Origin of the sequence: Arthrobacter sp. 2MCAF15 (assembly GCF_052115605.1) — a bacterium.
In the GTDB taxonomy this organism is placed as follows: Bacteria; Actinomycetota; Actinomycetes; order Actinomycetales; family Micrococcaceae; genus Arthrobacter.
On sequence record NZ_JBFRGZ010000026.1, the window covers coordinates 1 to 50892 of the forward strand.

The window sequence follows — 50892 nt, forward strand, 5'->3', positions numbered from 1 at the left end:
GGACCCCGCTGCCGCCGCCAGAACCCGGCACCAGCGCCCCGGCACCCCCCGGCACCCTACCGCCGCCGGAAGCCGACACCAGGGCCCCGGCACCCCGCCAACCGGCCCCACGCCGCACCGGACAGGGACCCCGGCACCTCCCGGACACCCGCCCCGGACACCGGGACGGACACCCCGACAACCGGCCCCCACACACCACCGGCACGCCTTCCGGCACCTCCATTGGTCGCGGAAAGTTCGCCAGTGGGGATCCGGGCGGAGGCGTCGGCGGACCTCGCCGAAATGGAGCAGGCAGCGAGGCGTCCGCTCTCGGCGCAATTTCACCTGCGATCGGCGCCGATTCCAGTGATTTTCCCCAAAAAACGCCGAAAACACGCGGAATTTGCCACCTCGAAGGCGCCAAGCTGGTAAGTTTTCGAACAGTGGTTTGTACGCATGCCGTGTGCAGGCTCCAGAAATCATGACCGTCCAGGAGGACATAAATGGCTAAGAACCGTAGTGAACTTGTTGCAGAGGTAGCAGGCAAGGCCGGCACCAGCCAGGCAGCAGTCAACTCCGTGCTCGACGCACTGTTCGAGGTCTTCGAGACCTCTGTCGCCGCGGGCGAAAAGATCACCATCCCGGGTTGGCTCGCCGTCGAGCGCACCGACCGTGCAGCTCGCACCGGCCGCAACCCGCAGACCGGCGAGACCATCCAGATTGCCGCTGGCCACAGCGTCAAGCTGACCGCCGGCTCCAAGCTGAAGGCTGCAGTCGCCAAGAAGAAGTAGTCTTCTTCCCAGGCTTCAAAGGAGCGGCAACCCTCGGGTTGCCGCTCCTTTTGCGTCCCCCGGCCGTTTTGCGGGCCCGCTCCGCTCGGACCGGACCTCCGGCGCCGATTCGCTGCGCAGGGCGGCGTAGCGGACAATGGAGGTGTGCCTTCCGCAGCAAATCCCACGCCCACAACCTCAGCGCCCGTCCCCCCGGGGGACGCACGCGGCCCTGGTCCCGGTCCAGGCGGGGTTGGCCGGCCGTGGCTGATCGCAGGCCTTGGCGCGTTGTTCGTGGGACTGGCCGCGGCTCTCATCTTTTCCGGCGCTGCAGCCGCCCGCGAAGTCTCGGACCCGGGTGCGCTGGTGCGCTGGGGGCTGCCGGTGAGCAAGGCTGTCCACAACGTCGCCGTGGCCACCGTGATCGGCGGACTCATCTTCGCCGTCGGGATCCTGCCGATGAACAGGAACGGCACCCGGTCCAAGGACCGGGACGCCCCGGAGCACCCGGCCTTCAGCCGGGCGCTGGCCGTTGCCGCGGCGGCGGGCGCCGTCTGGACCCTCTCCGCTATAGCCGTGCTGGTGCTCGGCTATTCGGACATTGCAGGGCAGGGCCTATCCGGGGATCCGGAATTCACCCGCTCGCTCGTGTACTTCATGACGGATATCGAAACGGGACGCGCCTGGCTGGCTGTCGTGATCATCGCGGCCGTTGTCACCACCGCCCTTTTCGGCGTACGGTCCCGCGGAGGCCTGGCATTGACGCTGGTCCTTTCGCTGATCGGGCTGGTCCCCGCTGCGCTGATCGGACACTCCTCAAGCTCCAGTGACCACGAGGGCGCCATCAACTCGCTCGGCCTGCACCTGGTGGGCGTCTCGGCGTGGGTGGGCGGCATCATCATGCTGGCAGTGCTCTCGGGCGTGCTGGGCGGCGCAGGTGCCGGCAGCCGCAACTCAGGGGCCCCTTCCGGAACTGCGGACATCACCGAGCCAACCCTGCGCCGGTTCTCCTCCCTGGCGGGCTTCGCTTTCATCCTGGTCTTCGCCTCCGGCGTGATCAACACCAGCATCCGCCTCACCTCCTGGGCCGACCTCTTTGGATCGGCCTACGGGCAACTGATCCTCGCCAAGACGGCGGCGGTCCTGGTGCTCGGCGGCATCGGGTTCATGCACCGCCGCTGGGTCATCCCGCAGCTGGGCAACCGCGCCATGGGAAGCTCCGCCCGCCGTGTGCTGTGGCAGCTGGTGATCGTGGAGCTGCTCGTCATGGGAGTGACGTCCGGGATCGCCGTGGCGCTGGGCCGCTCTGCCCCGCCGCAGCCCACCACTTTCGCCCCCGACGCGTCGCCGGCCTTCATCCTCTCCGGCTACGAGCTGCCCCCGGAACTGACGCCGGAACGCTGGCTCACGGAGTGGCGGCTCGACTGGCTCTGGATCGCCGTCGCCATCTTTGGCCTCGCGGCCTATGCCCTCGGTGTCCGGAAGGTGCTGAAACGGGGAGACTCCTGGTCCTGGTTCCGGACCATCAACTGGGTGATCGGCCTCATGGTCCTCACCTACGTGACCTCGGGCCCGCCGTCGGTCTATGGCAGGGTCCTGTTCTCGGCGCACATGGTGGACCACATGGCCCTGACCATGGTGGCCCCCATCTTCCTGGTCCTCGGCGCCCCCGTGACGCTGGCGCTCCGGGCACTCACGCCGCGGCGCGACAGCTCCCGCGGACCACGCGAGTGGCTACTGATCTTCATCCACTCGAAGTTCTCGCAACTGGTGACCCACCCGCTGTTCGCCGCCGCCAACTTCGCCGGCTCGATCGTGCTCTTCTACTACTCGGACGCGTTCGGCTACGCGATGCGGGACCACGTGGGCCACGAACTGATGAACCTGCACTTCGCCCTCACCGGCTACATCTTCGTGCTCACCATGATCGGCACGGACCCGTTGCCGCGCCGCGCACCGTATCCCATGCGGCTGCTGATCCTGCTGGCCACCATGGGCTTCCACGCGTTCTTCGGCGTCGCCATCATGGGCGGCACCGGGCTGCTGGCCGCAGACTACTTCGGCAACCTGGGCCGGACGTGGGGAGTCAGTGCCCTGCTGGACCAGCAGATGGGCGGTGCCGTGGCTTGGGGCATCGGTGAAGTGCCAACCCTGCTGGTGGCGATCGGCGTCGCCGTCATGTGGTCCCGCTCCGACGCGCGGGAGTCCAAGCGCACCGACCGGGCGGCGGACAGGAATAACGACGCCGATCTCACTGCTTACAACGATATGTTTGCCAAGCTGGCCGAGCGCGACGCCAGGCTTGCCGAACGCAATTCAAAGCTGGAAGGACGCTCATGACCGAAACCGTACGCACCCACCTCCGGGTCCGGGCCTCCGAGCTTGTGGGCCGCAACTGGCTGAACACCGGCGGCAAATCCCTGGACCTCGAATCCCTGCGCGGCAAGATCGTCCTGCTGGATTTCTGGACGTTCTGCTGCATCAACTGCCTGCACGTCCTGGACGAACTCCGCCCGCTCGAGCAGGAGTACTCCGATGTCCTTGTGACCGTTGGCGTGCATTCGCCCAAATTCGAGCACGAAGCCGATCCCGTGGCGCTGGCCGCCGCCGTCGAACGCTACGAGATCCGCCACCCGGTCCTGGACGACCCGGAACTGGACACCTGGAAGGCCTACACGGCCCGGGCGTGGCCGACCCTGGTGGTCATCGATCCCGAGGGCTACATCGTGGCTCACCTCTCCGGCGAGGGCCACGCCGACGGCCTCGCGGTGCTCATCCCCGAACTCATCGCCGAGCATGAGGCCAAGGGCACCCTGCACCGCGGCGACGGCCCCTACGTGGCGCCGGAGCCGACGTCGGGCACGCTACGCTTCCCGGGCAAGGCTCTGTACCTTCCTGCCGGCCGTGGCGTCGGAAGCGCTGGGGACGGGTCGTGGCTGGTGACCGATACAGGCCACCACCGGCTCGTGGAGCTCTCCACCGACTTTGAGACGGTTCTGGCCACGTACGGCTCCGGCGACAAGGGCCACGCCGACGGCAACGCAGCCACCGCCAGGTTCAACGAACCGCAGGGCCTGGTGCTGCTGCCCGAGCACGTCGCAGCGGACACCGGCTACGACGTCGTGATTGCCGACTCCGTGAACCACCGGCTCCGCGGGCTGTCCCTCGCGGACGGAACCGTCCGGACACTTGCCGGCAACGGCGTGCAGCGGCTGCTGGAAACGGGCCCGGCCCGGGTGGACGAGGAAGGCGCAGCCTACGGTTCCCGGCTCGAGGCGGACCCGCTTGCGGTATCGCTGAGTTCCCCGTGGGATGTCGTCTGGTCCACCAAACTGAACGCCGTGGTGGTGGCGATGGCTGGCGTGCACCAGATCTTCAGTTTCGAACCCACCTCCGGCGCCGTGAAGATCATCGCTGGCAACGGCCTCGAAGGGCTCCTGGACGGCCCGGCCGCCGAAGCCTGGTTTGCCCAGTCCTCCGGCCTGGCCGAAGACGCCGACGGCAACATCTGGGTGGCTGACTCCGAGACCTCCGCCCTGCGCAAACTCGTCATTGAYGACGCCGGCACCATCACCGTCGAGTCGGCGGTAGGCAAGGGCCTGTTCGACTTCGGTTTCCGCGACGGCGCCGCCGCCGAAGCGCGGCTGCAGCACCCGCTCGGCGTGACGGTGCTTCCCGACGGCTCCGTGGCCATTGCCGACACCTACAACGGCGCAGTCCGCCGCTACGACCCCGCAACTGGCACGGTCTCCACACTGGCACGCGGGCTGTCCGAGCCCTCGGACGTGATTGTGGATCACACCCACGTTGCCGGGGCCGAACCGCTGCTGGTGGTGGTCGAGGCCAACAAGCACCAGCTCGTCTACGTGCCCATCCCGAAGGAAGCCCAGCAGGTGGACGAGGGCGCCGCCCAGACCCACCGGCCCAAGAGCCCTGTGGCGCCCGGGCTGCTCGAACTGGCCGTGCGCTTCACGGCGCCCACCGGACAGAAACTGGACGACCGCTGGGGCGATCCCACTCAGCTGAAGATCTCCTCCACCCCGCCCGAACTGCTGGTCTCCGGCGGCGGGACGTCCGTGGGTCTCCTGCGCACCCTGGAACTTTCCTCCGACGTTCCCGAGGGCGTCCTGCACATCACCGCCCGCGCGGCGGCGTGCGACGGCCCCGAAGACGCCGACGGCGAGATCCCGGACCACGCTGCCTGCCACCTGTACCAGCAGGACTGGGGAATCCCCGTCCTCCTGCAGGCCGACGGCGACACCGAGCTGGTCCTGGACCTGCGCGGAATGGACTGAGCCGCAACACCTGGCCGCTGCGCCAAGGCTGATCAAAAGGCTGCTGTCTGTGACCTCGCGTCACGGACAGCAGCCTTTTGGCTTTCTTCGGGCTGTGACGACGCGGAATCCCGCGGCCCGGCGCCGGCGGGGGCTTCAAAAAGACTGCCCGGCGTGACACGGGATTATCCACATACGGCCGCCGGACGGGGGCGCGCCTGCTTCGACGGGCGAATCATGGGTCAATGGATGTCCCTACGGCCTTGACCATCTGCGGGGGAGCGGCCCGGCGGCCCGCCCTGGCCCGGTTGGGCGTCGACGACGCCGCGCTGCGGCGGGCGGTGAGGGCCGGCGTCGTGCAACCATCGCGCGGACTGTATGCGCTTCCGACGGCGGACCCCGACTATGTTGCGCTGCTCCAGCGCAGGCAGCTGCTCACGTGTGTGAGCGCCGCGCCGTTCTACGGGCTGTGGGCGTTGGAGCGGCCCGGGCCCGGGCATGTGTACCACCGGCGCGGGGGTGCGGCAGGCGGGGAGCCGGGGCACGGCAGACTGCTGTTCGCCCCGGATCCGCACCGGCCGGTTGCGGCCCTGGGTGATGTCCTCATCCATGCGCTGAGGTGCCTGCCGTTCCGCGAGTCCCCGGTGATGGTGGAGTGCGCGGTCGGCAGGGGGGATATGACGCTGGACTTCCTGGGACGGCGACTGCCCGGGACGCGCAATGGCCGGGCCCGGGAGGTCCTGAATTGGGTGGACCGCGGCGCGGAATCGCTGCTCGAAACCCTGGCGCGAACCTATTTCCGGCAAGCCGGTATCCGCGTGGAAGCGCAGGTGCACATCGGCGGCGTCGGCTCCCTTGATTTGCTGCTTGAGGGCAGGCTGATAGTGGAGCTCGACGGACGCCATCACGGCGAATGGGCTCAGGTGAAGAAAGACCAGCGCCGCAACAACCGCTCCGTGGTCTGAGGATTTGTGGTGCTCCGCTACTACTATGCGGACGTGGTGCACAACCCGGCGGACATGGTGGCGGAGGTCCTCGCTGTCCTTGCCGGCGTCACGGCGCCCGGGTAGGCGTCACGGCCGGCAGGTTTTCTGGCACCGAGCGAGAAGGAATCCGCGGATTTGCCGGGGAGCCGGGCCAGCGAGGGGTTCAAAGTCTGCCCTGCGTGACAGGAAGGGGCCCGGCGCCGGGAATCAGCCAGGGTTCCGGGAGTTAGCCGGGGGCCTAGTAGTTCAGCTGCGGGGTGAGCTTGACGGTGTCGCCGTCGATGTCCAGGCGGGTGGTGAAGCTGAAATCGTGGACACTGTCGATGTCGGATACGGCGCCCGAGAACAGGTCCACCTGGCGGCCCTGGATCCGGGCCTTGCCGTCCAAGGGGGACACGACCCAGCGGCCGCCGAACGGCTCGATGCTGACGGTGGGGTAGTCCGTGATGCTCCAGTGGATGGTCCCGTCGATCACCCGGTTGTTCGTGGCGTGATAGAACGGGCAGTCGGGCTGCAGCTTCTGCTGCTTGTCGGCCTCCTGGGCGCAGGAGTCCAGGAAGTCCTTGACCTTGCCGCTCACGGCGTCCTTGAGGGCGCCGGTGGCCTCAGTCAGCAGGTTCAGCGAGGCCGGGTGCGCTTCCTCTCCGGCGACGGTGGCCCGGGTGGGCGGGGCTGAGAAGTACTGGCCGTTCAGAGAGGCCTCGTACTCGCCGGGGTAAAAGACCGCGAAGGAGTTGCGGCCGTTGGGCATGTTCACCGGAACGCCGTTGACGGTTGCCTCGCTGGAGTTGACCACCGTGACGTCCAGGACGGGCAGCGCAGCGGGGACGAAAGACCATTTGTGGAAGAACAGCCACTCGGTGCCGGAACGCTCCAGCAGGAACTCGGTCCGCAGCCGGCTGCCATCGATGGTGTAGTCCATGGGCACCATCACCCGGTTGGCGCCGCGCTCTTCGGCGTCGCCGAGCTTGACGTCGGAGATGCGGGAGGCCGCGGTTTGCAGGGCGGTTCCGTCGAGCATCGCCGGGTTGCTGTCCGGCACGGAGGCGCGCAGCAGGCCCAGGGCTTTTTCGCCCTCGCCTTTTTGCAGGGCGCTGAGATATTCGCGGACGGGCTGCTGCGGCCCGGCAATGGAGTCGTTCACCAGGTTGATCGACACAATGGCTCCGGCCACGGCAAGCATCAGTCCCAGCAGCCACGCTGCTGCGATTTTGACCAAGGCCTGACTCATCTGCACGATTCTTACGTTACCTGCACCCCACAGGAATCTCCGTGTCAAGGACCGCCTCTGTGACGCGGACCATGCCGGCCGCCGGCCGATTAGAAGGCCCCGGACCTCCGGCGGGCCGCAACAGCAGTCATCCGCTAGCGGCGGCGGCGCTTCGAGGAAGTGCCAAAGACGCCGCGCAGCAGTTCCCGGCCGAGTTGGGTCCCCAGCGAGCGGGCCATGCTCTGGAGGCCGCCGCCCAGGGCCCCCGCGAGGTCGCCGCCGAAGCCGCCGCCTGTGGGCTGTGCCGGCCGGGGGGCACGCCGCTCGGGCGCCTCCCCGTATTCGGGCGGCATCCCTGGTGCCGGCGCAGGACTGCTGCTGGTTCGGCTGCTGGGACGGCCGAGGACTTCTTCCTCGATCCGTCGGGCTTCGGCGTCGATGGCGTTCGGGTCCAGTCCGCCGGCGGTGGCCCCTCCCTGGGTCCCGGCACCCGCACCGGCGCCCTGCTGAGCGGTCCCGGCGGCCGGCCCGGTGGGGGCGGCGCCCTTCCCGGTGATCTTCTCGTACGCCGAGATGTTGTCGACGGCGGTGCCGTACTTGGGCAGGAGGGCGGAGGCAGCGACCGTGCTGGAAATCAGGGCATCGGTGCTGGGACCCATGACGGACTCCGGGGCGCGGAGCCGGGTCAGGGCCACGGGCGTCGGCGCGCCCTTTTCGTTCAAGACTGTGATGACGGCCTCGCCGATGCCGGCGGTGGTGAGGGTCTCCTCGAGGTCGTAGTCGCTGGTGGGAAAGGTGGAGACGGTGGCCTTGAGTGCCTTGGCGTCCTCCGGGGTGTAGGCGCGGAGTGCGTGCTGCACCCGGTTTGCCAGCTGGCCCAGGACGTCCGCGGGGACATCCTTGGGGGTCTGTGTCACGAAAAAGATCCCGACGCCCTTGGACCGGATGAGCCGGACGGTAGTGGTGATGGCGTCGAGAAAGGCCTTCGAAGCGCCGTTGAACAGCAGGTGCGCCTCATCCAGGAAGAACACGAGCTTGGGCTTGTCGAGGTCTCCGGCCTCAGGCAGGTCCTCGAAGAGATCTGCGAGCAGCCACATGAGGAATGTCGAGAACAGCATCGGCTTGGTCTGCAGGGTGGGCAATTCCAGGCAGCTCACCACGCCGCGGCCGTCAGGTGCGGTCCGCAGCAGTTCGGCGGTGTTGAACTCGGGTTCGCCGAAGAACTTCTCCATGCCCTGCGCCTCGAGGTTGATCAGTTCGCGCAGGATCACGCCGGCGGTGGCCTTCGAGAGGCCGCCGAGTTCCTCGAGCGCGTCCTTGCCCTCGGCCGAGGTCAGGAACTGGATCACCGCACGCAGGTCCTTGAGGTCGATCAGCTCCAGGTTGTTCTTGTCCGCGAAATGGAAGACCAGCTGCAGGCTGGATTCCTGGGTCTCGTTCAGGTCCATGACCCGGGAGAGCAGGATGGGGCCGAAGGAAGTGATGCTGGCGCGGACGGGTATGCCCTGTCCGTCGCCGCCGAGGGCCAGGAACTCCACCGGGAAGGTCTTCCCCGACCATGCCTGGCCGATGCTCTCAGTGCGTGCCAGGAGCTTCTCGCTGCCTGTGGCGGCGGTGGCCAGCCCGGAGAGGTCGCCCTTTATGTCGGCCAGGAACACGGGCACGCCCGCCGTGGAAAGCTGTTCGGCCATCATGTGGAGCGTGACTGTCTTGCCGGTGCCCGTTGCCCCGGCCACAAGGCCGTGCCGGTTCATCATCGCGAGCGGCAGCCGGACGGGCGCGTCCTTGTGGAGTTCGCCGTCTACGATTGCCGCCCCGAGCTCGATCGTCGGGCCGTCCAGGGTGTAGCCCTTCTGGATCGTGGCGACTTTATCTGCAGTGGATTTGATGGCCATGCGGTTAGCTTAGCCGGGTCCGGGGTTCCCAGACCCGGCTCAGGCCGGCCTATTCGGCGGTGGCGAGTTGTGTGACCGTGTCGGCGGCGCACCGGCGCCGTGACAGAATTACGCCACCGATTTGCTTTTCTTGCTTTAGACTGTGGCATGCCCAACTCGCTCCCTCGCATCGTACTGGCCTTTGTCGTAACCCTCTGCCTTGTCTTCCTGGGTGGAGGCGCTGCCTCGGCCGCCACGGCCACCTCCCCGGGACCGGGCATCGACGTGTCCTGGCCGCAGTGCGGCAAGACGCTGCCTAAGCAGCCCGCTTTCGCGGTCGTCGGCGTCAACTACGGCCTGGCCAACAACACGAACCCGTGCCTGGCAAGCCAGCTGGCCTGGGCGAACACAGCGAAGTCTCCAGCAGCGACGTCGCAGCCGCGGGTGGCCCTGTACGTCAATACGGCCAACCCCGGCCTGAAGGGGTCCTGGTGGCCCAAATCGAACACCTACAACGGGGTGAAGGTGACCAACCCCTACGGCAACTGCGCCTTGGGGTCGTTCAAAGCTTGCTCCTACATGTACGGGTGGGCCAAGGCGTCCGACGACGCCAGGCGCCGCGGCGTCAGCAACCCTCAGACCTACCTCTGGTGGCTGGATGTGGAAACGGAAAACACCTGGCAGGCAGACAAGGCAGCCAACGTCGCCGTCCTCGAAGGCATGACCGCCTATTTCAAGCGGATCGGAGCCCGCGTGGGTCTCTACTCGACTGCCTACCAGTGGGGGAGGATCGCCGGAGCCGTGAAGTTCACCAGCCCGCTGGCAGGACTGCCGAGCTGGCTTGCGGGAGCGGGATCGGCGGCCGGCGCCAAGAAGAACTGCGCCCTTCCCGGACTGACCCCGGGCAGCCGTGTGTCGATGACGCAGTACATTTCCGGCGGCCTCGATTACAACTACTCATGCAGCTGACCCGCTGATTCACTGATCTGCGAAGTACGTAGCAGGCAGGCAGGTAGCAGGAGGCGTGCGGCCGGCCGCAGGCTGGCCGTACCGGGCAAGAAACATGCGCAGAAACATGTGCAGAAATATCCCGGGGGCCGCCGTCGTTGATGCCAGTGTGCCCGCTCCGGAAGCCCGGTGCCGCCAGGACCGCAGTTCCCAACTCCGGCCCGCACACTGCTCCGCTACGAAAGGCCGGCTTTTCCGTGACTGTTCCGCTTTCCATCCTTGACCTCGCAACCATCGGCCCGGGCCAGACAGCGGCGGAGAGCTTCGCTGGCAGCGTGGCCATGGCGCAGCTCGCCGAGGATCGGGGCTACCGGCGGATCTGGTACGCCGAGCACCACAACATGTCCGCGATCGCCTCCTCCGCCACGAGTGTGCTGATCGCCCACGTCGCGGCCCACACCTCCAGCATTCGACTCGGCGCCGGCGGCGTGATGCTGCCCAACCACTCGCCGCTGACCATCGCGGAACAGTTCGGTACCCTCGAAACCCTGCACCCGGGCAGGATCGACCTCGGGCTGGGCCGGGCCCCGGGCAGCGACCAGAACACCATGCGGGCCCTGCGCCGCGATCCGATGTCGGCTGAGAGCTTCCCGCAGGACGTGCTGGAGCTCCAGGGCTACCTGACCGGACCCACCCGCATCCAGGGCGTCGAGGCGACCCCGGGCAAGGGCACGAACGTCCCGCTGTACATCCTGGGTTCGTCCCTGTTCGGCGCCAGGCTGGCAGCCCAGCTGGGCCTGCCCTACGCTTTCGCCTCCCATTTCGCGCCCAATGCGCTGCAGGACGCGGTTGCCACGTACCGCCGCGAATTCCGGCCCTCCGCGCAGCTCGACGTCCCGCACGTGATCGCCGGCGTCAACGTCATCGCCGCGGACTCCGCCGCTGAAGCCCAGGCCATGTTCCAGGCCACCAAACGGGCCAGGGTCTCACTGTTCTTCGGCAATGGACGCGTGTTCAGCGACGACGAGGCGGACATGATCCTGGACTCGCCCCAGGGCCAGCACATGGCGCAGATGATGAAGTACTCCGCGGTGGGCACTCCCGATGCCGTGCTGGCGTACCTCGAGGAGTTCACGGAGCACGCCGACGCCGACGAGCTGATCGTGGCCCATCAGAGCACCGGCACCGGGACCCGTCTCCGTTCCGTGGAGCTTCTGGCCGACGCCGCCCGGCTCGTCCGGGCGTAACGGCCCAACAGCCGAACGCCTGACGGCGCCGTCCCTGGCTACAGTTCCCGGCGGGCGCCCTCCGACGCGGTGACGGGGAAGATGTGCGGGGCCGTGTACCCCGCCTGGGCGAAGTCGCGGGCAATGCCCTCGGCCACCGTCCCGGCGTCGCCGTTCCGGACCAGTGCCAGGGCCGCGCCGCCGAAACCGCCGCCGGTCATGCGCGCGCCGATCGCACCCAGCTCCTGGGCGCTCGACACTGCGAGGTCGAGTTCGGCGGTGGAAATCTCGAAGTCCTCGCGCATGGACACGTGCGATTCGTTGAGGAACGGGCCGATCGCGGCGGCGCCGGAAGTCCGCAGCGCCGCGACGGTGTCCAGTACCCGCTGGTTTTCCGTGATGACGTGGCGGACCCGGCGGTACGTCTGACCGTCGAGCTGTGCCGCTGCCCGCGGGAGGTCGTCCGGGCCCAGAGCCCGGAGGCTCCCGACGCCCAGGCGGCGGGCGCCGTCCTCGCAGGAACGACGGCGGCTGGCGTAGCCGCCGTCGGCATGGGAGTGGCTGGTCCTGGTGTCGATCACGAGGAGTCCCACCCCGGCGCCGGCGAACCCGAGGGCTACGCTCTCGGTCTTCAGGCTCTGGCAGTCGAGCAGGATGCCGTGATCCGGCTCGCCCAGGAGCGAGGCTGACTGGTCCATGATCCCGGTGGGCGCGCCGACCACCCTGTTCTCGGCCAGCTGGCCGATCCGGGCCAGATCCGGCCGGTCCAGCCCCAGCCCCCAGAGATCGCTCAAGGCCAGGGCCGCCGCGCATTCGACGGCGGCAGAGGAGGACAGCCCGGCGCCGGCCGGGACATCCGAGGTCAGCGCCAGGTCCATGCCGGAGAGCCCGGAGGCGCCGCCCGCCGCCGCCAGGGACATCGCCCAGGCCACGCCCAGCGGGTAGGCCGCCCAGCCGGTGAGGGCATCCGGGTCCACGTCATCGAGGTTCACCTCCACCATGCCGGGGAAGGAGCTGCTCGTGACCCGCAGCAGGCGGTCTTCCCGGGCGCGGGCCGCCACCGTGGTGCGCTTGTCGATGGCGATCGGAAACGCGAAGCCGTCGTTGTAATCCGTGTGCTCGCCGATCAGGTTGACCCGCCCGGGCGCCGACCACAACCCGTCCGGCGCGCCGCCGAACTGGCTGGCAAAGTACTCGCTTCCCAGCTGAAGGACCTTGTTCATGGCTGGGCGGCTTCCTGTTCTGTTGTTGGGGGTTCTGTGTCCCGGGGTCCGGGTGCTGGGAGTTCTGTTGCTGGGAGTTCGGGTTCGGGGAGGTCCGGGCTGAACGGCTCGAGACCTGCCGTTTCCATCGCCTCGCGCAGCCGGGCGGCGGCGGTTTCCGGCGGGATGTCCGCGATGAACGCACCCATTGCCGCCTCGGAACCGGCCAGATACTTGAGTTTGTCCTCCTCCCGGCGGGGCGAGGTCAGCTGCAGCATGAGCCGGATGTCTTCCCGGTGGGCATGGACGGGGGCCTGGTGCCATGCCGAAATATACGGGGTGGGAGTGTCGTAGAGGGCATCGACGCCGCGTAGGAGCCGGCTGTACAGCAAGGAGAACTCGTCGCGTTCCTGCTCCGTCGTGGCGGCAAGGTCCGGAACGTGCCGGTGCGGGAGGATGTGCACTTCCAGCGGCCAGCGGGCGGCAAACGGGACAAACGCCGTCCAGTGCTCGCCCTGAAGCAGCACCCGCTCGGATTTCTGTTCGAAGCTGAGGATATCCTCGAACAGCGGGCCGCCGTAGCTTTCGATCGTGCGGACCAGCTGGGCCGTGCGGGGTGTGATGTAGGGATAGGCGTAGATCTGACCGTGCGGGTGGTGCAGAGTCACGCCGATCGCTTCCCCGCGGTTCTCAAACGGAAAAACCTGTTCGACGCCGGGCAGCGCGGACAGCGCGGCGGTCCGGTCCGCCCACGCCTCCACCACTGTGCGCATCCGGGACAGCGGCAGCGCCGCCAGGGATCCGGTGTGTTCCGGCGAGAAGCACACCACCTCGCACCGGCCTACAGACTGCCGACTGCGCCCCAGCCCCACCAGGGCGAGGTCGTCCAGGCCGGCCGGCGCGTCGGCGGCGCCCGCCAGATCCGGTCCGAAGGACGGGGACTTGTTTTCGAAGACGGCGACGTCATAGGGGCTCGGAATTTCCGAGGGATTCTCCGGCGAGGCCGGGGCCAGCGGGTCCAGATGCGAGGGGGGAAGGACCACCCTATTCTGCCGGGCGGCCGCGATCGAAATCCACTCCCCGGTCAGGACGTCCTGGCGCATGGTCGCCGTGGGCGGACGGACCGCCGGCTCGCGGAGATCGTCCCCGCGTTCCGGGGTCAGGACGGTATCGGCATCATCGAAGTAGATGATGTCCCGGCCGTCGGAGAGCTTGTAGGAGCGTTTCGTAATCTGGCCCATTGTCAGGAGCTCCTCACGGGGTGGCCGACGGATGCGGCTGGATCGGCGGCATTGGCACGGCGGACGGACAGGAGCTGCCCGTGTTCCGGGTTCAGGATAGGCATGGGGAGACCGGACTCCGCCAGGAAACGTCCGGTCGCCTCGATGCCGCCGGAAAGCCATGCCGGGGGCACCGCCTGCAGGAACGCCCGCTTGTCCCCGGCCGCGGGGTACACCGCGTCCACCCGGTACGTGGCTTCCGGCAGCAGTCCAGGCAGGCAGATCCGTCCCGGAACCTCGGCGAACGACGTCGCCACGGACACCAGCGCGTAGAGGGCCTCGCCGCCGTCGTGGGACACAACGCCGTGAAGCCGGAGCGCCGGGTCGGGCTCGTCGGCGCGGACCATCCGCCCGCTGTGCAGCAGGGGACGGTACTGCTTGAACAGTGCGATCGCCCCGGCAAGTTCGGTGCGCTCGGAGTCCGTGAGGTGCCGGACATCCCATTCCAGCCCGAAGTGGCCGAACATCGCTGTAATTGCCCGGAAGGAGAGATCGTGCGTTCGCGCGGTCGTGTGGCTCGTGGTGGGGCCGATGTGCGATCCGACGAGCTCCGGCGGCACCACCACGCCGGTCCAGCGCTGGATGGTCTGCCGTTCCAGGGCGTCGTTGCAGTCCGAGCCCCAGACCCGGTCGGTGCGTTCGAGGATACCGAGATCCACCCGGGCGCCCCCGGAGGAGCAGCTTTCAATCTCGACATCCGGGTGGGCCAGGCGGAGCTCGTCGAGGAGCCGGTAGACGGCCTGCGTCTGGGCATGCACGGAAGAGCGTCCGTCGTGCCCCATCTCGGTCAGGTCCCGGTTCTGGTCCCATTTGAGGTAGCTGATCCGGTTTTCGCTCAACAGGGCATCCAGCCTGTCGAAGATGTACTGCCAGGCCTCCGGGTTGACTAGGTCAAGGACCTGCTGGTGCCGCCACTGCATGGGCAGCCTGCCCCCGCCGGTCGCGGGCGCCGGTCCGGCGATCCAGTCCGGGTGGGCGCGGGCCAGGTCCGAGTCTTCGTTGACCATTTCGGGTTCGACCCAGAGCCCGAATTCCATGCCGTGGCCGGTGACCGCATCGATCAGCGGGCTCAGGCCCCCGGGCCACAGTTCCTCGTCGACGTACCAGTCGCCGAGGCCCGCCCGGTCGTTGCGCCGGCCGCGGAACCAGCCGTCGTCCAGGACATAGCGTTCCACGCCGAGCCGGGCTGCCGATGCTGCGAGTTCGAGCAGCACCGGCATCCGGTGGTCGAAATACACCGCCTCCCAGACGTTGAGCACCACCGGACGTGCCTTGCCGGTCCGCATACCGGGGTGGTGCGGGCGCCCGCGGAACCAGGAGTAGAACGCGTCGCTGATGCCGTCCAGCCCCGCGGCGGAGTACGCCGCGAACAACCACGGCGTCTCGTAGCTGGCGTTCGGGGCCAGGCTGATCTCGCCGGAACCGAGCAGTTCCGAGGCGCCCATCACGGTCCGGCCGTCCGCAGTGGCGTCAACGAAGCTCTCGTGGTTGCCACTCCAGCCCAGGTGCACGGCCCAGACCTGCCCGTGGCGGTTGCCGAATCCGGGGGTGCCGGCCGCCAGCAGGAGCGAGGCGTCATGGCCAGTGCGGCCGTGCCGGCCCGAACGGACCCACGTGCCTTGGCGCAGCGGCAGGCGCTGCGGGTGGGACTCCCGGCACCAGCGGCCGGTCAGGTCCAGGATTTCCGTGGCGGCGCGGCCCAGCGGCAGCACAGCCGCGAGTTCGTCCAGGCTGTACCGTTCAGCGCCGTCGTTCTCGAGCCGGTGCCTGAGCTGGAGCAGGCCGCCGTGGTTGATCCTGATCTCCGTGCGGACGGTGACACCGGCGTCGGGGTCGGCCTGGGTGATGACGGCAGAGCACTGTTCCCCTTCGGTGCGTTCCACAGCAACAACGCGCAGGCGGGCCGAGAATGCCTGGCCGTTCCGGTGCCCGCGGAGGCCGGGCCGCCCGCGCCAGCCGGAGGATGCCTGCGGGATCAGTCCCAGCGTGACAGGGACGTCGTGGGCGGAGCGCGGCACGGCGTCGCCCAGCAGTGAAAGGTCCGGCAGGGCCGGGCCGAGGTCGGCGCCGAAGTGCAGCATGGCGGCCTCGCCGGTGCTGAAGTCAATGAGCAGGGATGTTCCGGAGCGGCGCAGGTGCAACGGCTCCAGATCCGACGACGTCAGGGCCGGGGAACCGAGGGCGCGGGTCTCGGCGGCAAGAGTGAGGTCCGGGTTGTTCACGGCAGCTCCAGGCGTAGTAGTTGAGGGCGGGCGGGGGCCGTGCGGGGTCAGCCTGCGGCTGCTGCGGGGGTGGCTGCGGCTCGATCAAGAGCGCCGTGCGGGTCGTCGCTGGTGCGGGCCAGACGGAGCCTTCCGACGCGCTCGCCGAGGATGCGCCGGGCCTCGCTGCCGAGGAGGTCATCGCTGATGAGTTCGTCAGCGTCCTCCAGGCTGGCGATGGTGCTGATGCCCAGGGTCCCCCACTTCGTGTGGTCGGCCAGCACCACAACGCGGCGGGCCGCGGTGACGAAAGCCCGGTCCGTTTCGGCTTCGAGCACGTTTGGAGTGGTGAACCCGGCGTCGGCGTCAACACCGTGGACGCCGAGGAACAGCACGTCCAGGTGCAGCTGCTTGAGCGAGGACGTGGCCAGCGGCCCCACGAGGGCATCGGAGGGGGTACGCTCGCCGCCAGTGAGGATCACCGTGGACGCGGACGAGCTCTGATGGAAGACATCCGCGATCCGGACCGAGTTGGTGACCACCGTGATCCGCGGCCCGGCGGACAGCAGCTGCGCCAGCGCCCACGTGGTGGTGCCGGCGCTGAGTCCCACCGCCATGCCCTCGCGCACCTGGGCGGCCGCCTCCTGCGCAATCGCCATTTTCTCGTCCTTGAGCTGGGTCACCTTCAGCTCGAAGCCTGGCTCGTGGGTTCCGGCCCCGCCAGGCAGCTTTGCCCCACCATGGATCTTCTCCACGGAGCCCGCCGCGTCGAGGGACTCGATGTCCCGCCGCACGGTCATCAGCGAGACACCGAGCATCTTGGCGAGGTCCGCGACGCGGACGATCCGCTCACGCTGGACCTCTGCGAGGATGGCTGAATGACGGGCTGCGGCTAGCATGTGGAGTCCTTACTGGCTTGAGTGGTTTGGAAGGCTTGACTGGTTTGATCTGCCGGCGGACGTGGTGACCAGTTGGGCGGCCCGTGAACGGACGACGGCGACACCTCCGGCCGGGAGGCCGAGCCCGCCGTCGAGCTCGGCGCCTGTGAGCAGGTCGACGCCGTCCAGCGGCAGCCGGACCTCGTGCGCCCCGTGGTTGATGCAGAACGTCCAGTCGGTCCCGTCCTTGCTGCGCCGGGCGACTTCGACATTGTCCGGCATTTCCGGCACGAGCGGCTGCACCGCGGCGTCGGCGCAAATAAGGGTCAGCAGTTCGCCCATGCCCTCCGGCGCGAGCGTCGTGGCGACGTAGTAGGCGCGGCCGGTGCCGGCGCGGTTGCGGGTCACGGCGGGAGAACCGGCGGCCGGCCCCTCGTCCACGGCCGCAAGGACCTCGGCGGTGGTAGCCCGTCCCAGCTCGTTCCAGCACGTGCCCGCCCCGAAGCCGCTGAGCCGGACGCTTTCGCCGCCGCGCAACGGAAAGAACTCTTCCATCCGGACGCCGAGCAGTCCGCTGAACGCGCCGGGGTAGCTGCCAAGCCTGATGTGGTCATTTTCGTCCACGATACCGGAGAAGTAGGTCACCACGAGGTGGCCGCCGGAGCGCACATACGCGTCCAGATTCGCGGCACCGGCATCGCTGATGAGGTACTGCATCGGGGCGACGACGAGCCGGTAGCCGGAGAGGTCCTCGGTGCTCTGGCGGAAGTCGGTGGGGATCCCGGCGCGGTAGAAGGCATCATGCCAGCGCCGGGTTTCGGCGATGTTGGAGGCGTCCACGCTCGGGTGCGAGTCCAGCTCCGAGGCCCAGCGGGCATCGGTGTCGTGGAGGATGGCGACGTCCACCCGGCCGGACGCGCCCGTGACCACCGAGCCGCTGACTTCCGCCAGGCTGCGCAGCGCTTGCCCCAGCTGGACCACTTCGCGCCACACCTTGGTGTCCGTGCCGGCATGCGGGAGCAGCCCGGAGTGGAATTTCTCGGCGCCCGCGCGGGAGGCCCTCCACTGGAAGAAGAGCGCGCCGTCGGCACCGCGGGCAACATGCTGCAGGGAATTGCGCAGCATCTCGCCGGGCGCTTTGGCGACGTTGCGGGGCTGCCAGTTCACGGCGGAGGTGGAATGCTCCATGAGCAGCCACGGCTTGCCCTTGGCCCAGCCGCGGGTGAGGTCCGCGGTCGCCGCCAGTTCCTGGAAGTTCCGGGAGTCCTCGGCGATGAGGTAGTGGTCGTTGGAGACCACGTCCATCTCCTCGGACCAGCGCCAGTAGTCCACGGGCTGGTGCAGGCCCATGTTGAACCCCATGAAGTTGGTGGTCACGGGGTGACTCGAGTGCGAGCGGATGATCGCGGCCTCGGCCTTGTAGCATTCGAGCAGCTCGTCGGAGGAGTAGCGGGCAAAGTCCAGCTGCTGGGTCGGGTTGACCCAGGTCCCGGAGGTGCGCGGCGGCAGGATCTGCTCCCAGGCCGAGTAGCGCTGGGACCAGAAGGCCGTGCCCCAGGCGGCGTTGAGCGCCTCGAGGCTGCCGTACCGGCGTTCGAGCCAGCGCCGGAAGCCGGCGGCGGCGCCGTCGGAGAAGTCCGGCTGGTTGTGGCAGCCGTACTCGTTGTGGACGTGCCACATCACGACGGCGGGATGGTCTTTGTACCGGACCGCGATCTGCTCGGTCAGCGCCGCGGCGGCCCGGCGGTATTCTGCGCTCGAGGCCGCGAAGGCCTGCCGCGAACCGTAGCTGTGCCGCACGCCGTCGGCCGTCACCGGCAGGGACTCGGGGTACTTGTGGCTGAACCAGGGCGGCGGCGATGCCGTGGCGTTCGCCAGGTCCACCCGTATGCCGTTCGCGTGCAGCAGGTCCAGGACCCGGTCCAGCCAGCCGAACTCGTACACGCCCTCGGACGGCTCCAGCAGCGACCAGCTGAAGATGCCCACGCTGACCAGGTTGACGCCGGCCTCGCGCATCAGCGCGACGTCCTCCTCCCAGGTCTCCTCGGGCCATTGTTCCGGGTTGTAGTCTCCGCCGAAGGCCAGCATCGGGGCGCCGTCGGCACCGAGGCGGGCGGTGATGTAGTCCATGGCGTTGTTGGGGTTGGAGCTGTTGTCCACGTTTATCCTTTGCTGGAGCCGAGGGTCAGGCCCGCCACGAAATGGCGCTGCAGGAGCAGGTAGATGATCAGGGCCGGAACAGCCGTGATCATGGCGCCGGCGGCGATCAGGTTGTAGTTGGAGAGGAACTGGCCCTGGAGGTTGTTGATGGCGGTGGTCACCGGAAGACGGTCACCGCTCTGGATGAACAGCAGGGGCCAGAAGAAGTCGTTGTAAATGAAGATCACCTCGAGCGTGCCCATGGCGGCCAGCGCCGGGCGGCACAGCGGCAGGATGATGTCCCAGTACTGGCGCCAGACTCCGGCACCGTCCACCAGGGCCGCCTCCGTCAGTTCGGGGGACAGGGCCTTCATGTAGTTCGAGAGCACGAAGGTCACGAAGCCGATCTGGAAGGCCGTGTCCACGGCGATGACGCTGATATAGGTGTTGAGCAGGTTCCCGGAGTCGCTGAAGGCGTACGGCAGCTCGAAGTGCTTGAACATTTCAAACAGCGGCGCCGCGAGCACCTGAGGGGGCAGCAGGTTTCCGGCCGTGAACATGATCAGCAGGGTGATGTTGAACTTCCAGCTCACCCTACTCACGGCGAACGCCATCATGGAGGCGAAGAACAGGATCAGGAACACGGACGGGACGGTGATCAGCACGGAGTTCCAGAACAGCTTGGCAAACCCGCCCTGCGTCCAGGCCTGGGTGAAGTTGTCGAAGTTGAAGGCCCCGCCGGTGCTGAAGTAGCCGTACTTGTCCGTGTCCGCCTTGGGCCGCAGGGCGGTGAAAATGGCCCAGCCCAGGGGGACCAGCCAGATCGCCGCCATGACGGTGAGGAAGATGTGGGTGCCGTAGTGCCGCTTGCCCTGCTTGTTCTTGGCCGGACGGCCGGGGCCGGTCCTGCCCGCGCCCGAGCTGCGCTGCCGGGCGTCCGGCGGGGTGCCTGCGGCGGCGTCGGTGGGATGGGCGATGCTCATGCCTCTTTGTCCTTTCCGAACGCGCGGGAGAGGTAGAACGTGATGGGGATCAGCGAGATGACCAGCAGGATGACGGCCAGCGCGGAGCCGATGCCGATCACCTGGCCCTCGCCCACCAGGTTCTGGATGACCAGGGCGCTGATGAGTTCCAGGCCGTTGGTGCCGCGGTTGATCACGTAGACGATGTCGAAGGCCCGGAGGGATTCGATGACGGTGATGACGATGATGATGACGTTGACCGGGCGCATGGCCGGGAAGATCACCCGGAAGAAGGTCTGCACCGCGTTGGCACCGTCAATCTGGGCCGCCTCGCGCAGGGTCGGGTCCACTCCCTTGAGCCCGGCCAAGTACAGGATCATGACGTAGCCGGCGTGCCGCCAGGTGGCGGCGAAGAGGGCAGCCCAGATATTGACGCTGGAGTCCCCGAACCAGTCGACGGCCTGCGGTGTCCCGGCCGTGCCGAGGACGAAGTTCAACAGGCCGCTGTCACGGTTGTAGAACAGCTGCCAGATGATCCCGATCAGGGCCAGGGACAGCATCACCGGGGCGAAGAAGATGCTCTGGTAGATCCTGGTGCCGCGGATGTTCTGGTCCAGGAGCACGGCCAGCAGCAGCCCCAGCGGGGTGGCCACAAGTGCCAGGAATGCCAGCCACAGCACGTTGTGCTGCACGGCCGGCCAAAACGGCGGGTAGTCCTGGGCGACGAACTGGTAGTTCTCGACGCCGGCGGGTTTGATGTCGGTCAGCTCCAGCCCGTTCCAGCGGGTGAAGGACAGCCCGACCGACATGAGCGTGGGGATCCAGACCAACACGAGCTGGATCAGCGTGGGGACGCCCACCATCAAGCCGAGCACCACTTTGTCGCGGCGGGACAGCCGCCGAACCCGCCGCGCGGGGGCGGCGACTGCTTTGCGCCCCCGCGCGGACGGACTGGTAGAGACACTCATGGAGATTCCTTGCCTTGGGACATGCAGGGTGAAATACGGTTGAAATGCGGGCGGATACGGCGCTACTGCGCGGCGTACAGGGACTTGGCCTGGGCTTCCAGGTTCTTCACATCCACGTTGCCGTCCTTGATGAAGGACTGCAGGGCCGGGATCATCACGTTGTTGGCCATGGCTGGCAGGGCATCGCGGTCGAAGAACTGGCTGATGTTCTTGGCGCCGCTGATGGCCTCGGCCAGTTTCTTGTTCAGGGGAGTGAACTTGGAGGTATCCGCGCCCTTGGCGGTGGCGATGTTGGACGAGTCAACGGAGGCGTACACGTCCTGCCCCTCGGGAGTGCCGACGTAGGCCAGGAAGTCCCGGGCGGCCTGGTTCTGGCCGCCCTTCTTGGAGAGCAGGAGGCCGTCGATCGGTGCCTCGATGGCGTCCTGGCCTTCCACCGCGACCTCGGGGAACGGGAAGAAATCGATGTCGTCGGCGATTGCCTTGTCCGTGTACTGCTGGGTGAGGAAGGATCCGAGCAGGTACATGCCGGACTTCTTGTCCGCGAGGGACTTCGCCGAGTCCTGCCACGTCATGCCGAGGGCGTTCGGGTTCTGGTAGGGAAGCAGGGCTTTCCAGGTGTCAAAGACATCGCTGACCTTCTTCTGGTCCCAGCTTTCCCGGTGGGCGGTCAGGTCCATGTGGAACTGGTAGCCGTTCAGGCGCATGTTCAGGTAGTCGAAGGTGCCCATGGCGGGCCAGCCGTCCTTGTCCGCGAACTCAATCGGGATCAGGCCGTCGGCCTTCATCTTGGTGGCGAGGGCCTTCAGCTCATCGAACGTCGTCGGGACGGTGTAGCCCTTTTCCGCCCAGAGGCTCTTCCGGTAGAAGAAGCCCCAGGGGTAGTTGTAGTTCGGGATCAGGTACATCTTGCCGTCGGCGCCCGTGGACGCCTTCTTCAGGGCGTCCGAGTAATTTCCGCCGACCTTTTCCCAGACATCGTCGATCGGGGCCAGCAGCCCCTTGCCGGCGTAGTACTGCATGCGGTAGCCGGCGAACCACGTGAACGAATCGTCCGGGCTGCCCTGGAGGTAGGTGTTGATCTTGTTCTGGAAGTCGTTGTGCGCCACCACGTTGGTGGTGACGGCGACGCCGGACTTCTTCTGGAAAGCATCGGTCACCGCCTTGTAGGCGGCCTTGGGGACCTCGTCCGAGGATCCTGAGCCGAAGGTGGCCGTGTTGGATCCGCTGCTGGCAGGGGCGCTGCCGCCCGTGCAGGCTGTGAGCAGCGGAATGCCGGCCATCGCGACTGCTCCGGCGCCGAATGTCTTCAGCAGCGTCCTCCGGTCCCACCCGCCTTGGCTGGAGGCCCGAAGCAGTGCGTCTTCATGCATGGTCATAATTTCTCCTTTGAAATAACGCGGATGGCGTGAAGCAGCTCACATAATTAGCAATCATAATCGCACAATAAAGAACGTCAAGTAGCAAAAAAGAACATTGCCGCTTGTCCGTTGACTTAGTGCTGACCCGCTCTTAGCGTTAAGCCCCTCAGGGTGCCGACGTGGTCCGCCGGCCGGCGGTGGTGCCCGGATCCGCGGATACATGGCGAAAACCCAGGTGCACCCATGAAGATCAAGGCCACAGCCGCCGCCACGCTGCTCATCCTGCTGTTCCTGGGGGGACTGCTCGGCGGCGCCTCCGCGCCGGCGTCGGCCGAGGGGGCCACCTATTACGTGAGCGCGGACGGCAGCGACGCCAACGACGGGACATCGCCCCAGACCGCCTGGGAAACCATCGACAAGGTCAACGCGACCATACTGCGGCCCGGGGACTCGGTCAGCTTCCGCCGCGGCGACGTCTTCTCCGGGGGCCTGGTGGTCGGCAACAGCGGCGCGGGCCGGCTCAGGATCACCCTGAATGCCTACGGAAGCGGCGATCCGCCCGCCGTCACCGGAGGGCTGGCGGGCACCTGCGTCAGGCTCGACGGCGACTACATCACCGTGGATGGCCTGCGGGCCGATTCGTGCGGCTATGCGGGGTTCAGTATCTACGGCGACCACGGATCCGTGCGGAACTCCGCAGCGAAGAACAATGCCGCGGGGATCAAGGTGAGCGAGGGTTCCGACTTCGGCACCTATGCCAACAACACCCTGGCGGATAACAACATTATGAACGTCAACACCCCGGGGGCGGGGTGCGGCACCGCGACCGCCGTGCAGTGCAACGATGATTCGGGCGCCTTCGGCTTCCTGATCAACGGCAGTGACAACGAGTTCTCCGGCAACACCATCACCGGCTCCACCGCCTTGTCCTACGACTTCGGCCACGACGGCAGCGCGTTCGAGATCTTCAACGGCAACCGGAACAGGATCCACCACAACGTGGCGGTGGACAACAACGTCTTCTCCGAGCTGGGGCGCGGACCCGGCGGAACCGCGGACGGCAACACCTACAGCTACAACCTGGTCCGGTCCACCTGCGGCCCCAACTGTTCCCAGGCCATGGGCCTGATCGCGCGCGGCAGGACGTCGTCTTTCGGCCCGACCAACGGCACCACCTTTGAATACAACACCGTCTGGCTGGACGGACCGGACACCCAGGCCGTCGTCTGCCACGCCTCATGCCCGTCCTCGACCGTCATTCGGGGGAACATCCTCGTCGCGGTCCGCAATGCCCTGTGGATGGACGGCACCGGCTGGACCGAGGGGCAGAATGTCCTCAACGGCCCCACTAACATCGTGCCCAGCGCCACCTCCACCACTGATCCGGCCGAGTTTGTGAATGCCCCCGCCGATCTCCACCTTTCCAGCACGAGTCCGGCCATCGACCGTGCCGGGAACAGCCCCTTCCCCGCGGATCTGGACGGCCGGCCGGCCAACCAGAAGGGCGACTGCCAGGGCGGCGGCGCGGCCGATGCGGGCACCTACGAGTACAGGCCGCCCGGCTGCTGAATCGCCTGCGCCGGGGGGGCTCCGGTGGCGTGAGGCGGGTGCGGCCGCGGGCCCATCCTTGACAAACAACAACTGAACCGGTTTAGTAGTAGAAATCACTTAACCGGTTCAGTGCAGGAAGCTGCCTCAGGACCACATCCGAAAGGAACGGCCAATGGCAGTCACCATCAGCGACGTCGCCCAGGCGGCCGGCGTCAGCAAGGGTGCCGTGTCCTATGCCCTCAACGGTCAGCCCGGGGTCAGCCCGGACACCCGGGAGCGCATCCTCAAGGTCGCCAAGGACCTCGGCTGGAAACCGAACCTCCGGGCGAAGGGGCTGTCCTCGGCCAAGGCTTACGCACTGGGCCTCGTGGTGGCCCGGGACCCTTCCCTGCTGGGTACGGACCCGTTCTTCCCGGCCGTCATCGCCGGGATCGAGACCGCGCTCGCCGAGCACGACTACACCCTGGTGCTGAGCGTCGCCACGGCGCCCGGCGCCGAGGAACGCTGCTACCGCAAGCTGGTGGACAACGGCAGGGTCGACGGCGTAATTCTCACCGATGTCCGCCGCAACGACTCCCGCATCCCGCTGCTGCTCGAGCTGAAGTTGCCCGCAGTCACGCTGAACCGGCCCGACGCCGACTCCCCGTTCCCGGCCGTGTCCGTGGACGAATCGGCCGGCATCGTCGCGGCCGTGAAGCACCTCGTGGCCCTCGGGCACCGCCGGATCGCCCACGTGGGCGGAGGGCAGGAGTACATCCACGGACGGAGCCGCCGCGAAGCCTGGGAAGGGGCGCTGGCCGCCGCCGGTCTTCCCTCCGACCTCTTCGCCGCAGCCGACTTCACCGCCGCGGGGGGAGCGGCCGCCACGGCCGAACTGCTCCGCCGGGCGGACCGGCCCACCGCCATCGTCTACGCCAACGATCTCATGGCCACTGCCGGGCAGTCGTACGCGCAGTCCCTGGGGCTCAGCATCCCCGGCGACCTATCCGTCACCGGCTATGACAACGCGGAATTCACCCAGTACCTGAACCCGCCGCTCACCACCCTGGCCACCGACCCCATGCTGTGGGGGCGGGTTGCGGCCCAGGTCCTCCTCAGCCAGCTGGCAGGGGCCCACCCGGGCGAGGACACCGTCCTCCCGGCGCCCCGTCTGCTGGTCAGGGCTTCGACGGGACCGGCCCCGGCCTGACCTGGTCCGTCGACCGAACCGAAAGCCCACCCCAGACCGTCATTTCTCTTCCCGCACGACCACCCAACCTTGCACGTATCCGTCAGCAAACCCCTCCCAAGGAGACGCAATGAAGCGCTTTTCAATTGCCACGCGAGTTTTGTCCGTGGCCGCACTGACCATCATGGGAGCGGGCCTGGCCGGCTGCGGCGGCGGCGCCAGCGGCGGCACCGCCGACTCGGCCACCACGGCCAAGGGCCCCATCAAGATCTGGTACTCGAACAACGAATTCGAGGTCAAGTGGGGCAAGGCCATGGTGGAGTCGTGGAACTCCGCCCACCCGGACCAGAAGATCGATGCCCAGCAGATCCCGGCCGGCAAGAGCTCCGAGGAAGTCATCGGCGCCGCCATCACCGCCGGCAACGCCCCCTGCCTGGTCTTCAACACCGCTCCCGTCGCCGTTCCCCAATTCCAGAAGCAGGGCGGACTCGTCGCGCTGGATTCCTTCCCGGACGGCGACCAGTACATCAAGGACCGCACCGGCGACCTCGCGGACCAGTACAAGTCCGGCGACGGCAAAATGTACCAGTTGCCCTGGAAGTCCAACCCCGTGGTCCTGTTCTACAACAAGGACCTCTTCACCAAGGCGGGCCTGGACGCCGAGCACCCCAAGCTCGGCACGCAGGCCGAATTCCTGGACACCGCCCGCACCCTGGTGAAGTCCGGCGCCGCGGCCAACGCAATCTGGCCGTCCCCGGCCAGTGACTTCTTCCAGTCCTGGTTCGACTTCTACCCGTTCTACGCCGCCAACTCCGGGGGAGCGCCGCTGATCAAGGACGGCAAGGCCACCTTCGACAGCGAGCAGGGCAAGCAGGTAGCGAACATGTTCGAAACCCTGTACAAGGAAAACCTGGCCTCCAAGGAGGTCTACCAGGGTGACTCCTTCGCCGAGGGCAAGGCCGCCATGTCGCTGGCCGGTCCGTGGGCCATCGCCGCCTACAAGGACAAGGTCAACTGGGGCGCCGTGCCCGTGCCCGCCGCTCAGGCCCAGAGCGAAGGCTCCACGTTCTCGGACGCGAAGAACGTTGCGATGTACTCCGCCTGCCAGAACCAGGGCACCGCCTGGGAAGTCATGAAGTTCGCCACCAGCAAGGAACAGGACGGCAAGCTCCTCGCCGACACCGGCCAGATGCCGATGCGCAAGGACCTCCCGGCCACGTACTCGGACTACTTCGCCAAGAATCCCCTCTACAAGCAGTTCGCGGAGCAGGCCAGCCACACCGTCGAGGTGCCCAACGTGTCCAACTCGGTTGAGGTCTGGCAGACCTTCCGCACCGCCTACGCCAAGTCCGTGATCTTCGGCAACGAAAGCATCGACGCCGCGTTCAAGGGCTCTGCCGAGAAGATCAACCAACTGGCAGCCCAGAAGTAGCGGGTGAACCACCATGTCACTTCGCTCAGCTGAAGGGGTCCCCCCCCGCGGGGGACAGCACCCCGCAAGCAGGGGGCCGGAGGCCGGCGGCCAGGAAGCGCAAGAACTTCCTGGGCCGCCAGCCCCTGGGGCTGCTGTTCAGCGCCCCGTACATCATCTACGTCCTGGGCGTGCTGGCGTTTCCGCTCTGCTACGCCGTCTACATTTCCTTCCACGACTACTTCTTCACCGCGCCAAAGGTCAAGGTCGACCGCCCGTTCGTGGGCCTGGAGAACTACATCACCGTCTTGACGGACCCCGCGGTGCAGCGCTCTTTCGCCAACATCGGCATCTTCCTGATCATCAACGTCCCGCTGACCGTGGGCCTGTCCCTGGTCCTGGCCAACGCCCTGAACCGGGTGACGAAGCTCAAGACCTTCTTCCGTGTCAGCTACTACGTCCCGTACGTCACGGCGAGCGTCGCCGTCGTCGGCGTCTGGCTGTTCCTGTTCCAGCAGAACGGCCTGGTCAACTCGCTGCTGGGGCCGCTGGCCCCGAACCCTTCGTGGCTCGTGAACTCCTGGCTTGCGATGCCCACCGTGGCGCTCTTCGTGACCTGGAAGCAGCTCGGGTTCTTCATCCTGCTGTACCTGGCCGCGCTGCAGAACATCCCGGAGGAGCTCTACGAGTCCGCCTCGGTGGACGGCGGCAACAAATGGGTGCAGTTCTGGAACATCACCGTCCCCGGCGTCCGCTCGGCCAGCGTGCTGGTGACCCTGCTGGCCACCATCACCGGCGCCAACCTGTTCACGGAACCGTACCTGCTCACCGGCGGCGRCGGACCGGACGGCGCCTCCACCTCACCGGTGTTCCTGATGTACCAGATGGGCATCCTGCAGGGGAATCCCGATCTGGCCGCCGCGCTGGGTGTGGTGCTGGTGATCGGCGTGCTGCTGATCGCCCTGATCCAGAAACGCCTCGTGGGCGGAAAGGAGGACTGACATGTCGATCCTCAACAAGGCAGCTGCGCCCAACGATGAGAACAGCGGCAGCAACAGCAACAACGACGACGACAGTGGCCCCCGCCGGCCCGGCGCCTTCAGCCGCCTCGGCAAGCAGCCGGCAGGCGCCTCGCGCGTGGAGAAGCGCCGGAGCCTCGGCCTCGGCAGTTTCGCACTGCTCGCCCTGGGAGCGTTCGTCTTCCTCTTCCCGTTCTACTACATGTTCATCGGCTCGCTGCAGACCTCACCGGACACCTCGGTGGCCGGGGCGTTCCCCAACCCGGCGAACCTCACCGGCGAGAACTACGCGAACATCAACAACTCCATCAACCTGCTCCAGGGCCTGATCAATTCGGGCATCTTCACCGGCGGTGTCATCTTCTTCACCGTCATCTTCGGGCTGCTGGTGGGATACGCCCTGGCGCAAATGCACTTGCGCGGCAAGGGGCTGGTGTTCGGCATGATGCTGCTGGTGCAGATGATCCCGTTCCAGCTGCTGCTCATCCCGCTCTACGTGATGATTGTGCGGGACTACGGGCTGGCCGACACGTACCTGGGCATGATCCTGCCCTTCGCGATCAACTCCACGGCCGTGTTCGTCTTCCGCCAGTACTTCATGCAGCTGCCCTCCACCCTCTTCGAGGCGGCCAGGATCGACGGCGCCTCCGAACTGCGGATCCTCTGGCAGATAGCGATCCCGCTGGTGAAGCCCGCGATTGTCACGGCGATCCTGCTGACCTTCATCGGTCCGTGGAACGAGTTCCTGTGGCCCTTCCTGGTCACCAAGGACCAGTCCATCCAGCCGCTCGCCGTCTCCCTGGCGAACTACATCTCCAACATCTCCGCGACGGCGTCGAACCCGTTCGGCGCCATCCTGGCGGGCGCCTGCGTCCTCGCCGCACCCGCCGTCGCGCTCTTCATCTTCTTCCAGCGTCAGTTCATTTCCACCAATATCGGCTCCAGCGTAAAGGGTTAATCTATGACCTCCCCCCAGACTTCAGCACTTCCCACCGTCCCCTTCACCCTCACCCGCGCTGGCGTCATCATGACCCCGGAACCGGGCAACGAATACGAGGCCGAGGGTGTGCTCAACCCGGCCAGCGGCCGCGGCCTTGACGGCGAGCTCTACCTGCTACCGCGCCTGGTCGCCAAGGGCAACGTCTCCCGCGTGGGACTGGCCAAGGTAGTCATCGAAGACGGCGTCCCCACCGGCGTCGAACGCCAGGGCATCGTCCTGGCCCCCGACGAGGGCTGGGAACGGGGCCTGAACAACGCCGGCACCGAGGACCCCCGCACCACCTGGGTGCCCAGCCTCGGCAAGCACCTGATGACCTACGTCGCGTACGGCCCGCTGGGTCCGCGCCTGGCCTTCTCCTACTCCGAGGACCTGCGCAACTGGGAACGCCTGGGCCCGTGCCTCTTCGGCTACCAGGCCGACCTGTCCATGGACCTGAACCTCTTCCCGAACAAGGACGCCGTGTTCTTCCCGGAGCCGGTCAACGACCCCGACGGCGTGCCCTCCTACGCGATGCTGCACCGCCCGATGTGGGACCTCGGCTGGATCCGCGAGGGCGAGGGCGAGCACCTGCCGGCCGGCGTCACGGACAACCGCCCCGGAATCTGGATCTCCTACGTGCCGGTCGCGGACGTCGAAAAGGACATCAGCAACCTCGTCCACATGGCCAAGCACCGGCTCGTGGCTTTGAGCGAGTTCCCGTTCGAGGAACTGAAGATCGGCGGCGGCCCCGCCCCGATCCGGGTGGACGAAGGCTGGCTGCTGATCCACCACGGCGTCTCCGGTGAGCTGGCGAAGTCGGCGTTCGACCACCAGCAGAACGTCAACTACACCGCGGCCGCCATGATCCTGGACGGCGAGGACCCCTCCAAGGTGATCGCCCGCAGCGACAAGCCGCTCCTGGCACCCGAAACCGAGGACGAGATGTCCGGAATCGTGCCCAACGTCGTGTTCCCGACCGCGATCGAGAAGATCGGCGAGCAGCTGTTTGTGTTCTACGGCATGGCTGATTCGAAGATCGGCGTCGCCAAGCTGGACCGGATTCCCGCCGCCAACTAGCACCGCCGTCCCCGCCCGACGACCAGCCAGCCAGCCACCAGGAGCCACCGATGACGAACAACGATGTCCGCTCAAAACTGACAAGTCGATTCACGGCCACCGCCGTGTCCGCATCGATGGTCCTGCTCCTGGTCCCGCTCGGTGCGGGTGCAGCCAGCGCGGCACCCGCACCGGCCGGTACTGGCCAGTCGGCCGTTCCGGCCGCTCCCGCTCCCGCCGCGGCACCCCTGACCAACCTCGGCCACCTGAACTTCCTGATGGACACCGTGCCGCTCTCCCCGGTGGAGGGCCACACCACCTATCAGCTGGACCGTAATCCCTCCGCCCAGGCCCCGTGGACCTACGCGGACAAGAAGGCCGACGGCAGTTACACCCGGATCGGCGGCGGCGACCTCGATCCCGCCACCGGGCACTGGAGCCAGGGCGCCTTCAACGCCGACGACATCGCCCGGACCGCCGTCGTCTACCTGCGCCACTGGCAGCAGACCGGCGACCCCGCCAGCAAGGAACGCGCCTTCCAGACGCTGCGCGCCCTGACCTACCTGCAGACCACGTCCGGGCCGAACGCCGGCAACGTGGTCCTCTGGCAGCAGCCCGACGGTACCCTCACCCCGAGCGCCAAGCCGGTGGAACTGCCGGACCCGTCCGATTCTGCCGAGTCCTACTGGCTGGCACGCACCGTCTGGGCACTCGGCGAAGGCTACGCCGCCTTCGCCAGCGCCGATCCGGCGTTCGCATCTTTCCTGCAGGAGCGCCTGCAACTGGCCCTTGGCTCGCTCAACAAACAGTCCCTCGGCAAATACGGCACATACGACACGGCCGAYGGCGCCAAGGTCCCGGCCTGGCTGATTTCCGGCGGCGCCGACGCCTCCGGGGAAGCCGTCCTCGGGCTCGCCTCCTACGTCAAGGCCGCCCCCGGTGACCGCGTTGCCACGACGGCGCTGGCCCACCTGAGCGAGGGCGTCGCCGCGATGTCCTCGGGTTCGGGCACTGAATGGCCGTTCGGCGCCATCCTGCCGTGGAACAAGTCCCGGACCCTCTGGCACGCCTGGGGCGGAATGGCCCCGGCCGCCGTCGCGACCGCCTCAACCGTGCTGCAGCAGCCCCGGCTGCTCGACGCCGCGGTGAAGGATTCCGCCCAGTTCACCCCGCAGCTCCTCGCCGCGGGCGGTCCGGACAACGCCTGGAGCCCCACCCCCGGGGAGGCCCAGATCGCCTACGGCGTGGACTCCCGCGTCCAGAGCCTCGTGGCGACGGCGAGAGCCGCCAACGCCCCCGGCCTGCTGGACGTCGCCGCCATTGCGGCAGGCTGGTTCTTCGGCGCCAACCCCAGCGGCGCCCCCGCCTACAACCGAGCCACCGGCGCCGCGATCGACGGGATCGAACCGGACGGCCGGGTGAACCCGAACTCCGGCGCCGAATCCACCATCCACGCGCTGCTGACCATGCTGGCGCTGGACGCCAACCCCGGGCTGAAAACCAAGGCCCTGGGCATCAACCGCACTGTCTCGACCCACGGACTGAGCGTCATCGAGGCCGAATCCGGCACCATCGCCGGCAACGGCACCGTGGTGAAGCCCGCCTCGGCCTGGACCGGGGAAGCCAACATCTCCGGCGGCGCCTACGTCGCCCTGAAGGCAGGGGGATCCCTGAGCCTGCCGCTTCCCGCAGCCGAGGAACCCCGCAATATCTACCCGATCGTCAACCAGGGGACAGCCTCCTCCGGCACTACCAGCTGGACCACGGACAAGGGCCCGCTCGGCAGCACCCGCAACGGAGGCGCCGGCGCCCAGGGCATCACCGATGCCCCGGGCATCCTCTTCCCGTTCGCGCTGAGACGCGCGCTGCCCGCCGGGGCGGCCGCCGTCGTCGGCACGACGGACGGTGACGTTGCCCTCGACGCCCTGCTGGTCCAGCCGCAGCTCTCCACGGTCTCCGTTTCCGGCGACGCCGGCGCGTCCACGCTGTATGTCAGTGCAGCCCCCAACCGCACCGAACGGCAGGTGAACCTGCCCGCAGGCTTCCGCCTGAACCAGGAGGCGTTTGATGCCTCCGGCCGGCCCGTCACTCCCGGTCCGCAGCAGAACGCGGCCGATCGGTCCGGCCGTGTCGCGGTGGCCCCGGGCGGATTCACCTGGGTGACGTTCGTCCGCAACTAATCCCTCACCCCGCCGGCGACCGGTCCCGGCGGCATGGCACGCAACATCAAGAACAGGAAGAACCCAGATGCAGAAAATCACCACCCAGGCACTGCTCGAGAGTTACGAGGGAGCGCTCGCGTTCAGCAATCCGCTGACCGACACCATCTCCACCGAGCAGTTCTCCGCCGAGTACCCGGAACGCCCGGAATGGGCGGTGGGCCCGTTCCGCAAGGATGATTCCCTTTCCTTCCGGCAGGTCCAGGACTGGGAGGACCCCACGGGGATCGGCTGGACGGCGGATTCAATCTTCAACCCGTCCATCATGGAGCGGGACGGCAAGCTCTACCTGTTCTACCGCGCATCCCCGCGCAAGGAATCAGTCTCCAGCCGCATCGGCGTCGCCGTCCTCGATCCCGAAACCGGCTGGCAGGACAGCGCGTCCAATCCGGTGATCTACCCCACCCTGGACAACGAGATCCTTGGCTGCGAAGATCCCAAGGTGTACCAGGCCAACGGCCGGTATTACATGTTCTACAACGGCATCTGGACGATCGACCGTGCCGATCAGCCGGCCGCCGGGAATTCCGATGCCTATCCCCTGGGCGAGGTTGGTTGCGACATCAATGTCGCCGTGTCCGATGACCTGATCCATTGGGAAAAGCTCGGGCTGGCGGTCCCCCACGAGATTTCCCGATACTGGGCCAAAGGGGCCGTCATCCCGCGAAACGCCCGCGGCGAGGCCGTCAAGATTGGCGGGGACTACCTGATGTACCTGTCCGAGGGCTGCGGCGGGACCACCCACGTCGGCCGGTCCTCCGACATGGTCAACTGGACGTTTGAGCCGCAGGACTACCTGGACCTTGAACCGCTGGGCGGCTCACTCCACGAGGTGGCCTGCGCAATCGTCAATGAAGGCGAGCGGACCGAGCTGGTCCTGGACTTCTTCTACGGCGACGCCGACGGCCAGTTCTCCGCGGCGCAGGCACTGTATGACATCAGCCAGCCCTTCACCCAGAAAGCGGTCCACAAGGGCGGGTCGCTGGCATGGGGAGGGCTGCTCAAATTCGGCGGAAGCTGGGTGTTTGCCCAGGGCTGGGATGCTCCCAAGGGATCCCGCGAGATGTACTTCTACCGCGCCGAGCAGGGCTAGCCCACCGGACTCCCGCCGCCGGGGTGCCCCTGGCGGCGGGGTGCCCTTGGCGGCGGGCAGAAGTTACATAGTTGCAACGGCCGGGACACCGCCGCGAAATCGGTGGCGGAGGATACTGGAACTACGCCCTCCCGGGGACGATTCTCATGCTGGCATTGGGGACTACTTGAAGGACTCCGCGCATGCCCACTCCGCTCAACCAGTCCTTGGCTGACTCTGCCCTTTTGACCAAATCCCTGCCGCTGGGCCTGCTCCGGGCCTTTGTGCAGACTGACGCCGCTGATGACGGGCTGACGCCGCAGCTGCTGGCTGACCTCAAGATCCTGGCCCGCACGCCCGGGCTGCTGGTGGCGTGCAACTATGGGGGAACCCTGTGCACGGCGGAAGGCATCTCGACCGAGACCCTGCCGCTGGCCAGCGCGGCGATCGCCCTCCGCGCGCTCGCCGCGCTGCCCAATACGCACGCCGCCATCATCTCCGGCCGGTCCCTGCGCGACCTCGCGGCCGTCTCACGCCTACCCGCCGAAGTGCACCTGGTGGGCTCGCACGGCACCGAGTTCGACATGGGCTATGCCCACAGCCTCTCGCTGGCCACCGAGTCCGTGCTCCAGCAGACCCACCAGGCGCTTGCCGAAACGATCGGCGCCTACCGGGGCATCAGCATCGAACGCAAGCCCGTCGCGGTTTCCGTCCACACGCGCTCCGCGGCGCCGGACACGGTTGAGCTGGCGGCCCGCAAGGCAGCACGGATTGCCCAGGACAACGGCCTGAACTTCATCGTGGACGGTTCGGTGCTGGACCTTTCGGTCGTCGAGCCGTCCAAGGCCTCGGCCATGGAGCACCTGCGCTCCATGCTGGGCGTCAGTGCCGCCCTCTACGCCGGCGACGCGTCCAGCGACGAGCTGGCCATGGCGACACTGCGCGGGCCGGACATGGCGCTGCGGGTGGGGGAGGGTCCCACCGTGGCGAACCACAGGCTCCGGGACCCGGAGTCGTTCGCCCGCGTCCTGGCGATCCTGTTCGAACTGCGGCGGGCGTGGCTTTTCGGTGAGGACGCCGTCGGGCTGGAACGGCACTCCATGATCGGCAACGGCTCGTCCACCGCCCTGATCACTCCGGACGCGAAGATCTGCTGGATGAGCCACCCACTGCCGGACTCGGGGTCGCTGTTCGCCCATCTCCTCGGCGGCGATGCGGCAGGGCACTTCTCCGTGGAGCCGGTGAAGACCTCACAGGTCCTGGGCCAGCGCTACGTGGACAGCACCATGATCGTGGAAACCCGCTGGGCCGACGTCACCGTGACGGACTACCTGGAGCCGGCCCCGGATGGCATCACGAGCCTGGTCCGGGTGCTCTCCGGCACCGGCGTGGCGAGGGTCGTCTTCGCGCCGCGGCCGGACTACGCGAATGCCCCGTTCAGCATGGAAGCGCGCGGCACGGAACTGCACGTCGTGGGCACCGCGGACCCGATCATTCTCCGGGCGCCCGGAGTGGAGTTCACCATCACCTCCGACGGCCGGCACGCCACCGCCACGGGCGAGGTCGACCTGCGGGGCGGGCCCGTGGTCCTCAACCTGCGCTGCGGCGACACGGAACCGCAGCCCGCGGTGCCCGACGACGAGACGGGGCGCCGCGCCGCCGTCGCGCACCATTCCCGCCGCTGGGTCCATGAGCTGCAGATGCCCGGCGTCAAACCGTCGCTGGTGCGCCGGTCCGCGCTGGTGCTGCGGGCCCTGGTCCACGAACCCACCGGCGCCGTGCTGGCCGCCCCCACCACCTCGCTGCCGGAGGGAATCGGCGGAACCCGGAACTGGGACTACCGGTACTGCTGGCTGCGGGACGGGTCCATGACCGTCAACGCCCTGGTGGACCTTGGCTCCACCGTCGAGGCCGAGGGCTTCCTGGCCTGGCTGGGCCGGATCCTGGCCCACGCCCCGGGCCCGGAATGGCTGCATCCGCTGTACTCGGTGACCGGGGCGCCGCTGTCCACCGAAGCGATCATCGAGAGCCTGCCCGGCTACGCGGGATCGCGGCCGGTCCGGATCGGCAATGCCGCCGACCACCAGGTGCAGCTGGACGTGTTTGGCCCGATCGCCGAGCTGATCGACGCCCTCAGCGCCCGCCAGGGTGCGCTCTCCGACGCCCACTGGGAACTGATGGTCCAGATGGCGGCGGCCGTGCTGGCCCGCTGGCATGAGGCCGACCACGGCATCTGGGAGGCCCGGCGGGCGCCGCGGCACCATATCTACACCAAGGTGATGTGCTGGGTGGCGCTGGACCGGGCGCTGCGCACGGCCGCCCGGCATGGCCGGGAACCAGTGCCGGCCTGGGAGCCCACTGCGGCAAGGATCCGGGAGGAAGTCCTGCACGAAGGCTGGGACGAGACGGCGTACTCCTACACCGTGGCGTACGACAGCCCGGACCTGGACGCAGCCGTGCTGCACATCGGACTCTCCGGCCTGCTGGACGTCAACGATCCCCGCTTCCTGGCCACCGTCACGGCGGTGGAACGGGAACTGCGGGTGGGGCCCACCGTTTTCCGCTACCGGTACGACGACGGTCTGCCGGGGCTGGAAGGCGGCTTCCACATCTGCACCACGTGGCTGATCGAGGCCTATATCGCCGTCGGCCGGATCGAGGAGGCCTGGGACCTCTTCGACCAGCTGGTCAACCTGTTCGGCCCCACGGGGTTGCTGCCGGAGGAGTACGATCCCGGCACGGAAACGCATCTGGGCAACCATCCCCAGGCGTATTCGCACCTGGGCTTCATCCGCTGCGCCCGGCTCCTGCACGAGCACCAGAGGAACTGAGCGCCGCAGTCAGTGCTTCACGCAAGTCAGCGTTCCACGGCAGGCGGAGCTATTCGCAGCCGACGCCGTCCCCGTCGCGGTCCAGCTTGGAGCTGTAGCCGGGCTGGCCGGCGCGGATGGGGGCCGCGCCTGCGGCGCGGACCGCGGCGCAGTTCGCGTAGGACACCGTGGCAGCCGGTGCCTGCGCGGGGGCGGGCGCCGGAGCCATCTGAACCTGCGCAGGGGCCGGCGCCGGGGCCGGCACGGCCTGCGCCGGCGAGGCTGCCGGCTGGTTCGTGGGAGCCACGGCGTTCGGGCAGTCCGACAGGACCCGTGCCATGGCATCGTGCTCGGCCTGGGTCACCCAGAGCCCGTAGCTGGATTTCACCGAAATCTGGCGGGCGACATAGTCGCAGCGGTAGGACTTGTTCGGCGGCAGCCAGGTGGCGGCGTCGCCGTCGCTCTTGCTTTGGTTGGCCGGGCCGTCCACCGCCAGCAGGTTCAGGGGATCGTTGGCGAAGGACAGCCGCTGGGCCGGGGTGAGCTGCTGCGCGCCCTTCTGCCAGGCGTCGCTGAGCGCCACGACGTGGTCGATCTGGACCGCGGTGCTGGTGGCGTTGCCGCGCCGGAAGTTGATGGCGGCGGCGGTGTATGGGTCGGCCAGGAAGCCGGAGAGCACCACGCAGTCCCGCGTTCCGGGCTTGAGCGCGAGGGCCGTGAGGTCGCGGCGGAGCACGTCGTTGCGGGTATCGCAGCCGTTGTGGTCGACGTCGGACCAGGCCGGGCCGAACTGGTCGCGCGAATAGCCGGTCTTCGGCGCACGGCCCTTGACGGGCAGGGTCGCCAGCACCGCGAGGGCCTTGCTCGCAAAGGCTGGCTGCTGATGCGGGGCGTCGACGCCGGGACCCTCGACACCGGGGGTGGTCTCGGGATCCAGCGGGGTGCTGTCCGGGCCGGCTGACGGGGAGGCGGGGGAGCTGGCGACGGCGGCCGGAGCGGCGGCCGGGGCCGTCCCGGGACTGGCGCAGGCCGTGCCGGAAATCAGCAGCAACCCCGCCAGGCCGGCAGCGATCCAGTCGACCGCGCCCATCCTCCGGCCGCGGGCGCCCTTCCCCGGGTTGTCGCCAGAGAGGGTGCCTGGTGTGACGCTGCCTGTTTGGGCGCTCACTGAGTGGGCGCTGCCTGAAGTGACGCTGTGCAATTCTTCCCCGCTTCGTGCTGTTGCCCCTGGCGTTCGGGGCGGCTTGAGACCGGTCCCAGCCTACCGGCTGTGGATCGGACCGAGAGCGTGTCAGCGAATCCCGGGCCGAGAGGCAGAGAAGATGGCCGGTGCCCCGCCGTCGCCGGTGGCAAGGTCGGCGAGGATACGGCCAACTGCAGGCGTGAACTTGAATCCGTGGCCAGAGAAGCCGGCGCCGATGACAACCGGGCCGATCCTGTCCAGGACGAAGTTCTCATCCACGGTGGTGGTGTAGGTGCAACTGATGTCGGTGAGGGAATCGGCGTCGACCCCGGGCAGCCAGTCCCGGGCGTAGCGCTGCAGGGCCGCCCGCTGCTCCGGCTCCGGGACGAAGGTCCGCCGGTCCGGGTCCACCACCGGACCTACTCCGTGCCATCCGGCCTTGATCCCCTCGCCGGGCGTTTGCATGCCGTACACAGGCGACCGCCAGTACGCGTACTCCTCCCCGGCGCCGGGCGTGTGGTTGAACCCGGGCCACTGGGCGGCGTCGTCCGTGATGGCGAAGTGTGCTGGCTGCTCCTGGGTGACGGTCAGCCGGGGCAGGGGGGCCGCGCCGGCGAGCAGCTTCGTGGTCCAGCCGCCGGCGGTGACCACGGCCTGCCGCGCGGAGAGCGTCTCGGTCCGGCCGCCGGACTCGAGCGTGAGCCGGACGCCGTCGTCGAGGATTTTCAGCTCGAGGACCTTCGCGTGATGGCGGATCTCGGCGCCAAGGCCCGCGGCGAGGCGCTGCATCGCCGGCAGCGCGGCGTCCGGGTTCAGCTGGCCGCCGTCGGCCATGTGCAGCACGCGCGACTCGAACCGGATGCCGCGCCAGCGCTCGGAAGCTTCCTCGGGGGAGAGGAACTCCGCCCGGAGTCCCGCGGCAAGCAGGGCGTCCCGGACCTCGGGCAGCCGCGGATCCGCGCCGTGATTCACGACGCCGGTGCGCGCCAGCAGGCGCTCGCCGCTGTCCGTTTCGAGCTCGTTCCACAGCCGCGCCGCCTCGGCCAGCAGGGCGACGTAGTCCGGATCGGCGTAGCCGGGGTTGAAGTTCCGGGTGGTGCCGTGGGAGGCGCCATTGCGGTGGCCGGGCCCGAACTGCTCCAGCAGGGTCACGTCACGCCCACGCCGCGCCAGCGCCCATGCGGCGGCGGAGCCCATCGCGCCGCCGCCAATGACCACTGTGTCCAGGGTTGTTTTCAAGGGTCCTCCTCGGGGATGGGTGCCGGCCCGCCCAGCCGGGCAAGACCAGCCGGGGTCAGGCCAGCAGCAGGGCCACGCCAATCATGGCCGGCACTGCTACCACGGTAGTGATCAGCACGGTGTCCTTGGCGACTGTGACGCCTGTGCGGTAACGGCTGGCCGCGACAAACACGTTTTGGGCGGTGGGCAGGGCTGCCGTGACGACGGCGGCGAACAGCGCCTGCTCCTGCATGCCGAGGACAAAGCGGGCAAACAGGTACGCCACCAGCGGGTGGACGATCAGTTTGAAGCCGCTGGCCAGCAGGGTGTCGAGCCGGCGGCCGGTGGAGGCCTGCAGCGGCTTGGATCCGTTGAGGCTCATGCCGAAGGCGATCAGCATGGCCGGGATGGCGGCCCCGCCGATCAGGTGGATGGGCTCCATGATCAGGGGCGGCACCTGCCAGCCGGTGCCGGCCACCAGGAGGCCCAGCCCGGTGCCGACGATCATCGGGTTCCGCAGGATCATCAGCACGAACCTCAGGGGCGTGGTGCGGTGCGAACTGGTGGTGGCGTCCAGGGCCATGAGGAACATGGGGGTGAAGAAGGCCAGCTGGAAGATCAGCAGGGGCGCCACGTAGCTGGCGTCGCCGAGCACGAAGACGGCGATGGGAATGCCGAGGTTGGCCGAGTTGGCCAGGGACGCGCTCATGGAGGAGATGAGGGCCTCCGGTACGGGCCGCTTGAGCGCGAAACGCACGATGCCGAAGAACAGGACCGCCGTCGTCACGGCCCCGACCGCCGTCACGAGCAGCGGCGCGGCAAAGACGTTGTGCAGATTGGCCTTGCTCAGTGTCTCGAACAGCAGGGCCGGGCTGGCGACGAAAAACGTCAGGGCGCTGAGGACGGAGCGGGCGTTCTCGCCCAGGATGTTGCGCCGGCCCACGAACATGCCGACCAGGATGATGGCCCAGACGACGAAAAAGCCTGCCAGGACCCCTAGCATGCGGTTCTCCGCGGCGGGTCGGGAGGGCAGGGGACAGGGGTCACCGTTCCAGAGTAATCAGCTTTATTCCGCAGGCCGCCCTATTACGCCCGACGGCGTGCTGCCGCGCCGGATGCGCTAGTTGAGCGCGGCGTTGTTCAGGGAGTGCGGCGGGCGCATGAGGCCGGGCGTCATGCCCTCCGCGGGGTCGTTGCCAATCTGGACAATCCTGTTGTCCTGGTCGACGTGGACCACCTTGGGGTTGTACGCCTTCGCCTCGTCTGTGGTCATCTGGGCGTAGGTAATGAGGATGACGATGTCGTTCTCGTGCATCAGGTGCGCGGCGGCGCCGTTGATGCCGATCACGCCGGAACCGCGTTCACCGGCGATCGTGTAGGTCTCCAGCCGGGCGCCGTTCGTGACGTCGACAATCGCCACGAGCTCCCCGGGAAGGATGTCGGCCGCCTCCAACAGATCCAGGTCCACGGTGACGGAACCGACGTAGTGAAGGTCCGCGTGGGTGACCGTGGCGCGGTGGATCTTGGATTTGAATATTGTGCGATTCATAACGTCACCAGTCTAGCGCGGGGCCAATCCCGGCGCTGTGGCGCACTGCACACGCCGGGGCCGGTACCCAGCCCGGTCCCCCACAGGCGCAGCCAGTCCCGCAGCCAGTCCGGCAGTCCGTCACGCGGGCCTGTCCGCGGAAGCCTGACCAAGGGCGCCGGCGGCCGCCGACGGAACGATCGATGCCGCCGTCGCGGCCAGGATTTCGCGGGCCGCCAGCAGCGCGGGCCGCTTGGCGCTCGACCGCCGCACCGAGGTGAAGACCGTCCGGTGCGGATCCCCGGGCAGGTCCAGGAGCTGGGCGCTGGTGCCGCGGCCGGTCCAAACGAGGTCTGGCATTAGGGCCACCGCATTTCCGGATTCAATCAGCCGGATCTGGGCCTGCAGGTCGGCGGTTTCAAAGCGGACATCGGGCTCAAAGCCGGCGCTCCGGCAGGCCTGCTCGGCCCAGTGCCGGGAGGCGGCTCCGCGGGGTTCCATCACCCAGGCCAGCCCGGCGGTATCCGCCAGCGTCCTGATCTCGCCCCGTTCGGGCGACTGCGGCGGCACGGCCAGCCGGATGGCGTCGCGGGTCAGGGCCACACGGTCCAGTTCGGCGTAGTGCGGGGCGGCATGGCCCGGGTATTGCTCGGCGATCACGAGGTCGAAGTCGCGGGCCCACGTTTCGTGAAGGGCGGTTTCCGGCTCCCGCTGGGTCATTTCCACCCGGACTTCCGGGTAGCTGGCGGACATCCTGGTCAGCGTGCCCGGCATGAGTGCCAGGGCTGCGGACTGGAACACCGCAATCCGCACAGTGCCTGTGACCGTGGTCAGCGAGGCCGCGAGGTCCGCCTCCGCCTGCTCCAGGGTCTCAAGGAGCTGGGACGTGTGGGCCACGAGGACTTCGGCCTGCGGGGTCAGCTGCACCCGCCGCCCGGTCTTTCTCAGCAGCTCCACCCCGGCCTCCTTCTCAAGGAGGGCCAGCTGCTGAGAGACTGACGATGGGCTGTACTGGAGCGCTTCGGCTACTTCGGCCAAAGTGCCCCGGATCTTCAGTTCGCGCAGCAGTCGCAAGCGCCGGACGTCCAACATCGCTTTTCCCTTACGAATTCTAATGGTTATTGATTAAGAGAATTCACTTTATCTAATGCAATCGGGCTTGCATACTGTTGCCACTCGGTAACGCCCATCACGGCGTGTATTGGTGGGCATCACACCTAAGCAGGAGGCCCTGATGGCTACACAGGATTCGTCTCAGTCGATCATGCGGCGCAAGCCCATCGACGACATTGAAGAAGAAAACAAACACAGCGGATTGCATAGGAGCCTGGGGCTCTGGCAGCTGACGGCCATCGGCGTCGGCGGCATTATCGGTGTCGGCATCTTCTCGCTGGCGGGCCTTGTGGCCCACGGCAGCGCGAGCGAGCCTGGCGTCGGCCCGGCTGTGCTCGTCTCGTTCCTGATCGCCGGCCTGGCCTCCGCCGCCGCGGCGCTGTCCTATGCCGAGTTCGCCGGCATGATCCCGCGGGCTGGCTCGGCCTACACCTACGGCTACGTTGCGCTCGGCGAGATTATCGGCTGGTTCATCGGTTGGGACCTGCTGCTGGAATACATCGCCATCGTGGCAGTGGTGGCCATCGGCATTTCGGGCTACTTCGACGCCGCCCTTTCCGGCATAGGCATCCACATGCCCGCCTGGATGACGGCGACGCCGGATGAGGGCACCGGCGGCATCATCAACCTTCCCGCGATCCTGGTCTGCCTGCTGGTGACCTGGATCCTCTCCCGCGGCACCAAGACCTTTGGGCGCTTCGAGGTGATTGCCGTCGGCATCAAAGTGTTCCTGATCCTGTTCATCATCGGCCTGGGCATCTTCTACATCAACACCAACAACTACAACCCGTTCTTCCCCAGCGGCTTCGGTCCCGTGGTGGCCGGCTCCGCTACCGTGTTCTTCGCGGTGTTCGGCTACGACGCCATGAGTACCGCAGCGGAGGAAGCGACGGACGGCAAAAAGCACATGCCGAAGGCGATCATCCTCTCGCTGATCATCGCCATGCTGCTCTATGTCGCAGCAACCCTGGTGCTCACCGGCATGCAGAACTTCACGGAGATCGACCCCAAGGCCGGTTTCGCCTCCGCCTTCAACAGCGTCGGGCTGCCTGTGATCGCGACCATCATCTCCGTGTTCGCCGTCCTGTCCATCCTCACCGTGATGCTGACCTTCCTTCTCGGCGTCACCCGCGTCTGGTTCTCGATGAGCCGCGACGGGCTGCTGCCCGGGTGGTTCTCGAAGACGGACCAGAACGGCACGCCGCAGTGCGTGACCTGGATCGCCGGCGCCGGGGCCGCAGTACTGGCCGGCATCCTCCCGATCAAGGCCGTGGCAGACCTGACCAACATCGGCATCCTCGCCGCGTTCGTCGTCGTGTGCGTGTCGGTGATCGTGTTCCGCTACAAGAAGCCCGACGCCCCGCGGACCTTCCGCCTGCCGCTGATGCCGCTGGTTCCGGCGTTCGGTGTGTTTGCCTCGCTGTTCCTGATGTTCCAGCTGCACTGGGAAACCTGGCTGCGGTTCGTCGTCTGGCTTGTGGTCGGCCTGATCATCTACTTCACCTACGGCCGCAAGAACTCGCTGATGAACCCGGACAGCCCGCGGCACGAGGAGATCGTGGAGATGCACCGCCCCCTGACGTAACCGGCCCACCCGTCCCTTCCCAGCCCAACCCCGTCCCGTTGCGCTATCACTTATGGCTCCCATCCGCCGGTTTTAGGGACCATAAGTGACAGGGCAACGGGGAGTTTTGGCGCGTTCAGCGCGGTGGTTTCCGAACGTTCGGACAGGACTTCGAAGCTTCGGGATTTCTAACGGGTATTGCTCAGAAAACATCGCTTTATCTTATGAAAATCCGGTCGCATACTGATTCATAAGAGGTCCACATTTTGAGAAAGAACGAGTTCCAGCCATGACCAACATCTCCACGGAGTCCGGCGCAGCCACCGGAAACGCAGCAGCCAGCGCCGCAGGCATCGAAGCCACGCACGCCGCCGTTTCGGAAGGCTCGACGGTCCTTGAGGCCGCGGCCCTGGCCGAGGACACCATCGCGCTGGTGCGCCGCTGGCTCACCGAAGCCGCCAAGGTGCCCGTCGACGCCTCGGCCGAGCAGCTCGCCGGCGTGCTGAAGGACCCCAACGGCCTGGACTTCACGGTCGGGTTCGTCGACGGCGTCGTCCGTCCCGAAGACCTGCAGGTGGCCGCCCGCAACCTTGCCGCCCTGGCTCCCAAGGTCCCCGCGTTCCTGCCCTGGTACATGCGCAACGCCGTGCGCCTCGGCGGCACCATGGCACCGGTCCTGCCGCAGGTTGTCATCCCGGTTGCCCGCCGCGTGCTCCGCGAGATGGTCGGCCACCTCATTGTCGACGCCACCGACGCCAAGCTGGGCCCGGCCATCGCCAAGATCCGCAAGGACGGCATCAAGCTCAACGTCAACCTCCTCGGCGAGGCCGTGCTCGGCGAGCACGAGGCCTCCCGCCGGCTCGAAGGCACCCACACCCTGCTGTCCCGGCCCGACGTCGACTACGTCTCGATCAAGGTCTCCTCCACCGTGGCCCCGCACTCCGTCTGGGCCTTCGATGAAGCTGTGGAGCACGTCGTGGAGAAGCTCACCCCGCTCTTCACCCGCGCCGCCTCCTTCGCCACCGGTGGGCAGAAGGCCAAGTTCATCAACCTGGACATGGAGGAATACAAGGACCTGGACATGACCATCGCGGTCTTCACCCGGATCCTGGGCAAGCCCGAGTTCAAGAACCTCGAGGCCGGCATCGTGCTCCAGGCCTACCTCCCGGATGCGCTCTCCGCCATGATCCGCCTGCAGGACTGGGCCGCCGCCCGCCGCGCCGAGGGTGGTGCCGCCATCAAGGTCCGCGTGGTCAAGGGCGCCAACCTGCCCATGGAACAGGTCGAAGCCTCCCTGCATGACTGGCCGCTCGCCACCTGGAACACCAAGCAGGACTCGGACACCAACTACAAGCGCGTCATCAACTACTCGCTGCACCCGGACCGGATCCGCAACATCCGGATCGGCGTCGCCGGGCACAACCTCTTCGACATCGCTTTCGCCTGGCTCCTGGCCAAGCAGCGCGGCGTGGACTCCGGCATCGAATTCGAGATGCTGCTCGGCATGGCCCAGGGCCAGGCCGAGGCCGTCAAGAAGGACGTCGGCTCGCTCCTGCTCTACACGCCCGTGGTCCACCCGGCCGAGTTCGACGTCGCGATCGCCTATCTGATCCGCCGCCTCGAAGAGGGTGCCAGCCAGGACAACTTCATGTCCGCGGTCTTCGAACTCAGCGAGAACGAAGCCCTCTTCGAGCGTGAGAAGCAGCGCTTCCTCTCCTCCCTCGCCAAGCTCGACGACGAGGTCCCGGGCCCGAACCGCCTGCAGAACCGCGCCCTCCCGGCCGCGCCGCTGCCGCGCGACTCGTTCGAGAACACCCCGGACACCGATCCGTCGCTGCCCGCGAACCGCGACTGGGGCCGCGCCATCCTGGGCCGCGTCACGACCTCGACCTTGGGCAATGCCGCCGTCGAAGCCGCCACCATCAACGATGCCGCGACCCTGAACACGGTCATCGAGACCGCCGTCGAGAAGGGCAAGGCCTGGGGTGCACTCTCCGGCGCCGAGCGCGCCGAGATCCTGCACCGCGCCGGCGACGTCCTCGAGGCCCGCCGCGCGGACCTCCTTGAGGTCATGGCCAGCGAGACCGGCAAGACGATCGACCAGGGCGATCCCGAGATCAGCGAGGCTGTCGACTTCGCGCACTACTACGCCGAGTCTGCCCGCAAGCTCGACGACGTCGACGGCGCCACGTTCGTCCCGGCCAAGCTCACCGTCGTGACCCCGCCGTGGAACTTCCCGGTCGCCATCCCGGCCGGCTCCACCCTCGCGGCCCTCGCCGCCGGGTCCGCAGTCGTGATCAAGCCCGCCAAGCAGGCCCGCCGCAGCGGTGCCGTGATGATCGAGGCCCTCTGGGAGGCCGGCGTTCCCCGCGACGTCCTCACCATGGTCCAGCTGGGCGAGCGCGAACTGGGCCAGCAGCTGATTTCCCACCCGGCCGTGGACCGGGTCATCCTGACCGGCGGCTACGAGACCGCCGAGCTGTTCCGCTCCTTCCGCAAGGACCTGCCCCTGCTGGCCGAAACCAGCGGCAAGAACGCTATCATCGTCACCCCGAGCGCGGACCTGGACCTCGCGGCCAAGGACGTCGCGTACTCGGCCTTCGGCCATGCCGGCCAGAAGTGCTCCGCCGCGTCGCTGGTGATCCTCGTGGGATCCGTGGCCAAGTCCAAGCGTTTCCACAACCAGCTGGTCGACGCCGTCACCTCCTTGAAGGTCGGCTACCCGGAGGACCCGGCAAGCCAGATGGGCCCGATCATCGAGCCCGCCAACGGCAAGCTCCTCAACGCCCTTACCACGCTCGGCGAGGGCGAGACCTGGGCCGTCGAGCCCCGGAAGCTCGATGAAACCGGCAAGCTCTGGAGCCCCGGCGTCCGCTCGGGCGTCCGCCGCGGATCCTACTTCCACCTCACCGAGTTCTTCGGCCCGGTCCTTGGCGTCATGACCGCGGAGACCCTCGAGGAGGCCATCGCGATCCAGAACCAGATCGACTACGGCCTCACCGCAGGCCTGCACTCGCTCAACAGCGAGGAGCTCGGAATCTGGCTGGACACCATCCAGGCCGGCAACCTCTACGTCAACCGCGGCATCACGGGTGCGATCGTCCAGCGCCAGCCCTTCGGCGGCTGGAAGAAATCCGCCGTCGGCGCCGGCACCAAGGCCGGCGGGCCGAACTACCTCGTCGGCCTTGGTGAATGGACGTCCAAGCCCAGCACCGCCGCCGGCACCCCGGGCGCCGCTCCCCTCCACGCCGGAGTCCGCCGGATCGAGGACGCCGCCAAGGGCTTCCTTGCCGCGGATGAACTCGCGCCGCTTCAGCGCGCCCTGGCCTCCGACGCCCGCGCCTGGGCCGAGGAGTTCGGCACCGCGAAGGACGTCTCGGGCCTGAGCGCCGAGCGCAACGTCTTCCGCTACCGTGCGCTGCCCGTCACGGTCCGCCTCTCCGAAGGCGAGCCGCTCGCCGCGCTCGTCCGGACCCTCGCCGCCGGCGTCCTGGCCGGGTCCGTCCTGACGGTCTCCACCGCCGTCGAACTGCCCGCCCAGCTGAGCGCCATCCTGTCCGGCCTGGGCATCGCGGCCACCGTGGAGAACGACGCCGACTGGCTGGCGTCCGCCGGCACGCTCGCCGCGGCCGGCAAGCTCTCCGGCGCCCGGATCCGGTTGATCGGCGGGGACGCCAAGGCCCTGGCCGAGGCCACGGGCGGCCGCCCGGACCTGGCGGTGTACGTCCACCCCGTCACCGAAGCCGGACGGGTGGAACTGCTGCCGTTCCTGCACGAGCAGGCCATCAGCATCACCGCGCACCGCTTCGGTACGCCCAACCACATCTCGGATGCGCTGATCTAGGCAGCTGTTGCCCTAGCCCGGGCGTGCTAAAACGCCATCGCCGCCGTGCAGGCACCGTAAGGTGCGGCACGGCGGCGACGTCGTTAAGCGGCGAAGGCGTTAGGGCCGGGGGCTTAGCCGAAGTACCAGCCCGGCGGAACCCACGAGGCCGGGACCGCGTGGGCGGAGAAGTCATCGCAGCCCGAGCAGAAGTACGTGACTTCGCCGAGCTTGCTGACGGAGCCGTCCCTGCGGTGCGTGGCCGGGACGAAGGTCTCCAGGTAAATGAACTCGTCCGTGCCGCAGCGTTCGCAGTATGGGCTGGCCACATATTCGGACTCCGCCAGGGTGGCCGGGCGAATTCCCCGGTGGCCCGCGGCCGTGTGCTGGGCGGTGCTGGAATGCTGCACCGGGGTGCCCGGGTGGTGAACTGGCGCCGCCGGATGTGCCGGCACAGTTACCGGGTGGCCGGTCCGTGTGGGGCGGGCGGCAACTGGTGCGGCGGGACGTGAGCGGTTTATGGCTGGCATCATTGTCGGCCTATCCCGAACGCCTCGGCGCCAGCCATGCGGCAGCGACGGACAGCGTTCGTGTTTCGAAATCGTTGTCGTGGGCCTCTGCTTGACCTCGAACGGTTGATCTTGAGTAATGTCAGGATAGATGAAGTACCTGTACCGTTCAATGGTCAAGTAAGTACTGCCGCCGCCCGGGTAGCCGCCCGCGTAGGTACCGTGGACGGATTCGCGCCCCGCCCCCACGGCCGCCCTGCGGCAAATCCCCTCGGCAACCCCCACTCCAGGCTGGCGTCGGGCCGGGATCAGGGCCGGGATCAGGCCGGGCGCTTCAGGGTCCGCCCCACGATCGCCTGGGTGAGGGCATCGATCACCTCGGTATTGGCCAGCGGGTTGCGGATGAGGGTGAAGTCCACGTCACCCACCGGCGGCAGGTCGAAGCGGCGGGTGATGATTTTCAGGTCCTCCGGCACCAGGGAGGAGGGCATGACGGCCACCCCAATCCCGGCCCGGACAGCGGCCAGCACGCCGCTGATCTGCCGCGTGGTGCAGGTGATCCGCCACGTGCGGCCGGTGGCCTCGAGGGCATCGATGGCCAGTTTCCGGCTCAGGCTGGGGGAGGGATAGGCGATCAGCGGGACATGATCGCCCGGATCCAATACGGTCTGCTCCAGGCCGACCCAGGCGAAGGCGTCCTGCTGGACCACGGTCCCGTCCTTGGCGCCCGCCACCCATTTCACAAATACGAGGTCCAGCTGCCCCGCGTTGAGGCGCTTGTAGAGCTGATCGCTCTGGCCCACCGTCAGCTCGAGGTTGATCTGCGGATAAATCTGCCGGAACTCCCGGAGAATGCGGGGCAGCCCGGTGATGGCGAGGTCGTCGGCCGTGCCGAATCGCAGGCGTCCGCGCATGGCAGATCCGGAGAAATAGCGGCTGGCGGCATCGTGCGCGGCGAGGATGCTGCGGGCAAATCCGGCCATCGCGTCGCCATTGTCCGTCAGCCGCACATCCCGGGTATCCCGGGCGATCAGCACCCGCTTGGCGGCGGACTCCAGCTTGCGGACATGCTGGCTGACAGTGGGCTGGGCCAGGCCGAGGCGTTCAGCGGCCTTGGTGAAACTCAGGGTTTCGGCCACGGCCAGGAACGAGCGCAGCTGGGCGGGTTCGAACATGGGTCTCCCGGATCGGGTGCCGCCAACGCGGCATTGCGTTTCGTAATGCTAGTTATGCGGGGAATACGCTTCCATAATCTCCTGGGGCCAGCCTAGCGTTAAGTCCATCCCACTCACCCGCTCTTTTAGAGGACTTTTCCGTGGCACCCCCTCCGCCGCTAGAGGCAAACGCAGCTTCCCTGCCGGACACCATCACCCAACCCATCGCCGTCGTCAACGAGCGCCTTCCGTGGCGCCACACCTTTGTTTCGCTGAAGGTCCGCAACTTCCGCATCTTCGCGATCGGACACTTCATCGCCGTGATCGCGCTCTGGATGCAGCGGATCGCCCAGGACTGGCTGGTGCTCCAGCTCTCCGGTTCCGTCACCGCCGTCGGCATCACCGTGGCCCTGCAGTTCCTGCCGTCCCTGTTCCTCGGCCCGTGGGCCGGCATGATGGCGGACCGGTTCGCGAAGCGGAAAATCCTCATGCTGTGCCAGTCGGTGGCCGCCGCCCTGGCCGCAGTCCTTGCCGTCCTGGCGCTCAGCCAGCGGATCGAGGTGGGCCACGTCTACGCGATCGCCCTGCTGCTGGGCCTGGTCACCGTGCTGGACCAGCCGGCCCGCCAGGTGTTCGTCAACGAACTCGTGGGCCCCCGCTACCTGCGGAACGCGATCAGCGTGAACTCCACGATCTTCCAGCTTGGCGGGCTGATCGGTCCCGCGATCGCCGGAATCCTGCTGACCGCCGTGGGTGCCGGCTGGGCCTTTGCCGCCAACGCCGCGGCCTGCTGCTTCACGGTGGCCATGCTCCTGAGCCTGCGCAAGGACCAGCTGCATGTCAGCGTCCCGGCCGCCAAGCGCCGGGGCATGCTGAAGGAAGGGCTGGATTATGCGCTCAGCAAGCCGACCATTTACTGGCCCTGGCTGATGGCCGGTTTCATTGCCGTGTTCGCGATGAGCCTGCCGGTGCTGCTGGCGGCGTTCGCCGACCACGTGTACGACGCCGGTGCCGGCGGCTACGGCCTGCTCAACACCCTCGTGGCCCTGGGGGCGCTGGCCGGCGCCGTCACCTCGGCCCGGCGGCGTGCCCTGCGGCTGCGCTCGGTGGTCCTGGGCGCGGGGATGTACGGGCTCATGTTGTGCCTGGCATCCGCCGCGCCGTCGATGCCCTGGTTCGGCGTTGCCATGGTGCTCGCCGGCTTCTGGTGCCTTATGTTCCTGACCGCCGCGAACCAGCTGGTCCAGGTAAGCGCCAACCTGGCCATCCGCGGGCGCGTCATGAGCCTGTACATCATGGTGCTGATCGGCGGGCAGGCTATCGGCGGCCCGATGATGGGCTGGCTCGCCGAGCACGCGAACCCGCACACCGCCGTCCTGATCTCCGGGGGCGTGCCGTTGCTGGCCGCCGCGACCATCGCCGTCGTCCTCGCGCGGCGCGGACAGCTCATGCTCAAGGTGGATTTGAAGGACAGGCGCCGGTTGCTGCGGATCGTCCGGACCCCGGACGGACGGCAGGCAACCGCCACACCGTAGCCATTTCGCGCCGAAATAGGACAGCCGCCGCGTGGATCCACGCAGCGGCTGTCCTATTCCAGCGCGGAAACCCCTAGACCGCCAGGGGGAGGTGCGGGAACTCCGGGCCTCGCTGCTGGAACTGCAGCACGTCCGGGTTCAGGACCACGCCGTCGCGGATTTCGATGGCGCGGCGGATGGTCTCGTTTGCGTCCCACGCTTCAGGGCCCGAGACCACGGTCTCGAGGAAGGGCAGCAACGCTTCGCTGATTTCCCAGCTGGCGGAATTCCAGAGGTAGGACGGGCTGTGGTCCACGGCGTAGTAGTCGATGTGGTGACCCACCTGGAACATCGGCTCGGCGAACGTGGTGGTTTTCGCCCAGCTGAAGCCCATGCCCTCGTCGCAGGACACATCCACGATCAGGCTGCCTGGCCGGAAGGCATCAAGGTCCTCGGTGCGCAGGTAGGTCAGCGGTGCGTTGGGGTCCTGCAGCGTGCAGTTGACCACGATGTCGCTCGCGGCCAGGAACGGCGCCAGTGGCACGCGCCCGCGCTCCGTGATGACCTCGCTCAGGAACGGCGCCTCGCTGTCGTGGTCGAATTGGGCGATCCGGACCGAATGGATCGGTGAGCCAACCGCGGCAACGCCACGGTTGGTGAGCACCTGCACGTCGTGGACGCCGTGGGCATTCAGCGCCGTGACGGCGCCGCGGGCGGTGGCCCCGAAGCCGATCACGACGGCGCTCAACCGGCGGCCGTAGTCTCCGGTGGAACCGGTCAGCGCCAGGGAATGCAGCACGGAGCAGTAGCCGGCGAGCTCGTTGTTCTTGTGGAAAACATGCAGGCCGAAACCGCCGTCGCTGGCCCAGTGGTTCATGGCCTCGAAGGCGATGAGCGTGAGCTTCTTGTCGATCGCCAGCTGGGTGATGGCCCGGTCCTGGACGCAGTGCGGCCAGCCCCAAAGGACCTGCCCGTCCCGGAGTTCGGCCAGGTCCTCGGGCTGCGGTTTGGGCAGGAGGACGACATCGGCCGCCGCCAGCAGCTGCTTTCGCGGTGCGATGCGCCCCACGAGTGGCGCAAGCTCGGCATCGGAAAGGCCGAAGCGTTCGCCGTAGCCTTCCTCGAGGATCAGCTGTTCCCGGATTTCCGGCGCGATGCGGTCCAGGTGCAGGGGATGGATGGGGAGGCGTCGCTCGTCCGGTTTGCGTGTGCTGGCGAGGATGCCGAGGGTGAGGTGGTTCGAGGAACCCGTCACTTCTTTTTGGGGCTCGCCGTCTTTGCCGCGGTCACCTTGTCCAGGGAGCTGGCCGGCGCAGCAGCGGCCCTCTTGTCAGCGCGCTTTTCCTTAATGGATTTGCCGGCTTTTTTGGATGCTGCTTGACGGGGGGACTTGTCAGCCATGTTTGCTCCTGTAGCGGAACCGAAGAGGTTCCTGACTTCTGACCATACAGGTAGCAACCTAATGGGAGCCCGGGGAGCGGTGCAGGGGCGCGGGATCGCGGGAGCTCGGAAGATGATGTGGAGCGGCTGACGGGAATCGAACCCGCGTATCAAGCTTGGGAAGCTAGCGCTCTACCATTGAGCTACAGCCGCAGTGGGGCCAGTCAAAATGCCGGACTCTGCCCCCGTGAAACAACCCGGTGAAACAACCCGGTGAAACAACCCGGTGAAACAACCCGGTGAAACAACCCGGTGAAACAACCCGGTGAAACAACCCGGTGAAACAACCCGGTGAAACAACCC

The 50892-nt window shown here is 67.7% G+C and carries 37 protein-coding genes and 1 tRNA gene; 18 read left to right on the forward strand and 20 right to left on the reverse strand.

What is annotated here, in order from left to right; translation table 11 throughout:
- Positions 1-482: 482 nt before the first annotated feature.
- The 4 genes from AB4089_RS20885 (at position 483) to AB4089_RS20900 (ending at position 5988) form a co-directional block, all read left to right on the forward strand.
- Positions 483-770 (forward strand): HU family DNA-binding protein, encoded by a 288-nt coding sequence (locus tag AB4089_RS20885; protein ID WP_011776355.1) that lies wholly within the window; start codon positions 483-485, stop codon positions 768-770.
- A 144-nt stretch (positions 771-914) separates the two neighbouring features.
- Entirely contained in the window at positions 915-3089 is a 2175-nt protein-coding gene (locus AB4089_RS20890) for a cytochrome c oxidase assembly protein (protein WP_441411189.1), read from the forward strand.
- Positions 3086-5044 (forward strand): NHL domain-containing thioredoxin family protein, encoded by a 1959-nt coding sequence (locus AB4089_RS20895; protein ID WP_441411190.1) that lies wholly within the window; start codon positions 3086-3088, stop codon positions 5042-5044. The genes AB4089_RS20890 and AB4089_RS20895 overlap by 4 nt, the downstream gene beginning before the upstream one ends.
- A 224-nt stretch (positions 5045-5268) precedes the next feature.
- A complete protein-coding gene (locus tag AB4089_RS20900) occupies positions 5269-5988 on the forward strand; it encodes a hypothetical protein (protein WP_441411191.1) in 720 nt (239 codons plus the stop codon).
- A gap of 259 nt (positions 5989-6247) precedes the next feature.
- Here the strand turns inward: AB4089_RS20900 and AB4089_RS20905 are convergent, their stop codons facing one another.
- Positions 6248-7240, reverse strand: a complete 993-nt coding sequence (locus tag AB4089_RS20905; protein ID WP_441411192.1) for a hypothetical protein — start codon at positions 7238-7240, stop codon at positions 6248-6250.
- Positions 7241-7374: 134 nt separating this feature from the next.
- Positions 7375-9114, reverse strand: coding sequence for a helicase HerA-like domain-containing protein (locus AB4089_RS20910; RefSeq protein ID WP_441411193.1), 1740 nt, complete (start codon positions 9112-9114; stop codon positions 7375-7377).
- A gap of 147 nt (positions 9115-9261) precedes the next feature.
- On the opposite strand from AB4089_RS20910, the gene AB4089_RS20915 reads away from it, so the two are divergent.
- Both AB4089_RS20915 and AB4089_RS20920 read left to right on the forward strand, forming a co-directional pair.
- Positions 9262-10062 (forward strand): hypothetical protein, encoded by an 801-nt coding sequence (locus tag AB4089_RS20915; RefSeq protein WP_441411194.1) that lies wholly within the window; start codon positions 9262-9264, stop codon positions 10060-10062.
- 236 nt (positions 10063-10298) lie between these two features.
- The gene (locus AB4089_RS20920) at positions 10299-11288 is read left to right on the forward strand and encodes an LLM class flavin-dependent oxidoreductase (RefSeq protein ID WP_441411195.1); all 990 of its coding nucleotides are present in this window, start codon (positions 10299-10301) and stop codon (positions 11286-11288) included.
- Positions 11289-11326: 38 nt separating this feature from the next.
- On the opposite strand, the gene galK is transcribed toward AB4089_RS20920, so the two are convergent.
- The 8 genes from galK to AB4089_RS20960 form a co-directional block, all read right to left on the reverse strand.
- Positions 11327-12490 (reverse strand): galactokinase, encoded by a 1164-nt coding sequence (gene galK, locus AB4089_RS20925; RefSeq protein WP_441411196.1) that lies wholly within the window; start codon positions 12488-12490, stop codon positions 11327-11329.
- Positions 12487-13710 (reverse strand): galactose-1-phosphate uridylyltransferase, encoded by a 1224-nt coding sequence (galT, locus tag AB4089_RS20930; protein WP_441411197.1) that lies wholly within the window; start codon positions 13708-13710, stop codon positions 12487-12489. The genes galK and galT overlap by 4 nt, the downstream gene beginning before the upstream one ends.
- Positions 13711-13712: 2 nt before the next feature.
- A complete protein-coding gene (locus AB4089_RS20935) occupies positions 13713-15899 on the reverse strand; it encodes an alpha-galactosidase (protein ID WP_441411223.1) in 2187 nt (728 codons plus the stop codon).
- 119 nt (positions 15900-16018) lie between these two features.
- Positions 16019-16849 (reverse strand): DeoR/GlpR family DNA-binding transcription regulator, encoded by an 831-nt coding sequence (locus tag AB4089_RS20940; RefSeq protein ID WP_441411198.1) that lies wholly within the window; start codon positions 16847-16849, stop codon positions 16019-16021.
- Positions 16850-16858: 9 nt separating this feature from the next.
- Entirely contained in the window at positions 16859-18988 is a 2130-nt protein-coding gene (locus AB4089_RS20945; RefSeq protein WP_441411199.1) for a beta-galactosidase, read from the reverse strand.
- Positions 18989-18990: 2 nt separating this feature from the next.
- Entirely contained in the window at positions 18991-19950 is a 960-nt protein-coding gene (locus AB4089_RS20950) for a carbohydrate ABC transporter permease (protein WP_441411200.1), read from the reverse strand.
- Positions 19947-20897 (reverse strand): carbohydrate ABC transporter permease, encoded by a 951-nt coding sequence (locus tag AB4089_RS20955; protein WP_441411201.1) that lies wholly within the window; start codon positions 20895-20897, stop codon positions 19947-19949. Before AB4089_RS20955 ends, AB4089_RS20950 begins: the two co-directional genes overlap by 4 nt.
- Positions 20898-20959: 62 nt before the next feature.
- On the reverse strand, positions 20960-22276 hold the full coding sequence (locus AB4089_RS20960; RefSeq protein ID WP_441411202.1) for an ABC transporter substrate-binding protein: 1317 nt from the start codon (positions 22274-22276) through the stop codon (positions 20960-20962).
- 225 nt (positions 22277-22501) lie between these two features.
- On the opposite strand from AB4089_RS20960, the gene AB4089_RS20965 reads away from it, so the two are divergent.
- From AB4089_RS20965 to AB4089_RS21005, 9 genes are all read left to right on the forward strand, one after another.
- Positions 22502-23827 (forward strand): hypothetical protein, encoded by a 1326-nt coding sequence (locus AB4089_RS20965; protein ID WP_441411203.1) that lies wholly within the window; start codon positions 22502-22504, stop codon positions 23825-23827.
- Positions 23828-23981: 154 nt separating this feature from the next.
- Positions 23982-24998 carry a LacI family DNA-binding transcriptional regulator gene (locus tag AB4089_RS20970; protein WP_441411204.1) on the forward strand — a complete coding sequence of 339 codons (1017 nt, stop codon included), beginning with the start codon at positions 23982-23984 and terminating at the stop codon, positions 24996-24998.
- 109 nt (positions 24999-25107) lie between these two features.
- Positions 25108-26409 carry an ABC transporter substrate-binding protein gene (locus AB4089_RS20975; protein ID WP_441411205.1) on the forward strand — a complete coding sequence of 434 codons (1302 nt, stop codon included), beginning with the start codon at positions 25108-25110 and terminating at the stop codon, positions 26407-26409.
- A 29-nt stretch (positions 26410-26438) separates the two neighbouring features.
- Complete coding sequence (locus tag AB4089_RS20980) at positions 26439-27389, forward strand: carbohydrate ABC transporter permease (protein WP_441411224.1); 951 nt, start codon at positions 26439-26441, stop codon at positions 27387-27389.
- 1 nt (position 27390) lies between these two features.
- Entirely contained in the window at positions 27391-28365 is a 975-nt protein-coding gene (locus tag AB4089_RS20985) for a carbohydrate ABC transporter permease (RefSeq protein WP_441411206.1), read from the forward strand.
- A gap of 3 nt (positions 28366-28368) precedes the next feature.
- The gene (locus AB4089_RS20990; RefSeq protein WP_441411207.1) at positions 28369-29463 is read left to right on the forward strand and encodes a glycoside hydrolase family 130 protein; all 1095 of its coding nucleotides are present in this window, start codon (positions 28369-28371) and stop codon (positions 29461-29463) included.
- A gap of 50 nt (positions 29464-29513) precedes the next feature.
- The gene (locus AB4089_RS20995; protein ID WP_441411208.1) at positions 29514-31622 is read left to right on the forward strand and encodes a hypothetical protein; all 2109 of its coding nucleotides are present in this window, start codon (positions 29514-29516) and stop codon (positions 31620-31622) included.
- A 67-nt stretch (positions 31623-31689) separates the two neighbouring features.
- Positions 31690-32754: a hypothetical protein gene (locus tag AB4089_RS21000; RefSeq protein WP_441411209.1), complete on the forward strand. Its 1065-nt coding sequence runs from the start codon at positions 31690-31692 to the stop codon at positions 32752-32754.
- A 182-nt stretch (positions 32755-32936) separates the two neighbouring features.
- A complete protein-coding gene (locus AB4089_RS21005; protein WP_441411210.1) occupies positions 32937-35564 on the forward strand; it encodes a trehalase-like domain-containing protein in 2628 nt (875 codons plus the stop codon).
- A 49-nt stretch (positions 35565-35613) separates the two neighbouring features.
- Here AB4089_RS21005 and AB4089_RS21010 read toward each other — a convergent pair whose 3' ends face one another.
- The 5 genes from AB4089_RS21010 to AB4089_RS21030 all read right to left on the reverse strand — a co-directional run bounded on the left by AB4089_RS21010 (position 35614) and on the right by AB4089_RS21030 (position 40564).
- Positions 35614-36711 carry a GmrSD restriction endonuclease domain-containing protein gene (locus AB4089_RS21010; protein WP_441411211.1) on the reverse strand — a complete coding sequence of 366 codons (1098 nt, stop codon included), beginning with the start codon at positions 36709-36711 and terminating at the stop codon, positions 35614-35616.
- 123 nt (positions 36712-36834) lie between these two features.
- Positions 36835-37965, reverse strand: a complete 1131-nt coding sequence (locus AB4089_RS21015) for an FAD-dependent oxidoreductase (protein ID WP_441411212.1) — start codon at positions 37963-37965, stop codon at positions 36835-36837.
- 55 nt (positions 37966-38020) lie between these two features.
- Complete coding sequence (locus AB4089_RS21020) at positions 38021-38947, reverse strand: AEC family transporter (protein WP_441411213.1); 927 nt, start codon at positions 38945-38947, stop codon at positions 38021-38023.
- Positions 38948-39064: 117 nt separating this feature from the next.
- Positions 39065-39493, reverse strand: a complete 429-nt coding sequence (gene panD, locus AB4089_RS21025) for an aspartate 1-decarboxylase (protein ID WP_441411214.1) — start codon at positions 39491-39493, stop codon at positions 39065-39067.
- A 120-nt stretch (positions 39494-39613) separates the two neighbouring features.
- The gene (locus tag AB4089_RS21030; protein ID WP_441411215.1) at positions 39614-40564 is read right to left on the reverse strand and encodes a LysR family transcriptional regulator; all 951 of its coding nucleotides are present in this window, start codon (positions 40562-40564) and stop codon (positions 39614-39616) included.
- Positions 40565-40706: 142 nt separating this feature from the next.
- Here AB4089_RS21030 and AB4089_RS21035 point away from each other — a divergent pair, with 142 nt between their 5' ends.
- On the forward strand, positions 40707-42170 hold the full coding sequence (locus AB4089_RS21035) for an amino acid permease (protein ID WP_441411216.1): 1464 nt from the start codon (positions 40707-40709) through the stop codon (positions 42168-42170).
- A 268-nt stretch (positions 42171-42438) separates the two neighbouring features.
- Positions 42439-45993, forward strand: a complete 3555-nt coding sequence (locus AB4089_RS21040; protein ID WP_441411217.1) for a bifunctional proline dehydrogenase/L-glutamate gamma-semialdehyde dehydrogenase — start codon at positions 42439-42441, stop codon at positions 45991-45993.
- A gap of 113 nt (positions 45994-46106) precedes the next feature.
- Here the strand turns inward: AB4089_RS21040 and AB4089_RS21045 are convergent, their stop codons facing one another.
- The gene (locus AB4089_RS21045; RefSeq protein WP_441411218.1) at positions 46107-46382 is read right to left on the reverse strand and encodes a hypothetical protein; all 276 of its coding nucleotides are present in this window, start codon (positions 46380-46382) and stop codon (positions 46107-46109) included.
- A 419-nt stretch (positions 46383-46801) separates the two neighbouring features.
- On the reverse strand, positions 46802-47656 hold the full coding sequence (locus AB4089_RS21050; protein WP_441411219.1) for a LysR substrate-binding domain-containing protein: 855 nt from the start codon (positions 47654-47656) through the stop codon (positions 46802-46804).
- 140 nt (positions 47657-47796) lie between these two features.
- Between AB4089_RS21050 and AB4089_RS21055 the strand changes: the two genes are divergently transcribed.
- On the forward strand, positions 47797-49170 hold the full coding sequence (locus tag AB4089_RS21055; protein ID WP_441411220.1) for an MFS transporter: 1374 nt from the start codon (positions 47797-47799) through the stop codon (positions 49168-49170).
- Positions 49171-49243: 73 nt separating this feature from the next.
- On the opposite strand, the gene AB4089_RS21060 is transcribed toward AB4089_RS21055, so the two are convergent.
- The 3 genes from AB4089_RS21060 to AB4089_RS21070 all read right to left on the reverse strand — a co-directional run bounded on the left by AB4089_RS21060 (position 49244) and on the right by AB4089_RS21070 (position 50742).
- Positions 49244-50404, reverse strand: coding sequence for a N(5)-(carboxyethyl)ornithine synthase (locus AB4089_RS21060; RefSeq protein ID WP_441411221.1), 1161 nt, complete (start codon positions 50402-50404; stop codon positions 49244-49246).
- Positions 50401-50550, reverse strand: coding sequence for a hypothetical protein (locus AB4089_RS21065; RefSeq protein WP_441411222.1), 150 nt, complete (start codon positions 50548-50550; stop codon positions 50401-50403). Before AB4089_RS21065 ends, AB4089_RS21060 begins: the two co-directional genes overlap by 4 nt.
- A gap of 118 nt (positions 50551-50668) precedes the next feature.
- Positions 50669-50742, reverse strand: a tRNA-Gly gene (locus tag AB4089_RS21070).
- Positions 50743-50892: the final 150 nt, after the last annotated feature.

Coding starts and splice junctions, on each gene's coding strand:
- AB4089_RS20885 (WP_011776355.1), top strand. CDS start 483: ATGGCTAAGAACCGTAGTGAACTTGTTGCAGAGGTAGCAGGCAAGGCC.
- AB4089_RS20900 (WP_441411191.1), top strand. CDS start 5,269: ATGGATGTCCCTACGGCCTTGACCATCTGCGGGGGAGCGGCCCGGCGG.
- AB4089_RS20905 (WP_441411192.1), bottom strand. CDS start 7,240: ATGAGTCAGGCCTTGGTCAAAATCGCAGCAGCGTGGCTGCTGGGACTG.
- AB4089_RS20910 (WP_441411193.1), bottom strand. CDS start 9,114: ATGGCCATCAAATCCACTGCAGATAAAGTCGCCACGATCCAGAAGGGC.
- AB4089_RS20915 (WP_441411194.1), top strand. CDS start 9,262: ATGCCCAACTCGCTCCCTCGCATCGTACTGGCCTTTGTCGTAACCCTC.
- galK (WP_441411196.1), bottom strand. CDS start 12,490: ATGAACAAGGTCCTTCAGCTGGGAAGCGAGTACTTTGCCAGCCAGTTC.
- galT (WP_441411197.1), bottom strand. CDS start 13,710: ATGGGCCAGATTACGAAACGCTCCTACAAGCTCTCCGACGGCCGGGAC.
- AB4089_RS20940 (WP_441411198.1), bottom strand. CDS start 16,849: ATGCTAGCCGCAGCCCGTCATTCAGCCATCCTCGCAGAGGTCCAGCGT.
- AB4089_RS20950 (WP_441411200.1), bottom strand. CDS start 19,950: ATGAGCATCGCCCATCCCACCGACGCCGCCGCAGGCACCCCGCCGGAC.
- AB4089_RS20955 (WP_441411201.1), bottom strand. CDS start 20,897: ATGAGTGTCTCTACCAGTCCGTCCGCGCGGGGGCGCAAAGCAGTCGCC.
- AB4089_RS20960 (WP_441411202.1), bottom strand. CDS start 22,276: ATGACCATGCATGAAGACGCACTGCTTCGGGCCTCCAGCCAAGGCGGG.
- AB4089_RS20965 (WP_441411203.1), top strand. CDS start 22,502: ATGAAGATCAAGGCCACAGCCGCCGCCACGCTGCTCATCCTGCTGTTC.
- AB4089_RS20970 (WP_441411204.1), top strand. CDS start 23,982: ATGGCAGTCACCATCAGCGACGTCGCCCAGGCGGCCGGCGTCAGCAAG.
- AB4089_RS20975 (WP_441411205.1), top strand. CDS start 25,108: ATGAAGCGCTTTTCAATTGCCACGCGAGTTTTGTCCGTGGCCGCACTG.
- AB4089_RS20985 (WP_441411206.1), top strand. CDS start 27,391: ATGTCGATCCTCAACAAGGCAGCTGCGCCCAACGATGAGAACAGCGGC.
- AB4089_RS20990 (WP_441411207.1), top strand. CDS start 28,369: ATGACCTCCCCCCAGACTTCAGCACTTCCCACCGTCCCCTTCACCCTC.
- AB4089_RS21000 (WP_441411209.1), top strand. CDS start 31,690: ATGCAGAAAATCACCACCCAGGCACTGCTCGAGAGTTACGAGGGAGCG.
- AB4089_RS21005 (WP_441411210.1), top strand. CDS start 32,937: ATGCCCACTCCGCTCAACCAGTCCTTGGCTGACTCTGCCCTTTTGACC.
- AB4089_RS21020 (WP_441411213.1), bottom strand. CDS start 38,947: ATGCTAGGGGTCCTGGCAGGCTTTTTCGTCGTCTGGGCCATCATCCTG.
- panD (WP_441411214.1), bottom strand. CDS start 39,493: ATGAATCGCACAATATTCAAATCCAAGATCCACCGCGCCACGGTCACC.
- AB4089_RS21030 (WP_441411215.1), bottom strand. CDS start 40,564: ATGTTGGACGTCCGGCGCTTGCGACTGCTGCGCGAACTGAAGATCCGG.
- AB4089_RS21035 (WP_441411216.1), top strand. CDS start 40,707: ATGGCTACACAGGATTCGTCTCAGTCGATCATGCGGCGCAAGCCCATC.
- AB4089_RS21040 (WP_441411217.1), top strand. CDS start 42,439: ATGACCAACATCTCCACGGAGTCCGGCGCAGCCACCGGAAACGCAGCA.
- AB4089_RS21050 (WP_441411219.1), bottom strand. CDS start 47,656: ATGTTCGAACCCGCCCAGCTGCGCTCGTTCCTGGCCGTGGCCGAAACC.
- AB4089_RS21065 (WP_441411222.1), bottom strand. CDS start 50,550: ATGGCTGACAAGTCCCCCCGTCAAGCAGCATCCAAAAAAGCCGGCAAA.